The 56919-nt window shown below is 70.0% G+C and carries 49 protein-coding genes, 1 tRNA gene and 2 pseudogenes (2 of these 52 running past the window's edge); 15 read left to right on the top strand and 37 right to left on the bottom strand.

Annotated features, from left to right (window positions below):
• A protein-coding gene (locus FB557_RS07215) for an ABC transporter permease (RefSeq protein WP_144856921.1) crosses the window boundary here: on the top strand, positions 1 to 344 show its final stretch. Its footprint begins 883 nt before the window's first position; the window shows 344 of its 1227 coding nt (coding positions 884–1227); its start codon lies beyond the left edge, outside the window; the stop codon is at positions 342 to 344.
• An 87-nt stretch (positions 345 to 431) separates the two neighbouring features.
• Here FB557_RS07215 and FB557_RS07210 read toward each other — a convergent pair whose 3' ends face one another.
• The 14 genes and pseudogenes from FB557_RS07210 to FB557_RS07145 form a co-directional block, all read right to left on the bottom strand.
• Positions 432 to 2639 (bottom strand): heavy metal translocating P-type ATPase, encoded by a 2208-nt coding sequence (locus FB557_RS07210; protein ID WP_144856920.1) that lies wholly within the window; start codon positions 2637 to 2639, stop codon positions 432 to 434.
• The gene (locus tag FB557_RS07205) at positions 2639 to 2857 is read right to left on the bottom strand and encodes a heavy-metal-associated domain-containing protein (RefSeq protein ID WP_144856919.1); all 219 of its coding nucleotides are present in this window, start codon (positions 2855 to 2857) and stop codon (positions 2639 to 2641) included. The genes FB557_RS07210 and FB557_RS07205 overlap by 1 nt, the downstream gene beginning before the upstream one ends.
• 26 nt (positions 2858 to 2883) lie before the next feature.
• Entirely contained in the window at positions 2884 to 3165 is a 282-nt protein-coding gene (locus FB557_RS07200; RefSeq protein ID WP_144856918.1) for a metal-sensitive transcriptional regulator, read from the bottom strand.
• Between the two features lie 201 nt (positions 3166 to 3366).
• Positions 3367 to 4614: a threonine ammonia-lyase IlvA gene (ilvA, locus tag FB557_RS07195; protein ID WP_144856917.1), complete on the bottom strand. Its 1248-nt coding sequence runs from the start codon at positions 4612 to 4614 to the stop codon at positions 3367 to 3369.
• Positions 4615 to 4646: 32 nt separating this feature from the next.
• Complete coding sequence (locus tag FB557_RS07190) at positions 4647 to 5024, bottom strand: DUF779 domain-containing protein (RefSeq protein ID WP_144856916.1); 378 nt, start codon at positions 5022 to 5024, stop codon at positions 4647 to 4649.
• Between the two features lie 74 nt (positions 5025 to 5098).
• Positions 5099 to 5952 (bottom strand): annotated as a pseudogene (locus FB557_RS07185) (aldehyde dehydrogenase family protein).
• A gap of 199 nt (positions 5953 to 6151) precedes the next feature.
• Positions 6152 to 6580, bottom strand: coding sequence for a type II toxin-antitoxin system VapC family toxin (locus tag FB557_RS07180; protein WP_144856915.1), 429 nt, complete (start codon positions 6578 to 6580; stop codon positions 6152 to 6154).
• A complete protein-coding gene (locus tag FB557_RS07175) occupies positions 6577 to 6819 on the bottom strand; it encodes a FitA-like ribbon-helix-helix domain-containing protein (protein ID WP_246074529.1) in 243 nt (80 codons plus the stop codon). The genes FB557_RS07180 and FB557_RS07175 overlap by 4 nt, the downstream gene beginning before the upstream one ends.
• Before the next feature lie 84 nt (positions 6820 to 6903).
• A complete protein-coding gene (pgm, locus tag FB557_RS07170) occupies positions 6904 to 8565 on the bottom strand; it encodes a phosphoglucomutase (alpha-D-glucose-1,6-bisphosphate-dependent) (protein ID WP_144856914.1) in 1662 nt (553 codons plus the stop codon).
• A gap of 46 nt (positions 8566 to 8611) precedes the next feature.
• Positions 8612 to 8986 carry a DUF779 domain-containing protein gene (locus FB557_RS07165; protein ID WP_144856913.1) on the bottom strand — a complete coding sequence of 125 codons (375 nt, stop codon included), beginning with the start codon at positions 8984 to 8986 and terminating at the stop codon, positions 8612 to 8614.
• A 23-nt stretch (positions 8987 to 9009) separates the two neighbouring features.
• Positions 9010 to 10533 (bottom strand): aldehyde dehydrogenase, encoded by a 1524-nt coding sequence (adh, locus tag FB557_RS07160; RefSeq protein WP_144856912.1) that lies wholly within the window; start codon positions 10531 to 10533, stop codon positions 9010 to 9012.
• Between the two features lie 100 nt (positions 10534 to 10633).
• The gene (locus FB557_RS07155) at positions 10634 to 11881 is read right to left on the bottom strand and encodes a sigma-54-dependent transcriptional regulator family protein (RefSeq protein WP_144856911.1); all 1248 of its coding nucleotides are present in this window, start codon (positions 11879 to 11881) and stop codon (positions 10634 to 10636) included.
• A 253-nt stretch (positions 11882 to 12134) separates the two neighbouring features.
• A pseudogene (locus tag FB557_RS07150) lies at positions 12135 to 12329 on the bottom strand (phosphoglucomutase, alpha-D-glucose phosphate-specific); the annotation flags it as partial.
• A 9-nt stretch (positions 12330 to 12338) separates the two neighbouring features.
• Positions 12339 to 12755 carry an MmcQ/YjbR family DNA-binding protein gene (locus FB557_RS07145; protein ID WP_144856910.1) on the bottom strand — a complete coding sequence of 139 codons (417 nt, stop codon included), beginning with the start codon at positions 12753 to 12755 and terminating at the stop codon, positions 12339 to 12341.
• Positions 12756 to 12801: 46 nt separating this feature from the next.
• Between FB557_RS07145 and FB557_RS07140 the strand changes: the two genes are divergently transcribed.
• Positions 12802 to 13335, top strand: coding sequence for a YbaK/EbsC family protein (locus tag FB557_RS07140; protein ID WP_144856909.1), 534 nt, complete (start codon positions 12802 to 12804; stop codon positions 13333 to 13335).
• Positions 13336 to 13347: 12 nt separating this feature from the next.
• Here FB557_RS07140 and FB557_RS07135 read toward each other — a convergent pair whose 3' ends face one another.
• Positions 13348 to 15564 (bottom strand): DUF4185 domain-containing protein, encoded by a 2217-nt coding sequence (locus FB557_RS07135; protein ID WP_144856908.1) that lies wholly within the window; start codon positions 15562 to 15564, stop codon positions 13348 to 13350.
• A 90-nt stretch (positions 15565 to 15654) separates the two neighbouring features.
• Between FB557_RS07135 and FB557_RS07130 the strand changes: the two genes are divergently transcribed.
• Positions 15655 to 16512 (top strand): transglutaminase-like domain-containing protein, encoded by an 858-nt coding sequence (locus FB557_RS07130; RefSeq protein WP_246074528.1) that lies wholly within the window; start codon positions 15655 to 15657, stop codon positions 16510 to 16512.
• A gap of 26 nt (positions 16513 to 16538) precedes the next feature.
• Here FB557_RS07130 and purB read toward each other — a convergent pair whose 3' ends face one another.
• A complete protein-coding gene (gene purB, locus FB557_RS07125; protein ID WP_144856907.1) occupies positions 16539 to 17999 on the bottom strand; it encodes an adenylosuccinate lyase in 1461 nt (486 codons plus the stop codon).
• A gap of 292 nt (positions 18000 to 18291) precedes the next feature.
• On the opposite strand from purB, the gene FB557_RS07120 reads away from it, so the two are divergent.
• Positions 18292 to 19338, top strand: a complete 1047-nt coding sequence (locus FB557_RS07120) for a DUF2382 domain-containing protein (RefSeq protein ID WP_144856906.1) — start codon at positions 18292 to 18294, stop codon at positions 19336 to 19338.
• A 95-nt stretch (positions 19339 to 19433) separates the two neighbouring features.
• Here the strand turns inward: FB557_RS07120 and FB557_RS07115 are convergent, their stop codons facing one another.
• The 16 genes from FB557_RS07115 to FB557_RS07040 form a co-directional block, all read right to left on the bottom strand.
• Positions 19434 to 19940 (bottom strand): low molecular weight protein-tyrosine-phosphatase, encoded by a 507-nt coding sequence (locus tag FB557_RS07115; RefSeq protein WP_144856905.1) that lies wholly within the window; start codon positions 19938 to 19940, stop codon positions 19434 to 19436.
• Complete coding sequence (locus FB557_RS07110; RefSeq protein WP_170236225.1) at positions 19937 to 20974, bottom strand: 2-dehydropantoate 2-reductase; 1038 nt, start codon at positions 20972 to 20974, stop codon at positions 19937 to 19939. The genes FB557_RS07115 and FB557_RS07110 overlap by 4 nt, the downstream gene beginning before the upstream one ends.
• 2 nt (positions 20975 to 20976) lie before the next feature.
• Positions 20977 to 21246, bottom strand: coding sequence for a biotin synthase auxiliary protein BsaP (gene bsaP, locus FB557_RS07105; RefSeq protein ID WP_144856903.1), 270 nt, complete (start codon positions 21244 to 21246; stop codon positions 20977 to 20979).
• 79 nt (positions 21247 to 21325) lie between these two features.
• Positions 21326 to 22054, bottom strand: a complete 729-nt coding sequence (locus FB557_RS07100) for an AIM24 family protein (protein WP_144856902.1) — start codon at positions 22052 to 22054, stop codon at positions 21326 to 21328.
• Between the two features lie 35 nt (positions 22055 to 22089).
• Positions 22090 to 24426 carry an MMPL family transporter gene (locus tag FB557_RS07095; protein ID WP_144856901.1) on the bottom strand — a complete coding sequence of 779 codons (2337 nt, stop codon included), beginning with the start codon at positions 24424 to 24426 and terminating at the stop codon, positions 22090 to 22092.
• Positions 24427 to 24502: 76 nt separating this feature from the next.
• On the bottom strand, positions 24503 to 25087 hold the full coding sequence (locus tag FB557_RS07090) for a TetR/AcrR family transcriptional regulator (RefSeq protein ID WP_144856900.1): 585 nt from the start codon (positions 25085 to 25087) through the stop codon (positions 24503 to 24505).
• 67 nt (positions 25088 to 25154) lie between these two features.
• A complete protein-coding gene (locus FB557_RS07085) occupies positions 25155 to 26003 on the bottom strand; it encodes a M56 family metallopeptidase (RefSeq protein ID WP_144856899.1) in 849 nt (282 codons plus the stop codon).
• Entirely contained in the window at positions 26000 to 26416 is a 417-nt protein-coding gene (locus tag FB557_RS07080; RefSeq protein ID WP_144856898.1) for a BlaI/MecI/CopY family transcriptional regulator, read from the bottom strand. The genes FB557_RS07085 and FB557_RS07080 overlap by 4 nt, the downstream gene beginning before the upstream one ends.
• Positions 26417 to 26418: 2 nt before the next feature.
• The gene (cydC, locus tag FB557_RS07075) at positions 26419 to 28131 is read right to left on the bottom strand and encodes a thiol reductant ABC exporter subunit CydC (RefSeq protein ID WP_246074526.1); all 1713 of its coding nucleotides are present in this window, start codon (positions 28129 to 28131) and stop codon (positions 26419 to 26421) included.
• On the bottom strand, positions 28128 to 29762 hold the full coding sequence (gene cydD / locus FB557_RS07070; RefSeq protein ID WP_144856897.1) for a thiol reductant ABC exporter subunit CydD: 1635 nt from the start codon (positions 29760 to 29762) through the stop codon (positions 28128 to 28130). Before cydD ends, cydC begins: the two co-directional genes overlap by 4 nt.
• A 23-nt stretch (positions 29763 to 29785) precedes the next feature.
• Positions 29786 to 30850, bottom strand: a complete 1065-nt coding sequence (gene cydB, locus FB557_RS07065) for a cytochrome d ubiquinol oxidase subunit II (protein ID WP_144856896.1) — start codon at positions 30848 to 30850, stop codon at positions 29786 to 29788.
• A 23-nt stretch (positions 30851 to 30873) separates the two neighbouring features.
• On the bottom strand, positions 30874 to 32337 hold the full coding sequence (locus FB557_RS07060) for a cytochrome ubiquinol oxidase subunit I (RefSeq protein ID WP_144856895.1): 1464 nt from the start codon (positions 32335 to 32337) through the stop codon (positions 30874 to 30876).
• A 303-nt stretch (positions 32338 to 32640) separates the two neighbouring features.
• Entirely contained in the window at positions 32641 to 33915 is a 1275-nt protein-coding gene (locus FB557_RS07055; protein WP_144856894.1) for an MFS transporter, read from the bottom strand.
• Between the two features lie 71 nt (positions 33916 to 33986).
• Positions 33987 to 34799, bottom strand: a complete 813-nt coding sequence (locus FB557_RS07050) for an amino acid ABC transporter ATP-binding protein (RefSeq protein ID WP_144857125.1) — start codon at positions 34797 to 34799, stop codon at positions 33987 to 33989.
• Positions 34800 to 34819: 20 nt separating this feature from the next.
• Entirely contained in the window at positions 34820 to 35839 is a 1020-nt protein-coding gene (locus tag FB557_RS07045) for an amino acid ABC transporter permease (protein WP_144856893.1), read from the bottom strand.
• A complete protein-coding gene (locus FB557_RS07040; protein ID WP_144856892.1) occupies positions 35839 to 36738 on the bottom strand; it encodes an ABC transporter substrate-binding protein in 900 nt (299 codons plus the stop codon). The genes FB557_RS07045 and FB557_RS07040 overlap by 1 nt, the downstream gene beginning before the upstream one ends.
• Positions 36739 to 36929: 191 nt before the next feature.
• On the opposite strand from FB557_RS07040, the gene FB557_RS07035 reads away from it, so the two are divergent.
• From FB557_RS07035 to FB557_RS07005, 7 genes are all read left to right on the top strand, one after another.
• Positions 36930 to 37319 carry a phage holin family protein gene (locus FB557_RS07035; protein WP_144856891.1) on the top strand — a complete coding sequence of 130 codons (390 nt, stop codon included), beginning with the start codon at positions 36930 to 36932 and terminating at the stop codon, positions 37317 to 37319.
• A complete protein-coding gene (hisC, locus tag FB557_RS07030) occupies positions 37319 to 38422 on the top strand; it encodes a histidinol-phosphate transaminase (protein ID WP_144856890.1) in 1104 nt (367 codons plus the stop codon). The genes FB557_RS07035 and hisC overlap by 1 nt, the downstream gene beginning before the upstream one ends.
• A 266-nt stretch (positions 38423 to 38688) precedes the next feature.
• Complete coding sequence (pdhA, locus tag FB557_RS07025; protein ID WP_211356506.1) at positions 38689 to 39924, top strand: pyruvate dehydrogenase (acetyl-transferring) E1 component subunit alpha; 1236 nt, start codon at positions 38689 to 38691, stop codon at positions 39922 to 39924.
• Positions 39924 to 40913 (top strand): alpha-ketoacid dehydrogenase subunit beta, encoded by a 990-nt coding sequence (locus tag FB557_RS07020; RefSeq protein WP_144856889.1) that lies wholly within the window; start codon positions 39924 to 39926, stop codon positions 40911 to 40913. The genes pdhA and FB557_RS07020 overlap by 1 nt, the downstream gene beginning before the upstream one ends.
• A 1-nt stretch (position 40914) precedes the next feature.
• Positions 40915 to 42342 carry a dihydrolipoamide acetyltransferase family protein gene (locus tag FB557_RS07015; RefSeq protein ID WP_144856888.1) on the top strand — a complete coding sequence of 476 codons (1428 nt, stop codon included), beginning with the start codon at positions 40915 to 40917 and terminating at the stop codon, positions 42340 to 42342.
• Between the two features lie 46 nt (positions 42343 to 42388).
• Positions 42389 to 44380: a bifunctional copper resistance protein CopD/cytochrome c oxidase assembly protein gene (locus FB557_RS07010; protein ID WP_144856887.1), complete on the top strand. Its 1992-nt coding sequence runs from the start codon at positions 42389 to 42391 to the stop codon at positions 44378 to 44380.
• Between the two features lie 83 nt (positions 44381 to 44463).
• Positions 44464 to 44718, top strand: a complete 255-nt coding sequence (locus FB557_RS07005) for a DUF6458 family protein (RefSeq protein ID WP_144856886.1) — start codon at positions 44464 to 44466, stop codon at positions 44716 to 44718.
• A 69-nt stretch (positions 44719 to 44787) separates the two neighbouring features.
• On the opposite strand, the gene FB557_RS07000 is transcribed toward FB557_RS07005, so the two are convergent.
• A complete protein-coding gene (locus tag FB557_RS07000; RefSeq protein ID WP_144856885.1) occupies positions 44788 to 46674 on the bottom strand; it encodes an acyl-CoA dehydrogenase in 1887 nt (628 codons plus the stop codon).
• 224 nt (positions 46675 to 46898) lie between these two features.
• Here FB557_RS07000 and FB557_RS06995 point away from each other — a divergent pair.
• Positions 46899 to 46969 (top strand) — tRNA-Gly (locus FB557_RS06995).
• Between the two features lie 118 nt (positions 46970 to 47087).
• Here the strand turns inward: FB557_RS06995 and FB557_RS06990 are convergent.
• The 3 genes from FB557_RS06990 to FB557_RS06980 form a co-directional block, all read right to left on the bottom strand.
• On the bottom strand, positions 47088 to 48926 hold the full coding sequence (locus FB557_RS06990; RefSeq protein ID WP_144856884.1) for a hypothetical protein: 1839 nt from the start codon (positions 48924 to 48926) through the stop codon (positions 47088 to 47090).
• Positions 48923 to 49942 (bottom strand): hypothetical protein, encoded by a 1020-nt coding sequence (locus FB557_RS06985; protein WP_144856883.1) that lies wholly within the window; start codon positions 49940 to 49942, stop codon positions 48923 to 48925. The genes FB557_RS06990 and FB557_RS06985 overlap by 4 nt, the downstream gene beginning before the upstream one ends.
• A 121-nt stretch (positions 49943 to 50063) precedes the next feature.
• On the bottom strand, positions 50064 to 50810 hold the full coding sequence (locus FB557_RS06980) for a hypothetical protein (RefSeq protein WP_144856882.1): 747 nt from the start codon (positions 50808 to 50810) through the stop codon (positions 50064 to 50066).
• Positions 50811 to 51110: 300 nt separating this feature from the next.
• Between FB557_RS06980 and FB557_RS06975 the strand changes: the two genes are divergently transcribed.
• Positions 51111 to 51800 carry a hypothetical protein gene (locus FB557_RS06975; RefSeq protein WP_144856881.1) on the top strand — a complete coding sequence of 230 codons (690 nt, stop codon included), beginning with the start codon at positions 51111 to 51113 and terminating at the stop codon, positions 51798 to 51800.
• A 93-nt stretch (positions 51801 to 51893) separates the two neighbouring features.
• Here FB557_RS06975 and FB557_RS06970 read toward each other — a convergent pair whose 3' ends face one another.
• Positions 51894 to 52202 (bottom strand): hypothetical protein, encoded by a 309-nt coding sequence (locus FB557_RS06970; RefSeq protein WP_144856880.1) that lies wholly within the window; start codon positions 52200 to 52202, stop codon positions 51894 to 51896.
• A 630-nt stretch (positions 52203 to 52832) separates the two neighbouring features.
• On the opposite strand from FB557_RS06970, the gene FB557_RS06965 reads away from it, so the two are divergent.
• Together FB557_RS06965 and FB557_RS06960 are read left to right on the top strand one after the other, a co-directional pair.
• Positions 52833 to 56135: a helicase-related protein gene (locus FB557_RS06965; RefSeq protein ID WP_144856879.1), complete on the top strand. Its 3303-nt coding sequence runs from the start codon at positions 52833 to 52835 to the stop codon at positions 56133 to 56135.
• A protein-coding gene (locus tag FB557_RS06960; RefSeq protein WP_144856878.1) for a class I SAM-dependent DNA methyltransferase crosses the window boundary here: on the top strand, positions 56132 to 56919 show its 5' end (the start). 1981 nt of this gene lie beyond the right edge of the window; 788 of the gene's 2769 nt are visible here — the first part of the coding sequence; its start codon is at positions 56132 to 56134; its stop codon lies off the right edge, out of view. The genes FB557_RS06965 and FB557_RS06960 overlap by 4 nt, the downstream gene beginning before the upstream one ends.

The following is a 56919-nucleotide window of genomic DNA, read 5'->3' as shown; positions in this document are numbered from 1 at the left end:
CGGCACTCTTCGCCGTCGCCGGTGCCCTGGCCTCGCGGACCGAGGACGTCCAGTCGACGGCGACCCCGGTGACGATGCTCGTGCTCATCATGTTCTTCGGGAGCTTCTTCGTCGGGGAGTCCGCGCGGGCGGTCATGGCGTGGATCCCACCCTTCTCCGCGATCGCGATGCCCGTCGAGGTCGTTGCCGGCGAGGCGACCTGGTGGGAGGCGGTGCTGGCCCTGGTCCCGCTGATCGCGCTCACCGCGGTCGTGCTCTGGGCCGCCGAGCGGATCTACCGGCGGGCCTTGCTGCAGACCGGCGGCAAGCTCGGCTACCGCCAGGCCTGGCGGGCCGAGGTCTGAGCTGAGCTAGCTCCGACCCGACCCGACCCGACCCGGCCCGCCCAGCCCGGCCCGCGGCCGGCGGCCCGGCAATCCCCCTTCGCCGGCTCACGCGCGGCGCAGCCGCAGGCTGTTGACGACGACGCACACCGAGCTGAAGGCCATCGCGGCGCCGGCGATCATCGGGTTGAGCAGGCCGGCCATCGCGACCGGGATCGCGAGGGTGTTGTAGCCGAAGGCCCACACGAGGTTCTGCTTGATGACCTCCAGGGTCCGGTCCGAGAGGTCCATCGCCGCCGGCACCGAGAGCAGGTCATCACGCTTGAGCACGATGTCCGCCGACTCCATCGCCACGTCGGTCCCGGCGCCCATCGCCATCCCGAGGTCGGACTGGGCCAGGGCGGCAGCGTCGTTGACCCCGTCGCCGACCATCGCGACGACCCTGCCCTGCTCCTGCAGCGCGGCGATCTGGGCGTGCTTGTCCTCGGGGCGGACGTCGGCGATGACGTGCTCGGGGTCGATGCCCACCTGCTCGGCGACGGCACGGGCGTTGGTGCCGGTGTCCCCGGTGAGCAGCCAGGTCTGCAGGCCGCGGGTACGCAGCTCGCGGATCGCCTGCATCGAGCTGGGCCGGACGTCGTCGGTCACGGTCAGCGCGCCGCGGGCCTTGCCCTCCCAGCCGACGAAGACGGTCGTCCCGGGCCGGTCCAGGGTGGCCAGCTCCCCGGGGATCTCCTCGAAGAGCTCGGCCTTCCCGACGGTCACCCGGGTCCCGCCGACCTCTGCCGACGCGCCCGCGCCCGCGGTCGAGGTGAAGTCGGTGATCGCCGGCACCTTGACCCCCTTCGTCTCGGCCCGCTCGACGATCGCTCGGGCGATCGGGTGCTCGCTGCCCGACTCGACCGCGGCCGCGGCCGCGAGGACGGCGTAGGGATGCAACCCCGGCTCGGCGGCGATGTCGGTGAGCCGCGTCTGCCCGGTGGTGATGGTGCCGGTCTTGTCCAGCACGACGGTGTCGACGCGGCGAGTGTCCTCGAGTACCTGCGGCCCCTTGATGAGCACGCCCTTCTGCGCGCCCCGGGAGGTGCCGACGAGCAGGGCGGTGGGGGTCGCGAGACCGAGGGCACAGGGGCAGGCGATGACGAGCACGGTGATCGCGATGCCGAGGGCGGTCGCCGCGCTGCCGGAGCCGATCCACCAGCCGACGAAGGTGAGTAGCGCGAGCCCGAGGACGACGGGGACGAAGACCGCCGAGACCCGGTCGGCGAGGCGCTGGACGTCGGCCTTGCCGGTCTGGGCCTGCTCGACGAGCCGGGTGATCGCCGCGAGCGTGGTGTCCGCGCCGACCGCCGTGGCCCGCACGACGAGCCGGCCGGAGGTGTTGATCGTCCCGGCCTCGACCTGGTCGCCGGACTGGACGTCGACCGGCACCGACTCACCGGTGACGGTCGAGGCGTCGACCGCGCTCGTCCCGTCGACCACCTCGCCGTCGGTCGCGATCTTCTCGCCCGGCCGGACCACGAAGTGGTCGCCGACGGCCAGGTCGTCGATCGGGATGACCTGCTCGGTCGTCGCGCGCGTGGTCGCCGAGATGCGTTGCACGGTCACGCTCTTGGCGCCCAGGTCCATCAGGGAGGTCAGCGCCGAGCGGCCCTGCTCCTGCGCCCGTGACTCCAGCCACCGGCCGAGCAGGAGGAAGGCGGTCACGACCGCGGCGGTCTCGAAGTAGTAGTGCCCCTCCGCTCGTGACCCGTGCCCGGCGCCGGTGAGGAGCGCCACCAGCGACCACAGGTAGGCCGCGCCGACGCCGAGGCTGACGAGGGTGTCCATCGTCGAGCCGAGGTGCTTGGCGTTGGTGTAGGCCGCCTTGTGGAACGGCCAGGCGCACCAGAGCGCGACGGGCGTGGTGAGCAGCAGCTGCAGCCAAGGGTTCGCGGCGAACTGCCAGGGCCCCATCGCGAGGATCATGACGACGAGCGCGAGGGGAGCGGCGACGAGCAGACGTCGGCGCAGGTCGTCCTGGCGGACGTGGGTGTGCTCCGGCGGAGCGAGGCGGGACTCGGGGGTGATGACGCTCGCCTCGTACCCCGCGGACGCCACGGCCGCGAGCAGCTCGTCCTCGGTGATCGTCGGGGGGTGACTGACCCGGGCCTTCTCCGTGGCGAGGTTGACCGTGGCGCTCACCCCGTCGAGCTTTGCGAGCTTCTTCTCCACCCGGGCAACGCACGAGGCGCAGGTCATCCCCGTGATCGCGAGGTCGACCTCCTGGAGGTCGGTCGCGACCTCGGGTGCGGTCTCGGTCGTGGGGGTGGCCATCAGAAGGTCACCGTGTAGCCCGCCTCGTCGACGGCCGCGGTGATGGCGTCCTGGCTGACGGGGCGCTCGGTCGTGATCGTCACGGGGGAGTCACCGCCGGCGACGAGGTCGACCGCGACGTCGGTGACGCCGTCGATCTCGATGAGCTCCTCGGTGACGTGCTTGACGCAGTTGCCGCAGGTCATGCCTGTGACGGTGAAGGTGGTCTGCTCGCTCATGTGTGGATCCTCTCCGGGGGTGGTCGTCAGGAACGGACGAGTCGGGCGATGGCGTCGCTGGCCTCGCGGACCTTGTCGGCGGCGGCCTCGTCGGACTCGCGGGCCGCGTCGAGCACGCAGTGGCCGACGTGGTCCTCGAGCAGGCCGAGGCTGACCGCCTGGAGCGCCTTGGTCACCGCGCTCACCTGGGTGAGCACGTCGATGCAGTAGGTGTCCTCCTCGACCATCCTCGCGATGCCGCGGACCTGGCCCTCGATGCGGGCCAGACGCTTGAGGTAGGCCTCCTTGTCGCCGCTGTAGCCACTCATGCGGCCATGGTATCTCATACCCCTACCCCCTATGCGTAGGGGACAGGGGTATCGGAGGGGTTGGCGGCGCTGTCGGCTGACTCCGACTCTGCCCCAGATGCTGGGGCAACGGCTGAGTGGCCGTCGCCCCTCGGGGGTCCTGCCTGGCCGTACGCAGAGAGGATGGGCCGCGGGAGGTCGGGTCGAGCGGTGTCGGGTCGCTCAGCCGATGAAGCGGAAGAGTGGGCTCGTCGGGTCGATCCGCTCGATGACCATCGGCGCGGTCTCCATCCGCGCCAGCAGCGGGAGCAGGTCGTCCGGGGAGCCCAGCTCGAGTCCGACCAGAGCCGGCCCGGTCTCCCGGTTGGAGCGCTTGACGTACTCGAAGTAGGCGATGTCGTCCTCCGGCCCGAGCACCTCGTCGAGGAAGCTGCGCAGCGCACCGGGCTCCTGGGGGAACTCCACGAGGAAGTAGTGCTTGCGTCCCTCGTGGATCAGCGCCCGCTCGACGACGTCGGCATAGCGGGAGACGTCGTTGTTCCCGCCGGAGAGCACCGCGACGACCGTGCTGCCCGGCGTCAGACCGAGCGAAGGGAGAGCGGCCGACGCCAGCGCCCCCGCGGGCTCGGCGATGATCCCCTCGGTCTGGTAGAGGGCGAGCATCTCCACGCACACCGCGCCCTCGTCGGCCGTCGTCAGCTCGCACCCGGCGGCCGCCACAGCCGCGTAGGTCAGCTCGCCGACCCGGCGCACCGCTGCACCGTCGACGAACCGGTCCATCTGCTCCAAGGCGACGGGTCCTCCCTTCGCCAGGGCGGCGGTCATCGACGCGGCCCCGGCCGGCTCGACCCCGACGACCCGGGTCTGCGGGTGCCGCTGGGAGAACCACGTGGCCAGCCCGCCGAGCAGCCCGCCGCCGCCGACCGGGACGACGACGACGTCCGGCGCGGCGCCGAGGTCGGCGACGATCTCGGGGCCGATCGTGCCCTGTCCGGCCATCGTCTGCGCCGCGTCGAAGGCCGGGATGACGCTCGCCCCGGTGCGCGCCGCGTCGTCGAGAGCCGCCGCGGCCGCGTCGTCGTAGACATCGCCGCCGACGATCACCTCGACGGAGTCGCCGCCGAGTGCGGACACCCGGTCACGCTTCTGGCGGGGAGTGGTCCGGGGCAGGTAGATCCGAGCCCGGACGCCGAGCTCGCGCGCGGCCAGAGCCACCCCCTGAGCGTGGTTGCCGGCAGAGGCGCAGACCACCCCCTTCGCCCGGGTGGCGTCATCGAGGGAAGCGATCAGGGTGTAGGCACCGCGCAGCTTGTACGAGCGCACCGGCTGCAGGTCCTCGCGCTTGAGGTGCACCTCGGCTCCGGTGGCCGCGGACAGTCGGGGCGAGAGGCGAAGGAGGGTGTGCCGGGCCACCCCGTCGAGCAGGCTCGCGGCGCGCTCGACGTCGTCGGCGGTGATCGGTGCAGTCACGCTGCCACGGTATGCCGCTCGCCGGGGTCGGCCTACAGCAGTCCGTGGTGGGCCAGCTCCTCCTCGGTCATCACCCGACTACGGATGAGGAAGCGCACCCCTTCGGGCGCCTCGACGGAGAAGCCCGAGCCGCGGCCCGGGACGACGTCTACGGTCAGATGGGTGTGCTTCCAGTACTCGTACTGGCTCTTGCTCATCCAGAACTCGACCGGCGTCGCGCGGCCGGCGGGTAGCGTCGCGAGCAGCACGTCGGCGTCGCCGGTCAGGAAGTCCCCGGCCGGGTAGCACATCGGCGCCGACCCGTCACAGCAGCCGCCGGACTGGTGGAACATCAATGGCCCGTGGGTGTCCTCGAGCCGCTCGATGAGCTCAACGGCGCTGTCGGTGAGCTGGACCTTGTCGGTGGTCATCGCCCTTCCTTCCTCCTCGGTGCCCGGGCGAAGGGGGGGAGGCTCGCCCCCTTCGCCCGGCCCGAAGGTGCCGATCAGAAGAAGCCGAGCTTGTCCTTGCTGTAGCTGACGAGCAGGTTCTTCGTCTGCTGGTAGTGGTCGAGCATCATCTTGTGGTTCTCCCGGCCGATGCCGGACTGCTTGTACCCGCCGAAGGCGGCGTGCGCGGGGTACTGGTGGTAGCAGTTGGTCCAGACCCGGCCGGCCTTGATGCCGCGGCCCATCTCGTAGGCGGTGTGCATGCTGCGCGACCACACGCCGGCGCCGAGGCCGTAGAGGGTGTCGTTGGAGACCTCCAGCGCCTCCGCCTGGTCGGCGAAGCTCGTGAGCGAGACGACCGGGCCGAAGATCTCCTCCTGGAAGATCCGCATCGAGTTCTTGCCCTCGAAGACCGTCGGCTGGATGTAGAAGCCGCCGGCGAGGTCGCCGTCGAGCTCGAGCTTGTCGCCGCCGGTGAGGGCCTTCGCGCCCTCCTGCTTGCCGATGTCGAGGTAGCTGAGGATCTTCTCGAACTGGTCGTTGCTCGCCTGGGCGCCCATCATCGTGTCGGGGTCGAACTGCCTTGCCGTTGTCCCAGGTCTCGATGACGGCGAGGTCCTCGAGGTTGTCCTCCATGACCTGGGCGATCTTCAGCAGCACCCCGGACCGCTCGGCCGGCGAGGACTTGGCCCAGGCCTCGGCCGCGGCGTGCGCGGCGTCGAGGGCGGCCTCGATGTCCTCCGCCGTACCGCGGGCGATGCTCGTGAAGTTGGCCCCGGTGACCGGCGTGGGGTTCTCGAAGTACTGGCCCCCCCTTCGGCGCCACCCACTCACCCCCGATGTAGTGGTCGTAGCGCTCCTTGACCTCGATCGAGCTCTCCGGGCTCCCGGGCTGTGGGTAGGCAGACATGGGTCCCTCCGGCGTCATCGGCCGGCGGCCCCGTTGCCCCGGCCCGTCCACCGAGCCTAGCCCCGCCGGGTCCCCCTTCGCCCCGTCCTCCGCGACCGAAGTGCTGCCAGCAGCAGTTCGGCACGCCAGCAGCACGTCGAGCTGCTGCTGGCTCACCCAGAGGCAGCCAGCAGCATTTCGGTCCGGGGGCGAAGGGAGGTCAGCCCCGCGCGAAGCCGAAGGGGTTGACCATGTCCAGGGAGGGCAGGTGGTCGAAGTCCTTGGTGTTCCGGGTGGCGAGAGTGAGCCCGCGAGCCAGGCAGGTGCCGGCTATCTGGGCGTCGGCGAGCGTCATCGGGTGGCCGCTCGACGCGGACCCGACGAGCACCTCGGCCGTGCTCACCGCGGCCTCTCGGTCGTAGTCGACGACGACGTGCGAGTGGGCAGCCATCACCGTGGACCACGCCTCCTCCAGGCCGGCTCGGCGGGCGCTGGCAGGCAACCGCCTGATGCCGTACTTGATCTCCTGGACCGTGATCACCGAGAGGGCGAGCTCGCCGACGCCCTTCGCCTCGGCCCAGGCCGACACGACGGCGTCCGGGGTGGGGCGCATGAACTCGCTGACGACGTTGGTGTCCACGAGGATCACGGCAGGTCGACCTCACGGGGCAGGTCGCGGCGAGCAGGGAGATCAAGCTCGGTGGGCACGTCGGCGGTCCGGGCCTGCAGCTCGAGCAGGACGTTACGCGTCGGGGCATCCACCGCCGCGGCGAGGATTCCTCTGACCTCGGCCTCGACCGAGCGTCCGTGGCGCGCCGCGAGCGCCCGCAGCCGGTCGTGGGTGGCCTCGTCAACGTTGCGGATGGTCAGGTTCGCGATGGTGACCACCTCCTGCTAGCAATGCTAGCAAGGTCTCGACCTGTCGCTCGGGCCGCCGACCGCCTTCGCGCTCTGAGACCCACCACCCGCCGCTTACCCGGCCAGCACCTCGTCGACGAGGGCCTTCGCGTCGGCCTGGACCTGAGCGAGGTGCTCGGGGCCGCGGAAGGACTCGGCGTAGATCTTGTAGACGTCCTCGGTCCCCGACGGGCGCGCGGCGAACCAGGCCGACTCCGTCGTCACCTTGAGCCCGCCGATGGCGGCGCCGTTGCCCGGAGCCTCGGTGAGCTTCGCGGTGATCGGCTCGCCCGCGATCTCGGTCGCCTCGACGGCCGAAGGGGTGAGCGCCGCGAGCTTGGCCTTCTGCTCCCGGTCGGCGGGGGCGTCGATCCGGGCGTAGGCGGGGTCGCCGTGCTGCTCGACGAGATCGGCGTAGTGCTGCGACGGGGACCGCCCGGTCCGTGCCTGGATCTCCGAGGCGAGCAGGGCGAGGATGATCCCGTCCTTGTCGGTGGTCCACACCGTGCCGTCCATCCGCAGGAAGCTCGCCCCGGCCGACTCCTCGCCGCCGAAGCCGACGGACCCGTCGAGCAGCCCCGGCACGAACCACTTGAAGCCGACCGGCACCTCCCACAGCTCCTTGCCGATGTCGGCGGCTACGCGGTCGATCATCGAGCTCGACACGAGGGTCTTGCCGATCCGCCCGCTGCTCCATCCCGGTCGCGCCCCGCCGTAGAGGTAGTGGATGGCCACGGCGAGGTAGTGGTTGGGGTTCATCAGCCCGGCGTCGGGGGTGACGATGCCGTGCCGGTCGGCGTCGGCGTCGTTACCGGTGGCGATGTCGTACTCATCCTTGCGGCCGATCAGCGAGGCCATCGCGGATGGCGAGCTGCAGTCCATCCGGATCTTGCCGTCCCAGTCGAGGGTCATGAATCGCCACGTGGGGTCGACCTCGGGGTTGACGACGGTGAGGTCGAGGCGGTGCCGCTCGGCGATCGCGCCCCAGTACTCGACGGCCGCGCCGCCGAGCGGGTCGGCACCGATGCGCACCCCGGCCTCGCGGATCGCGTCGAGGTCGACCACCGACGGCAGGTCATCGACATAGCTGCCGAGGAAGTCGTAGCGCTGGCACTGAGCCACCGCACGGGCGAAGGGGGTGCGGGCCACCCCCTTGAGGTCGGCCCGGAGGTAGTCGTTCGCGGCGGCGGCGATGGCCTTCGTCGCGTCGGAGTCGGCCGGTCCGCCGTGCGGCGGGTTGTACTTGAAGCCACCGTCGCTCGGGGGGTTGTGGGAGGGGGTGACGACGATCCCGTCGGCGAGGCCGGAGGCGCCGGTCGCCCCCTTCGTACCCAGGTCCTTGCCCCGGTTGGCGGTGAGGATGGCGTGGCTGACGGCCGGTGTCGGGGTGTACCCGTCACGCTCGTCAATCAGCACGGTGACGCCGCCCGCCACGAGCACCTCGATCGCGCTGATCCAGGCCGGCTCGGAGAGGCCGTGGGTGTCGCGCCCGAGGAAGAGGGGCCCGTCGACCCCCTTCGCCCGGCGGTGGTCGACGATCGCCTGGGTCGTCGCGAGGATGTGCGCCTCGTTGAAGGACGTCTTGAGCGAGCTGCCGCGGTGCCCGGAGGTGCCGAAGGCGACCTGCTGGTCGACGTCCTCGGGGTCCGGCTGCTGCGTGTAGTAGGCCGTCACCAGGTGGGCGACGTCGACGAGGTCCTCTGGGCGTGCGGGCTGTCCGGCGCGGTTCTCGCTCATGCTCCGACGCTACTCGTCGGAGGGCGGTGCGGGCGGGGGTGTTCGCTCAGAGGAGACCGTGCTCCTGCAGCTCGTCGGAGGACATCAGCCGCGACCGGATGAGGAAGCGGACCCCCTCCGGCGCCTCGACCGAGAAGCCCGACCCGCGGCCGGGGACGACGTCGACGGTGAGGTGGGTGTGCTTCCAGTACTCGTACTGGCTGGCGCTCATCCAGAACTCCACCGGGGTCGCCGACCCGGCCGGCAGAGTGGCGAGGAGGACGTCGGAGTCGCCGGTCATGAACTCCCCGACGGGGTAGCACATCGGCGCCGACCCGTCGCAGCAGCCACCGGACTGGTGGAACATCAGCGGCCCGTGCCGCTGCTCCAGCCGCTCCAGCAGCTCGACCGCGCTCTCGGTGAGCTCGACCTTTTCGCTCATGACGTCCTCCTCGCTCAGACCTGTCAGAAGAAGCCGAGCTTGTCCTTGCTGTAGCTGACGAGCAGGTTCTTCGTCTGCTGGTAGTGGTCGAGCATCATCTTGTGGTTCTCCCGGCCGATGCCGGACTGCTTGTACCCGCCGAAGGCCGCGTGCGCCGGGTACTGGTGGTAGCAGTTCGTCCACACCCGGCCGGCCTTGATCCCGCGACCCATCTCGAAGGTCGTGTGCGCGCTGCGCGACCACACCCCGGCGCCGAGGCCGTAGAGGGTGTCGTTGGCGATCTCCAGCGCCTCCGCCTGGTCGGCGAAGCTCGTGAGCGAGACGACCGGGCCGAAGATCTCCTCCTGGAAGATCCGCATCGAGTTCTTGCCCTCGAAGACCGTCGGCTGGATGTAGAAGCCGCCCGCGAGGTCGCCCTCGAGCTCGAGCTTGTCACCGCCGGTGAGGGCCTTCGCGCCCTCCTGCTTGCCGATGTCGAGGTAGCTGAGGATCTTCTCGAACTGGTCGTTGCTCGCCTGGGCGCCCATCATCGTGTCGGGGTCGAGGGGGTTGCCCTGCTTGACCGCCTTGACCCGCTCGATCGCGTCACCGACGAAGCCGTCGTACATCGACCGCTGGACCAGGGCCCGCGAGGGGCAGGTGCACACCTCGCCCTGGTTGAGGGCGAACATGGCGAAGCCTTCGAGCGCCTTGTCGTAGAAGGCGTCCTTCTCGTCCGCGACGTCGCCGAAGAAGACGTTCGGCGACTTGCCCCCGAGCTCGAGCGTTACCGGGATGATGTTCTGGCTCGCGTACTGCATGATGAGCCGGCCCGTTGTCGTCTCACCGGTGAAGGCGATCTTCGCGATCCGGGGGTTCGACGCGAGCGGCTTGCCCGCCTCGACGCCGAATCCGTTGACGATGTTGAGCACGCCGGCCGGCAGGACGTCGCCGATGAGCTCGGCGAGTTTGAGGATCGACCACGGGGTCTGCTCGGCGGGCTTGAGCACGACGGCATTGCCGGCGGCCAGCGCGGGCGCGAGCTTCCACACCGCCATGAGGATGGGGAAGTTCCAGGGGATGATCTGCCCGACGACGCCGAGCGGCTCGTGGAAGTGGTAGGCGATCGTCGTCTCGTCGATCTCGGAGATGCCGCCCTCCTGCGCCCGGATCGCGCCGGCGAAGTAGCGGAAGTGGTCGATCGCGAGCGGTATGTCGGCGGCGAGGGTCTCGCGGACCGCCTTGCCGTTGTCCCACGTCTCGATGACGGCGAGGTCCTCGAGGTTGGCCTCCATGATGTCGGCGATCTTCAGCAGGGCGTTCGCGCGCTCGGTGGTGGAGGTCTTGCCCCAGGCCTCGGCGGCGGCGTGCGCGGCGTCGAGGGCGGCCTCGATGTCGTCGGCCGTGCCGCGGGCAACGCTCGTGAAGACCTGGCCGGTGACGGGGGTCGGGTTCTCGAAGTACTCGCCGCCCTTGGGGGCGACCCACTTCCCGCCGATGTAGTGGTCGTAGCGCTCCTTGACCTCGATGCCGCTCTCCGAGGATCCGGGCTGGGGGTAGACGGTCATGCGTGCCTCCGGCGTCCGTGGTCGACGCGCCGTTGCGTCGACCGTTGGCGGGACGTTAGGGCCACCCAGGTTGGTCGAAGGTAGGTCGGCGCGGAGCTGGTCAGCCCCGGGCCCTGCGGAGCGCGAGCAGCTCGGGGCGAAGGGGGTGGGCGACGCCGTCCCGGTCGACCCGGGCGAGAGCGGCGTCGAGGACGTCGGTGTCGTAGGGGGCGGCCTCGGCGTAGCGGACGGCAGCGACCGGGTCGGGATCGGCGAGCAGGGCCTCGCGGACCGCGACGGCGAGGTAGTCGGCAGTGTCGGCGAGCTCGGGGGAGTCCGTCCCCGGCACGAGGTCGCCGCCGTAGGCCTCGACGGCTGCCCGGACGTCGCCGCGGCGCACGGCATCACGCACGGCAAGGAAGTCGGACGTCACCGGCAGGTCGAGCCGGTACGGGCGTGAGGCGAGTCGTCCGCCGAGCGCCGACCGCAGGTGGGAGACCTCGGCCTTGAGCGTGCCCGACGAGACCTGACGGTCGCCGTAGAGGCGGGCGTGGAGCTGCTCGAGGGAGAGCCCCTCAGGGTGGAGGACGAGCAGCGCGAGGATCTCCGACTGACGTCGGGTGAGCAGTAGCCGGGCCCCATCGAGCCAGCCCTCGACCCGGCCGAGGAGGCGCAGGTGCAGCCCGCGCACCGGCGCATGGTCGAGCGTCGACGGTGACGGCCCGACGGCCCCGAGCCGACTCTCCACGAGCCGGGCCAGAGCCTGCGCCGTCGTCGCGCCGAGGGGGTGGGCCCGGTCCCAGGTCGTCGACAGGTCGAGCACCCCGAGCTGGGCGCCGGTCCTCGGGTCGTGCAGCGGCGCGGCCCAGCACACCCACGAGTGGACGATCGAGGCGTAGTGCTCGGCGGAGAAGACGGTTGTCGTCGCGTCCGTGCGCAGGGCGAGGTTGAGGGCGTTGGTGCCGATGCTCGCCTCGTCCCACCGGCCCCCGGCGACGAAGTTCACCGACTCGGCCTTGCGCCGCATGATCCGGCCCCCGTAGGTCCACAGGATCCGGGTCTGCGGGTCGGTGACGGCGACGACCAGGTCGCCGTCGTCGGCGACGCTGCGCAGGTCCTCGGCGAGGTCGTGCACGGCCTGATGGAGGGGCGAGGAGGCGAAGTACGCGGAGGTCTCGTCCTCGTCGGCCATCGGGGCGCTCGTCACCGCCGGCGTCGTGGCGGCGTCGCTGCGCTGCCACGACTCGAGGATCTCGGGGCGCACCTCTGGCTCCGCCGGCTCGCGACCCACCCAGCTCTCCCAGGCGCGCTCGGCCGCGCGTCGTCGGCCGTGCAGGCCCTCGGAGGACCCGCCGGACGGTCGGGACATGAGCGGTCCCCCTTCGCGTCGGTGCGTGTGATCACGTTACCGACGGGGGAGGCCGCCCCGCCAGACAACGGTGACTCGCGGGTACGACGACCATTGCTGTCCGATCGTGGTGATGGTGGCTCGATATCTCGGGAGGTCCTGGACCCCTGTGAGGGGCAACGGTCGTCGTACCCGCGCGTAAGGTCGTGCGCCATGAGCAGCGCAGCCGGCACCCTGACCTGGACCCCTGCCGCCGAGGCGACCGGCCTCCTCACCGGGTCGTCGCGAGGATGTGCGCCTCGTTGAAGGACGTCTTCAGCGAGCTGCCGCGATGCCCCGAGGTGCCGAAGGCGACCTGCTGGTCGACGTCGTCTGCGTTGGGCTGTTGCGTGTAGTAGGCCGTCACCAGGTGGGCGATGTCGACGAGGTCCTCGGGGCGTGCCTGCTGTCCGGCGCGGTTCTCGCTCATGCTCAGACGCTACTCGGCTCGTTCGCCGAGATGGGCTCGGGCCACGGTCCGCGGCGCCCGGCTCGCCCACGCCTCGACGATGATCCCGGCGAGCTCCTGGCGGGTCAGCCGGCCTAGGTCGCGCTCGCGAAGCAGCACCGCTCGGGGAGCGCGGTCGAAGTGCGGTGTCGTGAAGAACGGCGAGTCGTCGCCCACGAGGGCCAGCTTGTCCTCTGGGTCCGGCACGGAGATGACCATGACGTCGTCCATGAGTGTTCCGTCCGGTTCCACGGCATCCCGCTGCTCGCCGCGCCAGACGATGAAGCCCTTGCCCCGGACCAGGTAGGTCGGCCGGTCTCCCCACGAGGTGCCGAGCTCGACCTCGGGCAGGGCGCGGGCGATCGAGTGCACGTCCTCGAGGGTCGCCGGTCGGTGGTCCTGAGTCATGGACTCACGGTAGAGAGCAGCCCTGGCACGTGCATAGGGTCGGTCCATGAGCACCCCGGCCGACGGCAACCTCAGCTGGACCCCCGCCGGGGAGCGCCCCGACCTGCTCGCCGAGCCGGTCGCCGCCGGCCTCGCGATTGTCCCCTCGGCCCGGGTGGCCGAGATCGACCCGGACCTCGCGGACACGGCGGCCTTCTGCGAGGCCTACGACTCACCCCCTTCGCACTCGGCGAACTGCGTCGTCGTGGCCGGCAAGCGGGCGGGGGAGGTGCGCCACGCGGCGGTCCTCGTCCTGGCCACCGACCGCGCGGACATCAACGGCGTGGTGCGTCGCCACCTCGACGTCCGCAAGATCTCCTTCGCCCCGATGGAGCAGGCGGTCGAGCTGACCGGGATGGAGTACGGCGGCATCACCCCGGTCGGCCTGCCCGAGGACTGGCCCGTGCTCGTCGACGCGCGGGTGCTCGCCGCTGGTGATGTCGTCATCGGCTCCGGGGTGCGTACCAGCAAGCTCGTCGTCGCCGCGGCCGACCTCGCGGCGCTGCCCGGGGCCGTCGTGCTCGACCTCACGCTGGGCTGAGAGCGGTCTGGGTCAGTCGGGCAGCTCCACCCGGACGAAGTGGGGTCGGTACCGCCTCGGGTCGGCCGTCACCCGCTGCAGGTCGGTCTCGTTGGTGCTGTAGGAGGCCACGACCGTGCCCTCTTGCGGGAAGAGCTCGGGGTGCGCGAGCGGCATGTACCGCAGCTGGCTCGACGGCCCGTCGTCGATGCGCCGCACCGCCGCGCCACCGGACCACGGCCCGGTCGGGGAGTCGGCGGTCCACACGGTGATGTCCGAGCCGAGGAACTCGTTGCGCTTGCTCAGGGCGTACCACCGGCCGTCCCGTTCGAAGACGCTCAGCGTCTGCGACACCCCGTCCCTCGCCGCGATCAGCTCCCGGGCCGCGGACTCCTGCGCCGACCAACCTGACCCGTCCCAGTAGCGCCAGCGGCCCGGCTCCAGGAGGTCGTCGGGACGGACCCGGGCGACGCGAAGGGAGTACCCGAAGGCCTGGTCCGTGCCCGGGTTGGCCGTGCCGAAGACGTAGAGCCACCGGTCATCGCCCGACCCGGCGAGGGTGATCGCCGCACCCCACGTCGGGTGCTCGCGTCCGGTCCGGTCCGGGCCGATGTCCCGCTGCTCGATCAGCTGGGGCGTCTGCCCGACCGGGACGACGAAGACGGCGACGGAGAGCCCGAGGTTCTCGAAGTCGAACGCCTCGGTCCCGGTCGTGCGCACCCGCTGGGTGGTGACGTAGAGCAGGTCGTAGCCGGCACGCGGCACGACCACCGTCGACATCGGCCAGTAGCCGACGTGCCGCCCGCCGTCGCCAGAGCGGTCGGGGATGAGCGCACCGCCGCCGTCCGGCACGACGGCCTGGATGCACTCGTCGTCGGTGAGCAGCATCGAGTTGCGCACGAATCCGGTGCCCCGCCGGCCGTCCTGCAGGGTGTCGCCGAAGAGCCAGGCCCGCCGGCCGTCCTGCAGCTGGGCACTCGCCCCGACATCACCGCCGCGGAACTGGTCGGTCCCTCGGAGCGAGGCGATCCGGTTGAGGTCGTCGACGTCGCGCACCGCGCCGGTCGAGACGCACTCGGTGGTCGCCGCGAGCAGCGGTCGGGCGCTCGCGCCGGCGACCTCGCGGTCGGGCACGAGCACGGCGACGGCGACGAGCGCGGCGGTGAGCGGGGCGACGAGAGCCACCACCCGCAGTCGCCAGGACGCGGCACCCGCGTGACTCCGACTCACGGCGTCCGCCGGGATGGACCGCCGGGCGCGCGCCGCGCGTGAGACCCACACGAGCAGCATCGCGCTGGCCAGCCACACGAGGACACGTGCCAGGGCACCGAGGTTCAGCTCGGCGCGTACGGCCGCAGTCTTCGCCGCGTCCAGCCCGGCGCCCGGGATGCCGGCGCCACCGAGGGTGCGCCACGGCTCGTCCACGAGGTAACGGTCGAGCCCGGTGAGGACCGGCACCGCCGTCGCGAAGAAGGTCGCGACCGCCAGGCCCAGACCGGCCCATCCGAAGAGCGCCTCCAGCGCTACCGTCGTGGCCGCGGCTGTGGCAGCGAGCAGGCCGCCGAGAAGGGTGGCCGCGGGCGTCCCGCCGAGCGTGATCGCGCCGACCGCCCCGCCGAGCACCACGGCCGCCGACCCCACGGCCAAGGTGCGCAGCACCCCCCTTCGTCGATCGCGCGCGACCGGGCCGAAGAGCAGGCTGGCCACGACGGCCAGCCCGAACCCAGTGACGCAGGTCAGCACCACCGCTAGCCGAGCCGACGGTCCGACGTCCCCGGTCGAGGTCTGGGTCGGGGCGGTCTGCACGGCGAGCTCGCGGCCGAGGGAGCGCGCGATCTCGCGGACCTGGTCGGTCACTGCCGAGGACAGTGCCGGCGAGCTGTCGGGGGCGAGGTAGAGGGTGTCCCGCGGCTGATCGGGGTCAACGAGGATCGCCAGCCGTGCGTCACCGTCCTCGACAGCCGCGCGTGCCTGGTCCGCCGTGTCGACCGACCGGAGGTCGAAGGGGTGCCCCGGCAGGCCGTCGTACTGCCGGGCGATGGCCTCGGCGACCACTGGGTCGCCGGCGGCGACCACGGCGGGGACGTCGCGCGGGTGCAGCCGGTCGGCGTCGGTGACCGCGAGGTAGGCCCACGAGAGCTGGACAAGGACCGCGAGGGCGAGGAGGAGGGTGACGACCGGGGGTGCGAGGTCGCGTAGGGCTGGCGCCGACGGGCGAGGGGTGCGGGGTCGCCGCGACGGCGGGGTCATGCGTGCCTCCTCACCGTCGCTCCCAGGTCAGGCTAGTCCGCCCTGAACACGGTTTTGACCAGTGCCGATGGCTAGGGGATCGTTCTGTGCATGACACAGACCTCGCCGGACTCATCGAGCGACGCGACCGCGATGACCGCGAAGGTCGGGACCACCTTCGCCTACGGCACGACCAACGTCGACGCGGCCCTGCTCTCCTTCGCCGTCTCCGACGCGCACGTCATCGTCGACGAGCGGGTGCTCGTCCACGCGGCGGGCAAGGAGATCACTCCCACCGAGCTGCGCGGTGACCACGGCACCCGGCTGCACCTCGTCGAAGGGGTGGGTAGCGGCTGGCTCGAGGTCACCTACGAGGCGACCGTGGAGATCACCCGCCCGACCGACATCCCGAGCGGGCTGGGCGTCGAGTACGACCAGTGGGTCTACATGCGGCCGAGCCGTTACGCCGAGTCCGACCGGCTCGCGCCGCTGGCTGCCCGGAACTTCGGCGGCCTGACGGGGATGGACCTCATCAACGGCGTCGGCGAGTACGTCCACAAGCACTTCGCGTACATCTCCGGCAGCTCGCGCGGCACCGACGGGGCCGTCGACACGGTGCTCGCCGGGCAGGGGGTGTGCCGCGACTACGCGCATGTCGTCATCGCGATGCTCCGGGGCATGGGCACCCCGGCCCGCCTGGTCTCGGTCTACGCGCCGGGGCTGGAGCCGATGGACTTCCACGCGGTGGCCGAGGCGTGGGTCGACGGGGCGTGGCACATCGTCGACGCCACCCAGCTCGCGCCACGGGAGTCGCTGGTGCGCATCGCGACGGGGCGTGACGCGGCCGACACGGCCTTCCTCACGACCCACAACGGTCTCACCACCTTCAACCGGCAGCGGGTCCACGCCGCGCTCGTCGAGGGCGACCTGCCCGCCGACGACTACTCACAGGGTGTGCGCCTGGCCTGACGGCCCCCCTTCGGCAAGGGATTGGGTCAGGCCGGCCCTACGCCGGTGGGGTCCTCGGTGCGCTCTACCCCACCGCTGCGCGCTAGATGGTCGACGAGCGTGGGAGCCAGTCCGACGTAGGTGGCCGGCGTGAGGGTGGCGAGCCGCTCCTGCACCTCTGGCGGCAGGCCGAGACCGCGGACGAAGTCGACCAGCTCGCTCTGGCCGATCCGTCGGCCGCGGGTGAGCTCCTTGAGGCGCTCGTAGGGAGCCTCCATGCGGGGGACGCCGCGGGCGCCGAGCGCGCGCATCGCAGACTGGACCGGCTCGCCGAGGACCTCCCAGTTGGCGTCGAGGTCGGCGGCCATCGCCTCCGGCGCGGCGTCGAGCCCGGCCAGCCCGCGGCGGACGTTGTCCAGGGCGAGCAGCGAGTGGCCCAGCGCCGTGCCGATGTTGCGCTGCATGGAGGAGTCGGTGAGGTCGCGCTGCAGGCGGGACTGGACGAGGGTGGTGGCGAGGACGTCGAGCAGGGCGTTGCTCACCTCGAGGTTGGCCTCGGCGTTCTCGAACCGGATCGGGTTGACCTTGTGCGGCATGGTGCTGCTGCCCACGCTGCCCTGACCGCGGACCTGGGCGAAGTAGCCCAGCGAGATGTAGGACCAGATGTCGGTGCAGAGGTTGTGCAGCACCCGGTTGAACCGCGCGATGTCGGCGTAGAGCTCGGCCTGCCAGTCGTGGCTCTCGATCTGCGTCGTCAGGGGGTTCCAGGTCAGGCCGAGATGCTCGACGAAGGTCCGGCTGACCTGCTGCCAGTCCGCGTCCGGTACGGCCGCGAGGTGCGCCCCGTAGGTGCCCGTGGCGCCGTTGAGCTTGCCAAGGTACTCGGCCCCGGCGACCCGGCGCAGCTGCCGGCCCAGCCGGTGGGCCAGGACCGCAAGCTCCTTGCCCATGGTCGTCGGGGTGGCCGGCTGACCGTGGGTGTGCGCCAGCAACGGCACCTCGCGGAGGTCGTCGGCCATGTCGGCGAGCTGGCCGACGAGGTCGCGCGCCGCGGACAGCCACACCTGGTCGACGGCTCCCTTGACCATCAGCGCGTAGGAGAGGTTGTTGATGTCCTCGCTCGTGCAGCAGAAGTGGATCAGCTCGGCCAGCCCGCGGTCCTCCTCCGCCGGGGCGATCTGCTGGAGCCGTGCCTTGAGGAAGTACTCGACCGCCTTGACGTCGTGCTGGGTGACCTTCTCGGTCGCGGCTATCTCTTCGATCTCGTCCGGGCCGAAGGTCTCGACGACCTCCCGAAGCGCGGTCTGCTCCTGCGCGCTCAGGCGGCGGACCCCGGGCACGACCTCGTGCTCGGTGAGGTGGATCAGCCACTCGACCTCGACATGGGTGCGCATCCGATTCAGCGCAGGCTCGGAGAGATGGTCCACGAGCGGGGCGATGACCGGACGGTATCGGCCGTCCAGGGCGCCCAGGGCGATGGGTGGGGTCGCGTCGGCGAGGGACTGCATGCGTGCCATCTTGGCAGGCCCGGCCGAGCGGACACCGACTGGACCGTTGTGGCACGGGCCTGGTCAGGTCGAGCACCGAGTGACCAGAGGGACGGACGTGGCGATATGCCCTCTGACCTGCGGTTTCTTTACCGTACGCTTACCTTGTTATCTCACCGTTACCCCTGCCCATGGGCCTACGTTGCGAGGTAGGGCTGACAGACCAGTCCGGTCGGACATGCCGTCGGCACCGCGCCGAGGCACCGGCTCCACCGACCGCCGTGCGCGGTGGGATGACGAAGGAGCATGCAGCATGACGTTGAACATCGAGCAGGTTCAGGGCGGGACCGTCTACGACTCCGACGGTGACAAGGTCGGGTCGGTCGGTCAGATCTACCTCGACGACACGACCGGTGAGCCCAACTGGGTCACCGTCAACACCGGCCTCTTCGGGACCAAGGAGACCTTCGTCCCGCTCGACGGTGCGCGCGTCGAGGACGACGAGATCCACGTCCCCCACGACAAGGGCACCATCAAGGACGCGCCCCAGGTCGATGCGGACGGCCACATCGACGAGGAGCAGGAGGCCGAGCTCTACCGCTACTACGGCGTCGAGGACCGGCGTGGCTTCGCCGGCGACCGCGACGGCGGTCGTGCAGGTGCGGCCGGTGGCGCTGCCGGGGCGGCTGGCGCGGCTGCCGGAACCCGTGACGGCGGCGCCGACCGGGGTGCCGATGGCGGCGCGGACGGTGGCGCGGAGTTCGCTGCCGACGGTCACGCCGACCGGGGCGCCGATGGCGGCGCGGACGGTGGCGCGGAGTTCGCTGCCGACGGTCACGCGGACCGGGGCGCCGATGGCGGCGCCGACGGTGGCGCGGGCGACCTCGACGGCGACTCCTCGGTGGTGCGCCACGAGGAGGAGCTGCGGGTCGGCACGGAGAAGGTCGAGACCGGCCGGGTCCGCCTACGCAAGCACGTCGTGACCGACACCGAGACGGTCCAGGTGCCCGTGGAGCGCGAGGAGGTCGAGATCGTCCGCGAGCCGATCGCCGACGGCGAGACCGGCGGTGACCTCGGAGACGGTGATGTCGAGGTGACCCTCACCGAGGAGCGCCCGGTGGTCGAGAAGGAGGTCGTGGCCAAGGAGCGCGTCGGCCTCGACAAGGAGACCGTCACCGAGAACCGCGACGTCCAGGCCGAGGTCGGTCGCGAGGAGGTCGAGATCGAGCGCGACGGCGACCGCGGTGACGTCGACCGCTCCGGCTGGAGCGACGCCGACTACGAGCGTGAGGGCTACACCCGAGGCGACGACGGTGGCTGGCTCGACCGCGACGGCAAGCGGGTCGACGACCGGCGCTGATCAGTCAGGACACGCGAAGGGAGTGGACCATCAGGTCCACTCCCTTCGTCGTTCACCGACGCCCCGGTCGTCCTCCGATGCCGTGGTCGGCGCGGTCAGTGGCTCAGCTGGTCCCGCACGTGCTCGACGACGCCGTCCGCGGCGCCGACCACCTCGGCGTAGGTGGTCTCGAAGCTGTCGTCGTCGCCGTACCAGGGGTCGTCCATCCCCTGCTCCGCCTCGGGAACCCCAGCCGGGTCGAAGGAGCGCAGCATCGCCACCTTGTCCCGGTCCTTCGGGGTCGGTGCGAGGCGACGCAGGGTGCTGTAGTGGCCGTGATCGGCGGCGAGCACGAGGTCACGCTCGGCGAACCAGGACCTCTCGAAGACCCGCGCGCGATGGGCATCGAGGTCCGGCCCGTCGACCCCGTGCCCGCGCAGCGCCGCCAGGGTGCGCGGATCGGCGGGGTTGCCGACCTCCCAGGCGGTGGTGCCCGCGGAGTCGATCTCCACCTGGTCGGCCAGGCCCGCGTCCTCGAACCGGCGGCGCAGGATCAGCTCGGCCATCGGGGAGCGGCAGATGTTGCCCGTGCAGACGACGCAGATGCGGTAGGGAGTGCTCACAACCCCACCTCAGCACGAAGCTCCGGCCCGGTCCAGCGGCGCTGCTCAGCGCCGGCGGCGGCGCGGATCTCGCAGTCCACGACGAGCTGCACCACCCGCTCGCAGACCGGTGTCGGGACGTCGTAGTGCTCGCCGAAGGCGACCACGACCCCCTGGAGCTCGTCGATCTCGGTCCGCCCACCGCGATCGAGGTCGTCCGCCATGGAGCTGCGGGCCCCGGCAGAGACCGTGAGCGTTGTCCGGGCCAGCGCCGAGAAGACCGGGGTAGGGGTGCGCAGGACGTGCGGCATCAGCTCGGCCGGGATCGCGCCCAGTCGGGCGGGAGAGACCCCGGCGGCGCGGCTGACGCGCAGCGCCTCCTGCTGGCAGGCGGCGAGCACGAGCCGGAGGTCGCGGTCCTTCAGCTGGCGGCGCAGCGGCAGCCCCGACAGCGCATTGACGGCGTTGTTGAGGTTGAGCAGCAGCTTGGCCATGAGTACGGCGCGCATGTCGGGGTGGAGCTCGACGTTCAACCCGCTGCGGCGGGCCAGCCGGGCGAAGGGGTCGGACCTCGGGTGGTCCTTGATCGTCACCCCGCCGCTCGTCGTCGCGGCATAGACGCCCGGCTCCTCCTCGACGACGTTGTGGTGGACGACGCCGGGGAGCACGAGCGGGCGGGAGGCCCTGCTCGGGAAGGCGTCCTGCAGCCCCTCCTCGATGACCTGGGCGTTGCGGATGCCGTTCTGCAAGGAGACGACGAGGGTGTCGGTGACGACGTGCGGACCGAGCTGGGCCGCGGTGGCCGGGTTGTCGGTCGCCTTGGTCGTGACGAGGACGACGTCCGCGCCCGCCGCAGCAGTCATCTCGGTGTCGGCGACGAGCCGGTCGGGCCCGGCGTGCGCCCGGGTGCCGTCCAGGCGGATCGCGGTCAGGCCGCGGGACCGGGCGGCTTCGACCACGGGCGCGCGGGCGACGAGGGAGACCTCGGCGACCGAGGCGAGATGGGCGGCGAGGTAGCAGCCGATCTTGCCCGCGCCGACGATCGCGACGCGCACGCTCAGCGCTCGAGCGTCCCGGTGGTCTGCCCGTGCTTCTTGCACACGGCGCTCCACCGGTCCCCGTCGACGGTGACGTCCAGCTCACGGCGGCACGAGGTGCAGTACGTGGGGGCCTCGCCGCCACGCTCGCGCTGGCACTGGCCGTGGGAGACCTTCTGCTGCGAGCGCCCGCAGTGCTCGCAGTAGGTCGCCGTCATGACGGCAGGGATCGCCCCGAGGGTGTCCGGGTCCGGGTAGGACGTGTCGGCTGCGTAAGGAAGCTCGCTCATCCTGGCCTTTCCGTGAGAGTGGTCTGGGCGTCAGGGTACGACGCTGGGCCGGTGCTCGCGTGCAGCGCCGGGTGTGGCCTCAACCACCGAGCAGGTCGCCGAGGCCGCCGCTGGACCGGCCGGAGGAGGACCCGTGGCCCCCGTCGGTGACCGACTCGGCCGGCTGGACCAGCACCCTGCCCTGACCGCCGAAGGCCATCTGCAGCATCTCACCGGTCCCACCGCGGACCATGGACTTCAGGCCGCCGCTGTCGACCCGGATGTCCATGGTCACCCCGGCGGTCCACATGACCACCGCCTGCGCGTCACCGTAGGTGGGCGCTCCCGCGACATCGAGGGCGACCGGATCCCCCTTCGTCGTGATCGCGACGTACCCGGAGCCCCGTAGCGAGACGTTGTAGAGGCCCCCGGTCATCGCGGCCCCACGCGCCTGCAGGCGGTGGATGTCCCACTGGATCGAGTCCGAGAAGGCGAGGACGTTCTGTCCGTTGACCGAGATCATGTCGTTCTCCAGGTACATGATCTGCACCTCGGCCGCGTCGTCGGCGACGAAGAGGTCACCGCTGCCGGTGCAGCGCATCATCTTCACGCCCTCGCCGGTCGCGGCGGACTTGAGCAGCTTGCCCAGCCCACCGGAGCCGGTGTTCTCGAAGCGGATGTCGCCCTGGTAGGCGACCATCGAGCCGGCCTTGGCCCACACGGGCCCGTAGCCCATGAGGATCTTGAGGAGCTTCTTGTTCTGCAGGGAGAACTGGTCGGTGCTGCTCTCCTCCTCGAACTGCGTGAAGAGATTTCCGTGGATCGCCATGGCAGCAGCCTATGGCGAGCGAAGGGAGTTTGTGCTCACTTCGCGTGCCGCGGGACGTGGCGTCCCTTGGTCTCGCCTTCGGCGGGGCTCTCCTTCTCGCTGCCCTCGCGGGCCAGCGACTCGCCCTCGACGTCGACGTCGGGCAGGACCCGGTCCAGCCAGCGCGGCAGCCACCACGCCCGGTCGCCCATGAGGTACATCACCGCGGGGATGAAGACCTGGCGGACGAGGAAGGCGTCGAAGAAGACCGCGACCGCGAGCGCGAAGCCGATGGACTTCACCAGCGTGTCGTCCTGGAGCATGAACGCCGCGAAGACCGAGATCATGATCGCCGCCGCCGCGGTGACCACACGGGACCCGAAGCGGAACCCGTCGACCACGGCGTCGGTGGCTGTGTCGCCGTGGACGTAGGCCTCACGCATCCGGGTGACGAGGAAGACCTGGTAGTCCATCGCCAGCCCGAAGACGATCCCGACGATGAGCATCGGGAGGAAGCTCATGAGCGGTGCGGGCTCGACAAGGCCGAAGAGCCCCTCCTGGAAGACGAGGACGGTCGCGCCGAGCGTGGCCAGGACCGACCCGAGGAACCCGATGGTCGCCGTGAGCGGCACGAGGATCGAGCGGAAGACCATCATGAGCAGCAGGAAGGCGAGCCCGACGACGATCGCGAGGTAGGGCACGAGCGCCCCGAGCAGACGGTCCGAGACGTCGGTCTGGATGGCGGTCAGGCCGGTCACGCCGACGGTGGTCCCGGTGCGCTGCTCGATGTCTGCCTGCCCGTCCCGCAGGGTCGTGAGCAGCTCCTCGGTGGCCTCGTCCGCCGCCCCCGTGGTCGGGGTGACGAGCAGCTGGGCGCCGGTGCCCTCCTCGTTGACCTGGGCGACCTGGGCGTTGGCGACGCCGTCCTGCTCGGCTGCCCACTGGGTGACGACGCCAAAGGCCTGCGCCGCGGTCTGCGGGTTCTCGTCCGCGATCTCGCGGGCGTCGACGACGACGAGGAAGGGGGCCTGCCGCCCTTCGCCGAATCCCTCGGTCACGAGGTCGGCCGCCTTGCGCATCGTCGTGTCCGGCTCGGCCGTGCTGTCCGTCGGCAGCGCGAGGTGGATGTCCTTGGCCGGGACCGCGAGGGCGCCCAGGCCGAGCACCACGGCGAGGGCGACGAGCAGCGGCGCGCGCTGGAGCCACCGGGCCCAGCGGACGCCGTTGTTGACGACCTCACCCTCGGTGATCATGTGGTCCTTGCGGACCCGGCCGGCGAAGGCCTTGCCCCCCAGCATCCCCATGAAGGCGGGGAGGAGGGTGAGGGCGACGAGGACCGCGACGAGCACCGTGCCGGCGGCGGCCAGACCCATCGAGGTGAGGAAGGAGATCCGCACCACCGCGAAGGCGGAGAGCGCGATGATCACCGTGAGCCCGGCGAAGACGACCGCCGAGCCGGCGCGGCCGACGGCGAGCCCGATCGCCTCCTCGCGGTCGGCGTGGCGCAGCTCCGCGCGGTAGCGCGAGAGGATGAAGAGCGAGTAGTCGATGCCGACGGCCAGGCCGAGCATCGTCGCGAGGATCGGCGTGGTGGTGCCGATGTCGGTGAAGATCGTTGCGATCGAGACGCCCATGATGCCGATGCCGACCCCGACGAGGGCGGTGAGGATCGGCATCCCTGCCGCGACGAGCGAGCCGAAGGTCAGCACGAGCACGAGCAGGGCGAAGGCGATGCCGATGAGCTCGCTCGTGCCGCCGGTCTCGGGGATGCCCTGCATCGCGCTGCCGTTGGCCTCTGCCTGCAGGCCCGCGTCGCGGGCCGTCTCCAGCGCCGCCTTGAACTCCTCGCGGGTGGACTCCTCGACGTCGACGACGCTGTCCACGTCGAAGGTGAAGGTCATCGTGCCGATCCGGCCGTCCTCGCTGAGCGGGGAGATCGCCTTGAGGTTCTGCTGGACGGCCTCCGGCGGGGTGCCGTTCTCCTGTGCCGCCTCCTGCAGCTGCTTCTCCAGCCCGGCCGCGGCCTGGGTCGGGGGCACGAGCTGGGTCTGCGCAGTCTGCTCGTCCAGCTGAGGGAGCTGGCGCAGCTCGCCGATGAGGGCCTGAACGGCCTCCTGGTTCTCCGGGTCGCTGAGCTTCTCGCCCTCCGGTGCGGCGACGACGACGGTGGCGCTGGCCTCCTCGAGCGCGTCGCCCGAGCCGGGGAAGAGCTCGTTCTGCAGGTCCTGCGCCTGCTCCGACGGGATGCCGGGGATGGTGAACTTGTCGACCATCGGCTTGCTCTGGGTGGCCGCGATGGCGCCGAGGCCGACGATCAACGCGAGCCAGACGGCGAAGACGACCGGCCAGCGCCGGTAGGCGGTCTTGCCGAGGCGGTAGAGGGCGTGAGCCATGGGGTGCTCCTGGGATCAGGGGTGGGCGGGTGTCGCGGGGGACTCCGTCGTCGCCCGGGGATGAGTGCGAAGGGGGTCAGCTCGGCGCTGCGACGACCTCGTCGAGGAGGGGGAGCAGCGCCCGGAGGCGGTCGGTCAGGCGGGTGTCGGCGTCCTCGCCGAGGGTCTCGACGCTGGCGTGCCGGACGAGGATGAGGGTGAGGTCGAGGGCCAGCCGGATGGCCTCCGGGGTCGCGTGCGGGCGGCCCAGGCTCTGGTCCACGGTCTCCTCGAGGACCTCTTCGAGGCCGGCGATGCCCGCCTGGGCGAGGGCGGGCTCGCAGAGGAGGATCTGCTGGCAGCGGCGCAGGTCGGCCGGTGCCGGCTCGCTCGTGGCGATCGCGGTGATGGCCAGGTGTACCGCGTCGTGGAGGAGGCGCCCGGTCGGGCCGCCGCTACGGAACTCGGCAAGCGCCGCGTCGTCGATCGTCGGGCGTGGGCCGAGGACGGCATGCTCCTTGGACTCGACGTGGTTGAAGAGGGTGCGCCGGGAGACCCCGACCCGCTCGGCGAGCTCCTCGAGGGTCCAGCCCTGGTAGCCACGCTCGAGGGTGAGCTCCTGCGCGGCTCGGAAGATCGCGGTCGAACGATCGACCCGCCTCCGGGCTGCACTCTCGGTCATGGAGTGCAGAATTGCACGATGGTCGCCCGCGTGCAAAATTGCGAGCTCGCGGCGGACCCTCGAGGGATCAGCCGGTGAGGAGGACGGTCAGCAGGGGCAGGGCGACGACGAGGACGGTCGCGGCGTAGACGCAGGGGACCTGCCAGCGGGGAGCAGGCGGCGCGGCGAGGAGGTTCATCCGGGCGGTGACGTGGGCGATGTCGGCCGCTCCCATCATCGCCTGAGGGGTGTGCGCGCCCGAGAGGCGGACCAGGGCGCGAGCAAGGGGCACGTCGCCCGCGTGCCCTCGAGCGGCGCGGTCGGCGAGGACCTCGATGAGCAGGCGCACCTCACGCAGCGCCCGACGCGAGCGCAGCCACGGGGGTGCGCTGCGGTGGCTCACCGTGAAGTACTCCAGCAGCAGGTCGTGACGCTCGCCGAGGTGGGCGCGCTCGTGCGCCAGCACGGCCGCGAGCTCGTCCTCGGCGAGCTGCTCGAGGACCCCCGTCGAGAGGACCACGCGGCGACGACGGCCCGGGACGCAGTACGCGGTGGGTGTGGGATGGCTGAGCACGGTGAGCCGCCCGGACTGCTCGTCACCGACGAGGTCCAGCAGCTCCTCGTGCGTGCGTCTGGCCCGGCGGAGGTGGCTCCCGATGAGGTGCCCGTTGACGAGCACCATCGCCAGGGACAGCCCGCTGACCGCGAGGGCCACGTACGCGGCAGCGACGTCGACCCCGGCCCGGTCGAGGGGCCAGATCGACACGGCGGCCACCGGGCCCGCGGCGATGACGCACACCGTCCCGACGAACGCCGTGGCCTGCCAGAGCATCAGGGTGGGCCGCGGGGAGCGGCGCAGCGCGGGGAGCCCGCTGAGCACGCGGGGTGCGCCCCCGATGAGCAGCAGCCCGAGGAAGGTGAGGGCCAGCGCGGTCACGAGCTGGGCGTGGCGCCGTGCTCTCCCGCGGCGCGCACCTCGACGGCGTCCAGCGCGGCCCGCAGGCTGGCCAGCTCATCCTCGGTGGCGTCCTCGATGAAGTGCAGGATCGCCGAGGTGCGCTGCTCCTGATCGAGCTCGCCCAGCGGGTCCCGCATCGCCTCCGCGGTGAGCTGCTGGCGGGTCGTCGTGGTGCGGTAGCGCCAGGCGCGGCCGTCGCGGGTGCGCTCCAGGGTGCCCTTCTCCGCCAGGCGGGACAGGACGGTCATCACGGTGGTGTAGGCGAGCGGGCGCTTGGTCTGGAGGCGGTCGAGGACCTCGCGGACGGTCAGTCCCTTCGCGGCTGGGTCGTCCCATATGACATCCATGACGGATCGCTCCAGGGAGCCGAGGGACGAGCGGGAGTTCGGCATGGCTAGGCCACCTTCTCTCGGGTGAGGTCGACGACGCGGTCGACCTGCTCAGCACCCACCCCGTGGTGGGTGACGATGACGACGGTGCGCCCGGATGCGGCGGTGAGCAGGTCGTGGATGACCGCCTGGGCGGTGGGGTGGTCGAGATGGGCTCCCGGCTCGTCCAAGAGCAGGACGGGGCGCTGGGAGAGCAGGGCGCGGGCGACGGCGAGGCGGGCCCGCTCGCCGCCTGAGATCCCGTGACCACCGGTCCCGATCCGGGTGTCCAGCCCGTCGGGGAGGGCCTGCAGCCAGTCGGCGAGACCGGCCCGGCGAAGGGAGGTGAGCAGGACCTCGTCGGAGGGTCCGGTCGACGCGGGCTCGGCGTCGGGGTCGGGGGAGGTGGACCCGGCGTCGGACGGGGGTGGCCCGGCGGCGAGGAGCAGGTTGTTGCGCAGCGTGGAGGCGAAGACGTGCGGCTCGTCGTCGACGACGGCGAAGAGCGAGCGGACGGCGTGCGCCGGGAGCTCACGGGCATCGCGTCCGTCGACGAGGTAGGAGCCAGAGGTCAGCTCGAGGTGGCGGGCGAGGACGCTGAGCAGCGTGGTCTTGCCGCTGCCGTTGGGTCCGACGAGCGCGACGTGCTCGCCCGGCTCGAGCACGAGATCGACGGGTCCGACGGCAGGACGCCCCTCGCTCCACCGCGCCACCGCCTGCTCGAGCTGCAGCGCAGGGGTGCGCCCGCTGCGCACCAGGGCGTGCGCCGCATCCTCGTCGACGTCGTGGTCGACCACCGCAGGCTCCTGGGCCAGGAGGGTGTCGAGACGGTCCTGCCCGGCGGTGGCGCGAGCAAGCGCCCGGGTCGCGTCGGTGAGCACCCCGAGGATCTCCCCGGTGGCGACCGGGGCGAGCACGAGCAGCGCCTGGACCGGGCTCGAGACCCCGGAGCCGACCGCGAGATAGGCGGAGGCGACGGTGGCTCCGACGGTGGTCAGCAGCACCCCGCCGCTGACCAGGGCCCGACCCTGGGACTGCTCGAGCAGCCGCCCCCGCAGCTCGTCGTGCGCATCGTCCAGCCAGCGCAGCGCCGCGTCCTGACCACCGACTGCCTGGAGCTCGCCCGCGTGCCGCGCGGTGAGGTGTCCGACCCGCACCACCTCGGAGCGCGCGGCGAGCACCCGCGCCTGACTCCGGGACTCCAGCCGGTAGCAGAGGGCGACGAGCGCGGCGCAGACGAGCAGCATCGCGGCGAGGACCGCCCCGACCGCGGGGACGAGGCTCGCGGTGAGGGTCGTGGCCACCGCTCCGGCGGCGAGCGCGCCGAGGACCGGGACGGTGAAACGCACCGGTGCCTCGGTGACGTCGGTCAGGTCGTCGACCACTCCGGTGAGCAGGTCGGCTCGGCCCCGTCGGCCGAGCCGGGCCGGGGTGAGTGGCACCAGGTCGGCGTAGGTCTGCGCCCGGCGCCGCGCGAGCACGTCGAGCGCGGCGTCGTGGCTGCGGACCCGCTCGAAGTAGCGGAAAACCGGCCGCCCGAGGCCGAAGGTGCGCACCCCGACGATGGCGGTGAGCAGGAGGAGGATCTGGGGGCGCTGGTCGGCCCGGACGATGAGCCAGCCGGAGGTGGTGGTGAGCGCCACCCCGGAGGCGGCGGCCGCGCCGGCGAGCAGGCCAGCGACGATGATCCTTGGGCTGATGCCGAGGACGCGCCGGTCGGTCGAGGATGTCGTGCTCACGCGGGCTCCCCGCTGGCTGCGGCCGTGCTCACGGAGGTCGCCGACCGGCCGGTCCGGTCCGCGCCGAGGTGCACATGGTGGTCGGCGAGGGTGACGAGCTCGCTGCGGTGGGTCACGGCGATCACTGTCCTCGTCTCGCACAGGGTGCGCAGCGCCTCGTGGACGGCGGCGGCCCCGTCGTCGTCGAGGTGGGCGGTGGGCTCGTCGAGGAGGACCACGGAGGCTCCGGAGAGCACCGCCCGGGCGAGCACGAGGCGGGCGCGCTGCCCGGCGGAGAAGCCGAAGCCGTCGTCGCCGACCGCGGTGTACAGGCCCTGCGGCAGGCTCGCGACGAAGCCTTCCAGCTGGACGACCCGCAGGGCCTCCCAGACCGAGGCGTCGTCGGCGTCGTTGCCCAGGGTGAGGTTGTCTCGCAGCGTCGTCGCGCCGAAGAACGGGCGCTGGGTCACGAGATGGCACGCCGGCGCATCGACCGTCCCCGCAGACGGCGTGCGCAGACCGGCGAGCAGCTCGAGCAGAGTCGTCTTGCCGACACCCGAGGGGCCGGTGATCGCGGTCAAGCCGCTCCCGAGGCGCAGCGAGACCCCGTCGAGGACGGCCCGCTGACCTGCGGGGTAGGTGTAGCCGAGGTCGGTCGCGACGACCCGGCCGGGCTCACCCCCCTTCGCCCGGCGTTGTCCCATCGGGTCACCGGGCTCGGAGGAGATCTCGTCGAGGATCGACTGGACGGCCTGCGCGCCGTCGGCGGCGGAGTGGAACTCGGCCCCGACCCGCCGGATCGGCCAGTAGGCCTCCGGCGCGAGGAGGATCGCGATCATGCCGACCCACAGGTCCATCTGGCCGTGGGTGAGGCGCAGGCCGACGAGGACGGCGACGATGGCGACCGAGATCGTCGCGAGCAGCTCGAGAGCCGCCGAGGACATGAAGGCCAGGCGCAGGGTCCGCACGGTGGCCCGGCGGTGCCGCTGGCTCACCCGCTCGATGGTCGCGACCTGGCGCTCGCCGCGGCCGTAGGAGACGAGCGTGGGCAGCCCGGCCATGACGTCGAGGAAGTGCCCGGAGAGGTCGCTCAGGGCCCGCCAGCGCCGATCGGTGTCGGCCTGCGTGGTCATGCCGATGAGCGCCGCGAAGAGGGGGAGCAGCGGCAGGGTGAGGACGACGACGAGGGCGCTCGGCCAGTCCAGGACGAGGAGGCAGAGGATAGCCAGCGGCGGCACGACCGCCGCGGCGACGAGGGTCGGCAGGTACTTCGCCACGTACGGCTCGACGCTGGCGGCGCCCTGGGCGGAGAGGGTGAGCGCCTCGTCCGGGTCGGGGCGCTGCTCGGCGGGTCGGCTCAGCCAGGTGCGGAGCAGCTCGGCCCGCAGGTCCGTGCTGACCCGGGCACCGGCCCAGGCCGCCACCCGCTCGGTGGTCCAGGACAGGACGGCGCGAAGGGCGAAGGCGCCGGCCGTCGCGACGGCCGGCCAGGTGAGGTCGGAGCCGCGCACCGCGGAGACCACGAGGGTGGTCAGCGCGAAGGCCGAGGCGATCGTCGCCAGACCGCCGAGGGCCCCCAACGCCCCCAGGACCGCCACCGGGCGCCGCGTCTGCGGCACCTGGCGGAGGAGTCTGAGGTCGAAGGGGGCCATCGGTGCAGGTGGTCCGGGCCGGGTCAGGCGTTGACCTCGACCGGGGTGGCGATGTGCTCGGTGGAGATCCGCTTGCGGAAGACCCAGTAGCTCCACACCGTGTAGATGAGCATGATCGGCGTGAAGACCAGCGCCGCGCCGGTCATGATCTTCAGCGTGAGCGGCGAGCTGGCGGCAGCCTCGAGGGTCAGCGCCGGGTCCTCGCCCCGACCGTTGATCGCGTTGGGGAAGAGCATGAGGAAGTACGTGGCGACCGCGAAGAGGATCGTCAGCGACGTCCCGACGAACGCCTTGCCCTCGGCGTCCTTGAGGTTGAAGAAGATCGCGGCCAGCAGCGCCCCGGCGGCCAGGACCGTGGTGATCCAGGACCAGATGCTGCCGTGCATGATGCCCAGCCACAGCAGGAGCAGCACGGCGAGCACGGCGGCGGCGACGCCCGCCTTGGTGGCCAGGGCTCGGGCCTCATGCCGGATGGCGCCCTCGGTCTTCAGCGCGACGAAGTGCGCGCCGTGCACGAGGCACAGCACGGTGATCGTGATGCCGCCGAGCAGGCTCACCGGGTTGAGCAGGCTGAAGAGGTTGCCCGTGAACTCGGTGTAGGCGGTCTGCCCGGACATGTGCTCCTCCATCGGCATGCCGTAGACCAGGTTGGTCAGGCCGGTGCCGACGAGCAGGGGCGCGGCGATCGAGCCGAAGATGATGGCGGCGTCCCACCTTGTGCGCCACGACTCGGAGTCCCGCTTGTACCGGTACTCGAAGCCCATGTTCCGCACGATGAGGGCGACGAGGATGAGCAGCAGGGCGAGGTACATGCCGGAGAACATCGTGGCGTACCAGTGCGGGAAGGCGGCGAAGGTGGCGCCACCGGCGGTGAGCAGCCACACCTCGTTGCCGTCCCAGTGCGGGCCGATCGTCGTGAGCAGCACGCGGCGCTTCTTCTCCTGCTCCTGCGCCTCGGGTGCCGGCCCTCGCTTGGTGCCGCCGAGGACCGGGACGAGCATGCCCACCCCGAAGTCGAAGCCTTCGAGGACGAGGTAGCCGGTCCACAGGACGGCGAGGAGGATGAACCAGAAGGTGACGAGATCCATGATGAGTACCTGGTCCTTGCCTGTCAGTAGGAGAAGGCGAGCTTGTCGTCGTCCTCGAGGAGCTGGGGCTCCTCGAACGGCTCCGCGCCCTTCTTGATGTAGTCGAGGAAGAGCTTGACCTCGACGACCGCGAGCACCCCGTAGAGCAGGGTGTAGACGATCATCGAGATCCACACGTCGGTGGCGCCGACCGACGGCGACACTCCCTGAGCGGTGGTCATCTCACCGAAGACCACCCACGGCTGGCGGCCGATCTCGGTGAAGATCCAGCCGAAGCTGTGGCCGAGGACGACGGAGATTGGGGCCAGGACCAGCAGCGGCTTCCACCACCCCTGGAGCGGCATCTCGGCCTTCTTGCGGGTGAACCACAGCACGAGCAGGGCGATGCCCGCGGTGAGGAAGCCGGCGCCCATCATGAGCCGGAAGTTCCAGTACGACATCGCGATCGGCGGGATGTAGGTGTCGGACTGGGTGAGCTCGTTGTCGGCGAACTTCGCCCGGTACTCGTTCTCGATCTCGACCATGCCTTGGACCTGGCCGTCCCAGGCGCCGGTGCCCAGGTAGGAGAGCAGGCAGGGGATCTCGATGATGTGCTGGGGGTTCTCACCACCGAGGCCAGCGACGGTGAGCACCGAGAAGGGTGCGCACTCACCGTCTGGCGGGGTGTCGTAGAGCGCCTCGGCCGCGGCCATCTTCATGGGCTGCACCTCGGTCATGATCTTGCCCTGGATGTCGCCGGTGATGACGACGGCGAGGGCGCTGATCAGGGTGACGACCGCGCCGAGACGGGCCGAGCGCCGCCACATCGGCACCTCGTCGGGGCCGCCGACGCCGTCGTAGGTCGCGGCCTGCCCTCGGTGGGCCTGGCGCATCTTGTGGAAGGCGATGGCCATGACGAAGGCCCCGCCGACCATGTAGCTGGCGGTGATGACGTGCGGGAAGGTCACCAGCTGGACCTTGTTGGTCAGCACGGCGATGAAGTCGGCCATCTCGGCGCGGCCGGTCTCGGGGTTGAACCGGTAGCCGACGGGGTTCTGCATGAAGGAGTTGGCCGCGAGGATGAAGTAGGCCGAGAGCACGGTGCCGATGTGCACCAGCCAGATGCTGGCGACGTGCAGCTTCTCCGGGAGCTTGCCCCAGCCGAAGATCCACAGACCGAGGAAGGTCGACTCCAGGAAGAAGGCGAGGAGCGCCTCGAAGGCCAGCGGCGCGCCGAAGATGTCACCGACGAACCGGCTGTAGGAGCTCCAGTTCATCCCGAACTGGAACTCCTGGACGATCCCGGTGACCAGGCCGAGGGCGAAGTTGATCGTGAAGAGCTTGCCGAAGAACTTCGCCAGGCGCATGTCCTCGGGGTTGCGCTTGATCAGCCACCGGGTGTGGAACCACGCCACCAGCGCGGACATGCCGATGGTGATCGGCACGAAGAAGAAGTGGTACACGGTGGTGATGGCGAACTGCCACCGTGCAAGGTCCAGGACGTCCATCGGCACTCCTGCGAGACGGGCCAGCGATTACGACGACACACTACGAGCCTCGGTAGTACTAACCAACGTAGGCCCCCCTAACGAGACCCCCCTCACGCCCGGCCGCCGCTGGGCGGCGCGGCCCACCCTTCGCCCCTGCCCAAGCCGTCCCCCTTCGCAGATCCCCGGGGAACCTCAGACCAACGGCCACCTCTTCCCAAAATGCTGCTGGCAGCACGTCGATGAACTGGCAGCATGTCGAGCTGCGGCTGGCTCATCAGGATGCTGTTGGCAGCATCTTGGGCGAAGGGGGAGGAACGGGCCTCATCCCCGTGCGCCGGCGAGCGGGACCCGGTAGCGGACGAAGGGGGTGCCCGGCCGGGCCAGCGCGAGGGTCAGCACGACGACGAGGAGCCCGCCGAGGGCCGTGGTCGGACCGGCCCCGAGGGTGGGGGAGGCCGCCCCGTGCAGGACGTCCGCCACACGCGGACCCCCCGCGACGACCACGAGGAAGACACCCTGGATCCGCCCGCGCATCGCGTCGGTCGCCGCGCTCTGCATCATCGCGGTGCGGAAGGCCGCGCTGGCGATGTCGGCTGCGCCTCCGAGGACGAAGAACGCTGCCGCGACCCACAGCAGCGCACCGGCCGACCCCCCGGCCGCGGTGACCGCCACGCCCATCCCGACCATCGCCAGTCCCCAGGCGACGATCGCGCCGGCCACGGCGACCCCGTGCCGCTCGACCCGCGACACCCAGCCGGAGAAGACACCGCCGAGGAAGGCGCCCACGGGCATGGCGGCGTACAGGACAGCGAAGGCCAGCCCCCCTTCGTCCGGCCCGCCGAAGTCCACGTGCGCCATCTCCGGCACGAGGGCCCGCGGCATGCCGAAGACCATCGCGACGAGGTCGAGCATGAAGGACATGAGCAGCACCGGATGCCCGCGCAGGTAGACCAGGCCGTCCCACACCGAGCGCAGACCGGGGGACGAAGGGGGAGAGCCCGCCGCCCGCTCCACCGGGATCGCCGGCAGGGTGATGACCGCCCAGAGGGTGGCGAAGAGGGTCACCGTGTCGAGCAGGTACAGCCAGGAGTAGCCGAGCACCGGGATGAGCGCGCCGCCGAGGAGCGGACCCGCGATCGCGCCCGCCATGAAGACGGTCATGCTCAGCGAGCTGGCCGCCGCGAGATGCTCGGCCGGGACGAGGCGGGGGATGATCGCGCCGCGCGTCGGCTGGCCGACGGCGAAGAAGGCCTGCTGGATCGAGTAGACCGCGAGCAGGAGCCACACGTTGCCGTTCCCGGCGAAGGCCAGGGCGGCGAGCGCAGCCGAGCTGAGGATCAGGCCGAGGGTGGCGACGCCGAGCAGGGTGCGCCGGTCCATGTGGTCGGCCAGCGAGCCGCCCCACAGGCCGAAGACGAGCAGCGGGACCAGGCCGAAGAGACCGGTCAGCCCCACGTAGGCCGACGACCCTGTGATGCCGTAGATCTGCGCGGGGACGGCGACGACGGTCAGCTGCGCCCCGACGACGGTGATCGCCTGGGCGGTGAAGAGGCGCCGGAACTCGGGGATCCGTAGCGGCCGGGTGTCTGCCAGCATCCCCCTCACCCGTCGCACCGGGTGAGGCTACGCCCTGCCCCGCTCCCGAGGACGCGAAGGGGGAGTGCGGGTCAGACGAGGTCGGCGGCCGCCTTGGCCACCTGCTCGTGCTCGCTGCGCAGGCGGGAGAGGAAGGCCTGGGTGCGCTTGTGCGACGGGCTGTTGATCACCTCGGCCGGGTCTCCCTGCTCGACGACGACCCCACCGTCCATGAAGACGACCCGGTCGGCGACGTCGCGGGCGAAGGCCATCTCGTGGGTGACGACGATCATCGTCGTGCCCTGCGCGGCGAGGTCGCGCATCACCTGCAGCACCTCGCCGACGAGCTCGGGGTCCAGCGCCGACGTCGGCTCGTCGAAGAGCATGAGCTTGGGCTGCATCGCCAGCGCCCGGGCGATCGCCACCCGCTGCTGCTGGCCACCGGAGAGCTGGCCGGGGTAGGCCGAGCTCTTGTCGCCCAGGCCCACCGTCTCGAGCAGGCCCATCGCCTCCTCGCGCATCTGACCCTTGGGCCGCCGCTGCACCTTGACCGGGCCCTCCATGACGTTCTCCAACGCCGTCATGTGGGGGAAGAGGTTGAACCGCTGGAAGACCATGCCGATCTCACGCCGCTGAGCCGCGATCTCCTTGTTTTTCAGGCGGTAGAGACGGCGACCCCCCTTCGTGTTCTTCTCCCGGTACCCCGCGAGCTCGCCGTCGATCCAGATCCGACCCCCCTGGATCGTCTCGAGCTGGTTGATGCACCGCAGGAAGGTCGTCTTGCCCGAGCCGGACGGCCCGAGCAGGCAGACGACCTCACCGGCGTGGACGTCGACGTCGATGCCCTTGAGCACCTCGACCGACCCGAAGGACTTGTGCACGTTGACGGCATGGACGAGCGGCATGCCGCCGCTGGCAGATGAGCTCACTTCGCCCCTCCTTCGCTCAGACCGATCAACCGCGAGCGCAGCGTCGCGCTCTTGCTCTGCGCCCGGGTCGCCCCGTACCCCCGGCTGAAGTGCCGCTCGAGGTAGAACTGGCCGATCATCAGCACCGTGGTGAGCACGAGGTACCACATCGTCGCCGCGGTGAGCGCCGGCATGATCTTCAACGTCCGGTTGCCGATCGCCTGGGTCTGGAAGAACAGCTCCGTCGCCAGCGGCAGGTATGCGAGCAGCGAGGTGTCCTTGAGCATCGCGATCGTCTCGTTGCCGGTCGGCGGGATGATCACCCGCATCGCCTGCGGCAGGATCACCCGGCGCATTCCCAGCCCCGGGCCCATCCCGATCGCGGCCGCCGCCTCGCGCTGACCGTCGTCGACCGACATGATGCCGGCGCGCGCGATCTCGGCCATGTAGGCCGCCTCCGACAGGCCCATCGCGATGATGCCCCAGATGAGCGTCGAGCTGATCTGGTTGACGTTGAGGCTGAAGAGGGTCAGGTCGCTGGAGAGCCCGAGCCACTCGGCGAGCTGCTGGCTGAACGGCAGCGGCCCGATGTCGAAGGTCGGGTAGAGGTACCCGATTCCGGTGCCGAAGAGGATGACGAGCACCAGTCGCGGCACCCCGCGGAAGAACCACGTGTAGAGGAAGCCGACGACCCGCAGCACCGGGTTGTCGGACAGGCGCATGATCCCGATGACCACGCCGAGGGTGATGCCGATGGCCATCGACCCGAGCGTGGCGATGATCGTGCCCTTGAGCAGACCCTCGAGGACGGGCGTGTAGTTCATCACCCGGAAGGCGTAGGGGAAGTCCCACCGCTCGTTGGTGACGAAGCTCGAGATGATCATCGCGGCGAGCATCGCGATGATCGCGACGGCCACGTACCGCCCGGGGTGGCGGACCGGGACCGCGTCGATCGGTCCGGGACGGTCCGTGGGGGAGGCGCCGCCTCCCCCTTCGCGCGAAGGGGGAGAGCCGGCCTCCTCGGTGCTGGCGGGCATCAGGGGTTGACGGCGAAGTCGTCGACGCCGCCGGACTCCTGGCCCCAGTTCTTCAGGACGGTGTCGTAGGTCCCGTCCTCCTTGATCGCCTTGAGCGCCTCGGCGATCGCGTCGGCGAACTCGGTCTGGTCCTTCGGCACGACGAAGCCGTAGGGCGCCGAGTCGTAGGTCTCACCGAGCGCCTCGAGCTTGTCCTCGTTCTGCTTCACCGCGTACAGCGCGATCGGGGAGTCGGCGAGCATCGCGTCGGTCTTGCCCGAGACCAAGCTGGCGGTGACCTTGGACTGCTCCTGCTCGACGACGGAGTTGATCGGCTCCTTGCCGTCCTCCTCGCACTTCTTCGTCGCGTCCTTGATCTCGTCGAGCTGGACGGTGCCCTTCTGCACGCCGACGGTCTTGCCGCACGCGTCCTCGGGGTCGATCCCCTCGGGGTTGCCGGTGGTGGTGACCCACTGGGTGCCGGCGCTGAAGTAGCTGATCATGTTCACCTGCTCCTTGCGCTCGTCGTTGATCGTGAAGGAGCTGACCGAGACGTCGTACTTGCCCGAGTCCACGCCGAGGATGAGCGCGTCGAAGGGCCCGTTCTGCCACTGCGTCTTCAGGCCGAGCTTGTCGGCGACGGCGTCGAAGAGGTCGACGTCCATGCCCTCGACGGTCTTGCCGTCGTCGCCGAGGAACTCGTTGGGCGCGTACGACGCGTCCGACCCCACGGTCAGGGTGCCCTTGTCCTTGATCTCGGCGGGGACCATCTCGCTGAGGGACTCGTCGGCCTCGACCTCGACGGACTCGGTGGCCGAGGTCGCGCTCTCGCCTCCCTCCTCGAGGCTGTCGGAGCCGCAGGCGGCGAGGGGGAAGGTCAAGGCCAGGACGGCGGAGAGGGCAAGGGGTGAGCGGCGCATGGGCTGGTCCTTATGAGAGTGCTGTTCCCACCGGGCGCGGTCGCGCGCGGTGGGAACAGGGTGCACCGACTCAGGGCGAAGGGGGAGCAGATCGGGAGAATCCGAGACCGAGATGCAACCTCGGTGCCCCATGAGTCACCCGGAGTGGCCACAGGGGTGCCGATGATCACCCCGCCTGCCACACTGCACCCATGCTCAACTTTGCCATCAGGACCGCGATCAACGCGGTGGGACTCTGGCTCGCGGCCTTCCTCGTGGGCGGGATCCACCTGGCCACCGACGACTCGAAGTTCGCCTCGAAGTTCACCACGGTGATCCTCGTCGCGCTGCTCTTCGGGGTGGTCAACGCGATCGTCAAGCCGATCGCCAAGCTGCTGTCCTTCCCCTTCATCGTGCTGACGCTCGGGCTCTTCACGTTCATCGTCAACGCGTTCATGCTTCAGCTCACCGAGTGGATCGCCGATCCGCTGGGCCTGAGCTTCGCCATCGACGACTTCTTCTGGGATGCGGTCATCGGGGCGCTGATCATCACCATCGTCGCGATGGTGCTCAGCTTCGTCCTCCCGGACGACGACGAGTGATGGGCGAGCAGGCCCGCGACCAGCCCGACACCACCGCCGAGGTGCGGATCCGGGCCGCGCTCGACGCCGTCCCGGCCTACGTCGCCGGCAAGCCCCCGGCTCCCCGGGACGGGCTCACCGTCTACAAGGTCAGCTCCAACGAGAACCCTTACCCACCGCTGCCGTCGGTGCTCGAGGCGGTCCGCGACGCGGCCGGCGCGATCAACCGCTACCCCGACATGGGGGTGAGCGCGCTGACCGAGGCGCTCGCGAAGCGGCTCGCCGTCCCCGCCGCCCGGATCGCGACGGGCACCGGCAGCGTCGGGGTGCTCGGGCAGATCATTCAGGCGACCTGCGACGACGGTGACGAGGTGGTCTTCGCCTGGCGCAGCTTCGAGGCCTACCCGATCGTCGTGAGCCTGGCCGGCGCCGTGCCCGTCGCGGTGCCGCTCACCGAGGAGCACCGGCACGACCTGCCGGCGATGCGAGCGGCGATCACCGACCGGACGCGGGTGGTGCTCGTGTGCACGCCCAACAACCCCACCGGGCCGACCGTGACCCACGAGGAGCTGGTCGACTTCGTCGAGCAGGTGCCCCGGGACGTTCTCGTCGTCATCGACGAGGCCTACCTGGAGTTCGTCGAGGGCGAGGACGCGGTTCGGGCGCTGGAGATCCACCAGGCCTACCCGCACGTCGCGGTGCTGCGCACCTTCTCCAAGGCGTACGGCCTCGCCGGGCTGCGGGTCGGCTATGCGGTGGCCCACGAGCCGCTCGCCGAGGCGCTGCGCAAGACGGCCACCCCCTTCGGGGTGAACACGCTCGCCCAGGTCGCCGCCCTGGCCTCGCTCGACGCGCAGGACGAGCTCGACGCCCGGGTCGCCGACCTCGTCGCCGAGCGCGCCCGGGTGGTCGCCGCGCTGCGTGAGCAGGGCTGGGACGTGCCGCAGAGCGGGGCGAACTTCGTCTGGTTCCCGCTCCGCGAGCGGACCGCAGCCTTCGTGCAGGCCTGCGAGCAGGCGGGCCTGTCCGTCCGCCCCTACGGCAGCGACGGGGTGCGGGTGACCATCGGCGAGCCCGAGGCCAACGACCGGCTGATCGATGTGGCCGCCGCCTTCGGCCCCTGACCCTCGCACCTGCCAAGGCAAGTACCCGGACCTCTCGCACCTGCCAAGGCAAGTACCCGGTCTTCTCGCACCTGCCTTGGCAGGTGCGACGGAGGGGGATGGGTGGGTTGGAGGCGTCTGGCGACCACGCGGTAGCGTGAGCGCCGCACCATGTGCCGTGGCTCACAACCGCTGCGGCGCGTTCGTCCCTGACGCACCCGAGACGGTGCGGGCTCACGACCGGGCAGGTCACCCCCTTCGCCTCGGTCGACGAAGAGGAGATGCAGATGAGCGACAAGGATGTCGCGGAGGACCGGGCAGCCAACGCCGACATGCGCTCGGCCTTCGACACCTCGGCGGCCGGTCCGCGGCCCCCCTCCGAGATCACCGGGCACTACTCGTCGGACAACCCCGACATGGTCCAGTTCGTCGATGCCGACGGCAACCGGCTCGAGACCACCGAGGCCAACGCGCCGTACGCCCAGATCGTCGAGGACATGACCTCGCAGGACGCGCGCGAGATCTACCGCGACCTCGTCCTCGTGCGCCGGATCGACGCCGAGGGGCACGCGCTGCAACGCCAGGGCGAGCTCGGCCTGTGGCCCAGCCTGCTCGGCCAGGAGGCCGCCCAGGTCGGCGCCGGCCGGGCCCTGAAGCCTCAGGACTACGCCTTCCCCGGCTACCGCGAGCACGGCGTTGCCTGGTGCAAGGGGGTCCCCCCAGAGAACCTCCTCGGCATGTACCGCGGGGTCAACCACGGCGGGTGGAACTCCAACGAGAACAACTTCCACCTCTACACGATCGTCATCGGCAACCAGATGCTCCACGCGACCGGCTACGCGATGGGCGTCCAGACCGACGGCGACGTCGCCACCGGCGACCCGGAGCGGGACACCGCGGTGATGGCCTTCACCGGCGACGGCGGCACGGCCCAGGGTGACTACAACGAGGCGCTCGTCTTCGCCTCCGTCGCCGCGGCCCCGGTCGTCTTCTTCGTGCAGAACAACCAGTGGGCGATCTCGGAGCCGAACGAGAAGCAGTTCACCATCCCGCCCTACCAGCGCTCCCGCGGCTTCGGCATCCCCGGCGTCCTCGTCGACGGCAACGACCCGCTCGCGACCTACGCGGTCTCGGTCGCCGCGCTGGACCGCGCACGCAGCGGCCAGGGGCCGACCCTCATCGAGGCCTACACCTACCGCATGGGTGCTCACACCACCTCCGACGACCCGACGAAGTACCGCTCCGACGCCGAGGTCGAGATCTGGCGCGAGAAGGACCCGATCAAGCGGATGCGCGGGTTCATGGAGGAGCGCGGGCACGCCGAGCCCGACTTCTTCGACGAGATCGACGCCGAGGCCGACGAGATCGCCGCCCGGATCCGGCACGCCTGCCAGACGATGCCCGATCCGCCGCAGGAGGCGATGTTCGACCACATCTACGCCGAGCCGCACCCGGTGACCGAGCGGGAGCGGGCCGAGTTCGTCGAGTACCAGGAGAGCTTCGTGCAGGAGGGGGCGCACTGATGGCTGGCAGCAAGCTCACCCTGGCGAAGGGGTTGAACGCCGGCCTGCGGGCGGCGATGGAGAAGGACCCGAAGGTCGTCCTCATGGGTGAGGACGTCGGCAAGCTCGGTGGGGTCTTCCGGATCACCGAGGGCCTGCAGAAGGACTTCGGCGAGGACCGGGTGCTCGACACCCCGCTCGCGGAGTCCGGGATCGTCGGCTCGGCCGTCGGCCTCGCGCTGCGCGGGTACCGACCGGTGGTCGAGATCCAGTTCGACGGCTTCGTCTACCCGGCCTTCGACCAGATCGTCAGCCAGGTCGCGAAGATGCACGCCCGCTCCCTGGGTCACCTCACGGTGCCGATGGTCATCCGCATCCCCTGCGGCGGTGGCATCGGCGCGGTCGAGCACCACAGCGAGTCCAACGAGACCTACTTCGCCCACACCGCCGGGCTGCGGGTCGTCGCCTGCTCGAACGCCGCCGACGGCTACTGGATGATCCAGCAGGCCATCGAGTCCGACGACCCGGTGATCTTCTTCGAGCCCAAGCGCCGCTACCACGAGCGCGGCGCGATCGAGGTCGACCCCGACGCCGGGCCCGAGCGCGGCCTGCACGAGGCGCGGGTGGTCCGCGAAGGGGAGGACCTCACCTTGCTCTGCTACGGCCCGATGGCCAAGGTCTGCCTCGCCGCCGCCGACGCCGCGGCCGAGGAGGGACGCAGCCTCGAGGTGGTCGACCTGCGCAGCCTCAGCCCGCTGGACACCGAGACGATCCTGGCGTCGGTGAAGAAGACCGGCCACGCGGTCGTCGTGCACGAGGCGCAGACCTTCCTTGGGCTGGGCGCCGAGCTGGCCGCGCAGATCCAGCAGGAGTGCTTTTACCACCTCGAGGCGCCGGTGCTGCGGGTCGGCGGCTACAACATCCCCTATCCGCCGAGCCGCTTCGAGGAGAACTTCCTCCCCGACCTCGACCGAGTCCTCGACGCCGTCGACCGCAGCCTGGAGTACTGACATGGCGATGCAGAAGTTCAACCTCCCTGACCCCGGTGAGGGCCTGACCGAGGCCGACCTCGTGACCTGGCGGGTCGCCGTCGGCGACGAGGTGAAGGTCAACGACATGGTCGTCGAGGTCGAGACCGCCAAGTCACTGGTCGAGCTGCCGATCCCCTTCGCGGGCACGGTCGTGGAGCTGCTGGCCAGCGAGGGCGACACCGTCGAGGTGGGCTCGCCGATCATCGTCATCGACACCGGCGGTGACGCCCCGGCCGACCCGGACGGTGGTTCCGCCGAGTCCGGCGAGTCTGGACAGACCCCGAGCAGCGAAGGGGGCGACGAGTCCTCGGGGCCGAACCTCGTCGGCTACGGCGCGAAGGCGGGGTCGACGAAGCGTCGCGCCCGCCGCGGAGGGGCGAAGGGGGCGGCTCAGCCCGGTCCGGCGGGAGACTCCCCGGAGGCGGGCGCCGAGCCGCAGGCGGCGCCTCCCACCCCTTCGCCCGATCCCGAGCGGGCCCCGGAGCAGGCGACCGGCGAGCGGGCCCGCGCGCTGGCCAAGCCTCCGGTGCGCAAGCTGGCCAAGGACCTCGGCGTGGACCTCGCCTCGATCACGCCCACCGGCGACGGTGGCGTCGTCACCCGCGAGGACGTGCAGGCCGCGGCGTCCGCATCGCCGGCAGATGGTGGCTCGTCGCAGGACTCCCAGCGCACCGCCTCCCGGGCGGGCGACGCCCCTGAGCAGACCCGGGTGCCGATCAAGGGGGTGCGCAAGCGCACCGCCGAGGCGATGGTGGCCTCGGCCTTCACCGCCCCGCACGTCACGGAGTTCATCACCGTCGACGTCACGGCGACGATGGAGCTGGTCGAGCGGCTCAAGGGCGACAAGGCCTTCCGCGACACCAAGGTGACGCCGCTGCTCGTCGTGGCCAAGGCGCTCTGCCTGGCGATCCGGCGCAACCCGGAGGTCAACGCCTCCTGGGACGAGGACGCCCAGGAGATCGTCTACAGCCGCGACGTCAACCTCGGCATCGCGGCAGCGACCCCCCGCGGGCTCGTCGTGCCGAACATCAAGGCGGCCGACGCGATGTCGATGCGGGAGCTGGCCGACGCCATGGCCGAGCTCGTCGCCACCGCGCGCGAGGGCAAGACCACCCCGGCCGACTTCGCCGGGGGCACGGTGACGATCACCAACGTCGGGGTCTTCGGCGTCGACACCGGCACGCCGATCCTCAACCCCGGCGAGGCGGCGATCCTCGCCTTCGGGGCGGTGCGGCGCCAGCCCTGGGTGGTCCAGCGCGACGGCGTCGAGTCGATCGAGCCGCGCTGGGTGACCCAGCTCGCGCTCTCCTTCGACCACCGGCTCGTCGACGGCGAGCTCGGCAGCAAGGTGCTCGCCGACCTCGCCGCCCTCCTGCACGACCCGGGGCAGGCGCTCGTCTGGGCCTGAAGACCCCAGGTCCGAGCGGGGCCGGCGGCAGATCTAGTGTGCTGCCATGCCCTCACCCTCGCTCGCCCAGCGGCGCGGCGGCCCGCTCGCCGTCGGCGTGCTCGCGGCGGCCACGCTCGTCGCGGTCGTCGTCGGCGCGGTGCTCGGCAGCGCGACGCTCGCCTACGAGGCCGGCGACCCGGGCGCGGTCGTGCGCTGGGGCATCCCGGTGCTCACCGCGGTGCACGACGTCGCTGCGGCGCTGACCGTCGGCTTCCTCTTCGTCGCGGCCTTCGTCGTGCCCGAGACCACGCGGACCCGGCGCCGGGCCAGCGCGGCACGGGTCGCGATGATCTCGGGCGCCGTGTGGCTGGCATGCCTGCTCGCCCTCGTCGTGCTCACCTTCGCCGACCTCGCGGGGCTGCCGCTCACCAGCCCGGACCTCCTCGGGCAGATGCTGCCCGTCGTCTGGGATCTCGAGCTGCTGCGGATGAACCTCATCTCCGCGATCGTCGTCGCCGCGGTCCTCCTCGCGGCGGTGGGCAGCGACTCCAAGGCGGTGCTCGCGTGGGCCTTCTTCGGGGCCTGCTTCGCGCTCATCCCGCTCGCGCTGACCGGCCACTCCGCGGCCGCACTGGACCACATGTCCGGGGTCAACGCCCTCGGGGTGCACCTGCTCGCCGCGACGATCTGGGTCGGCGGTCTGGCCGCCCTGGCCTGGCTGCGCCGCGACCTCGGCGCGCACCTCGCCATCTCGGTGCGCCGCTACTCGGTGGCCGCCGCCTGGTGCTACGTCGGCATCATCGCCTCGGGCCTGCTCCTCGCGTGGATCAACCTCGTCGCCTGGGACAACCTCTTCACCCGCTACGGGGCGTTGCTCGCGATCAAGCTGGCCCTGGGGGTGGCCCTCGGCGTCTTCGGCTGGTGGCACCGTCGCAGGTTCGTCGACCGGCTCGAGGAGGGGGAGGCTGCCCCCTTCGCCCGTCTTGTCCTCGGTGAGCTGGCCGTCATGGGCGGCGCCTTCGGGATCGGCGCGGCGATCGGTCGCACCCCACCGCCCGCGGAGGTGCTCGTCGAGACTCCCGACTCCACGATCTACGCCCTCACCGGCTACCCCGACCCGGGCGCGCCGAGCGCGGCGAGCTGGCTGACCGACTGGCAGGTCGACTGGCTGTGGCTGGGGGTCGCCGCGGTTGCCGTCGTCCAGTACCTGCGCTGGGTGGTCCGACTACGGCGAAGGGGGGACGCCTGGTCCCTCCTGCGCACGGTCTCGTGGGTGGTGGGCTGGCTGCTCTTCGTCTACGCGACGAGCGGCGCGGCCGGCGTCTTCGGCAAGGTCTCATTCAGCTGGCACATGATCTCGCACATGGCGGTGGCGATGATCGTGCCGCTCTTCCTCGTGCCGGGTGCCCCGATCACCCTCGCGCTCCGCGCGCTGCCGGCGCGCAAGGACAAGACGCTCGGGCCCCGCGAGCTGCTCCTTGCCGCGGTGCACTCGCGCTACCTGCAGGTCGTGGCCAACCCCGCGGTGGCGGCGGCGATCTTCTTCTTCAGCATGGCGCTCTTCTACTACAGCCCGCTGCTCGAGCTGGGCATGAGCACCCACTCCGGGCACGTGCTGATGATGGTGCACTTCCTGCTCAGCGGGTACGTCTTCACCTGGGTGCTCATCGGGATCGACCCGGGGCCGAAGCGGTGGCCGCCGCTGGCGCTGCTCGTCGTCCTCTTCATCACGATCAGCTTCCACGCCTTCTTCGGGGTGATCCTCACCCGCAGCGAGGTGCTGCTCGCCCCGGAGTTCTACGGGGTGCTCGACGTGCCGTGGATCCCGGACCCGCTCGCCGACCAGCGCACCGGGGGCGAGATCGCGTGGGGGGTCGGTGAGGTCCCGACGCTCGTGCTCGCGGTCGCGGTGGCGTGGCAGTGGATGCGCAGCGACGAGCGCGAGACCCGGCGGCTGGACCGGCGCGCGGACCGCGACGGCGAGGCCGAGCTGGCGGCCTACAACGCCCGGCTGCAGCAGATGGGCGAGCGGGCCCGCGAGCAGTCCCGGCGCTGAGATCCCCGCCGTCGGGGCGTGAGCAGGGCATACTCGTGGGTAGTCGCCACGCTCTCGTGGACCCTGACGCACCGGAGGTGCACATGTACATCGGACTCGGCATCGCCCTGCTCGTCATCGGCGCCGTCCTCTCCTTCGCCATCGGCGCGGACGCCTTCGAGGGGATCAACCTGGAGATGATCGGTTACATCTTCATGGCTGGTGGCGTGCTCGCCATCCTGCTCTCCCTCGTGATGCGCGACCGCGGCCCGCGCGGCTATACCGAGCGTCGGGTCACCAACCGTGACCCCCGCACCGGTGACCAGTACGACGAGGTCCACGTCGACCGGGACCGCTGACCCGACCAGGCGACGAAGGGGTGGGAGCCGCATCGGCGGCTCCCACCCCTTCGCGCGTGGTGACGGAGGTCAGAAGGCGGCCTCCGGCACCTCCATGAGCGCGTTGTCCGTCGACTCGGCGATCGCCCGCTCCGAGGCGAGGCGGGGGAGGACCTGGGTGACGAAGAACCGGGCCGCGGCGATCTTGCCGGTGTAGAAGTCGCGGTCCTTCTCGCTGGCGCCGGCAGCGAGCGCGTCGTGCGCGACGGCCGCCTGGCGCATGAGCAGCCAGCCGACGACGAGGTCACCGGCCGCCAGGAGCAGGCGGGTGGTGTTCTGCCCGACCTTGTAGAGGTTGGTCACGTCGCCGCCCTCCTGCCGCGGGTCGGAGGCCATGAGCGGGGCGACCATCGCGCCGATGATGCCCTGGGTGTCCTCGAGGGCCTTGCCGAGCAGCTCGCGCTCGTGGCGCAGCTCCCCGCCCTGGGCGTCGACGTCCTTCGCCAGCTCCTGGATCTGCGCGGCAAGGGTGCCGAGCGCGGTGGCCTGGTCCCGGATGATCTTGCGGAAGAAGAAGTCCATGCCCTGGATCGCGGTCGTGCCCTCGTAGAGGGTGTCGATCTTCGCGTCGCGCACGTACTGCTCGATCGGGTACTCCTGGAGGAATCCGGAGCCGCCGAGGGTCTGCAGCGACTCGGTGCCGAGCAGGACCCAGGCCCGCTCGGACCCCAGGCCCTTGACGATCGGCAGGAGCAGGTCGTTGACCTTGCCGGCCATCGCCGCGAGGGAGTCCGCGGGGATCTCACCCGGGTGGTCGGTCTCGCCGGTCTGCCGCTCGGCGATGTCGACGGTGTCCTGCTGGGTGGCGGTGAAGAGCACGAGGGCGCGCAGGCCCTCGGCGTAGGCCTTCTGCAGCATGAGGCTGCGGCGCACGTCGGGGTGGTGGGTGATCGTCACCCGCGGGGCGGACTTGTCGGTCTGCTGAGTCAGGTCCGGGCCCTGCACGCGCTGCTTGGCGTACTCGAGTGCGTTGAGGTACCCGGTCGAGAGGGTGGCGATGGCCTTGGTGCCGACGAGCATCCGGGCGTGCTCGATGACGCGGAACATCTGGGCGATGCCGTCGTGCACGTCGCCGAGGAGGGTGCCGATGGCCGGCTCCTTCTCGCCAAAGGTGACCTCGCAGGTGGTCGAGACCTTCAGGCCCATCTTCTTCTCGACGTTGGTGACGTAGGCGCCGTTGCGCTCGCCGAGCTCACCGGTCTCGAGGTCGACGTGGTACTTCGGGACGATGAAGAGGGACAGGCCCTTCGTACCGGCGCCGGCGCCCTCCGGGCGGGCGAGGACGAAGTGGATGACGTTGTCGGTCATGTCCGACTCGGCGGAGGTGATGAAGCGCTTGACGCCGGTGACGTTCCACGTGCCGTCGCCGTTGTCGCTGGCCTTGGTGCGACCGGCGCCGACGTCGGAGCCGGCGTCGGGCTCGGTCAGCACCATGGTGCAGTGCCAGCCCTTCTCGATGATCCAGCGGGCGAGCTTGCGCTGCTCGGCGTTGCCGAGGATGTTGAGCAGGTTGCCGAAGGAGTAGGAGGCGGCGAACATCGCGATGGCCGGGTTGGCGCCGAGGACCATCTCGTTCATCGCCCACTTCAGCGAAGGGGGAGCGGTCGTGCCGCCGTACTCGGCAGGGGCGTCGACGGACCAGAAGCCGGAGTCGACGTAGGCCTGGTAGCCCTTGGCGAAGGACTCTGGCATGGTCACCGTGGAGGTCTCGGGGTCGAAGACCGGCGGGTTGCGGTCGGCGTCGGCGAAGGACTCGGCCAGCTCGTTCTCGGCGAGCCGGGCGACCTCCTTGAGCATCTCGCGGGCGGTGTCGGCGTCGACCTCATCGTACGGGGCCTGGCCGAGGACGTCCTGGCGGTCGAAGACCTCGAAGAGGTTGAACTCGATGTCGCGCAGGTTGCTCTTGTAGTGACCCATGTGGGGGTGTCTCTCCTTGCGAGCTGGACGGTCATGCGGCCGGTACGCGCTAGGTGAGCGCTTGCTTACCGCGGTCGTCTCGTATCGTCCGCCTCGATCGCGTTGTCCCGCAAGGTGATCGGTGGTGACCTCCGGCACATGCCAGTGCTCGCACCTCAGGGACCGTGGAGGCCAGAGCTCACCGGTGGGATACGATGTCCGTCGCGCCTCATCGTGGGGCGCTCGCCGATGTAGCTCAATGGTAGAGCGCCAGCTTCCCAAGCTGGACACGCGGGTTCGATTCCCGTCATCGGCTCACCGGGGTGTTGCCCGAATTCGGTAGAAGTGTTGCCCGAATTCCAGCACCCGTAAACGACGAGGGCCGCTCCCACTGTGTGGGTGCGGCCCTCGTTGTTGTTCATGGTGTTGATGGATCAGGCGGCTTTGTTGGCCGGCGAGTCGATCGCGCCGTGTCGGTGATCGACGTCCGCCTGCTGCTCGGCGGTGAGCATCATGAAGCCGAACTCGTGCTCGGTGTGCGCGGTGTGCAACGGGTGGTTCAAGAAGTCCTGCGTGGGCTGGTGGTTGGGCAGGTGTGCCTGTGCCCGGATGCACCAGTCCTCGAGTTCCTTGAGGTTGTAGTCGACGGCCTGGGCGGTCAGGGCGAGGGTGATCAGTGGTTCGCCGATGAAGCGGGTGAAGCCGCGCTTGATGGTGCGTGTCGACTGGTTTTTCAGGTTGCCGAAGACGCCTTCGACGTAGGTGCGGCGGTTCCAACTGACGTTCCAGACCCCGAGCCCGTAGTACTCCTCCTGCTGATACTTCATGACGGGGTGAGCAGGGATCTGGACCACAGAGGGCTTGCTTCCACAGAAGGCGGAACTGCTGGTGACCTTGTCACTGGGACGGACGACAGGCTTCCCCTTGCCGTGGGCGACCGTGATGCTGGCGTCGACCTTGGCGCAGCCGAGTTTGCCGGCCGCCGCGGGGCACAGCCACCGAGTCTTGCCATCACGGTTTTGCTGGGCAGTCTGTTTGCGTGCCATCGCGTAATGCTGTCGCTCCTCGATTTGGTGCTCGTAGCGTTCGATCTCATCGCGGGTGGCGCCAAGACCAGGCCGGTCGATGCGTCGGAGGGCCTGGGGGACCATCGGGCAGTGCGGGGTGCCGTCGATGACTACAGCGCCCTTGTAGTCCTTGGGCCCGTGGTCGCTGGCGCGCATGTCGAGGACCTGGCGAATGCCCAGTTGCGCCAGCGGCAGGGCCCACCGCTCGTACTTCTTGTAGCTGTAGTGACGGTCTCCGATGAGATCTTGGATGGTCGTGCCGCGACTCACGACGGTGCGGATCATGCCAAGAGTGACGTCGACAATGTCGGTGCTGGCGGGGGTGAGGGCGAACTGCTCGATCAGCAGCGGCTCGCGATAGGGGTCGGAAGCGTGGACCCCGCCTCGCTTGACCATGTCCGGCACACGGATGAGTGCGTGCAGGGCATACCCGAAGTAGCTGGATGCTCCGCCGGTCTTGTGGGTCTTGGAGCCCCAGGCCGCGAAGGCGCACATCTTGGCGTCCTGACGTGCATTTCGTTCCGTGGTGGAGATGCCGGTGGCCGGGCGGGCATCGGTATCGAGTTCGGCGGCCACCTCGTGCTCGTCCTCGTCGAGGATTACGACGTCCGGGGTGTGTGTGGGGTTGCGGTTGGACTTCGTCCAGCTCCAGACCCCTGTCTCGTCGACGGCGAAAGAGGACCCCTGTCGGGGCACGACGTGCGTGGCTGTCACGAGTGCGTCCCGGACCGCGGCAAGGTTCCTGCGCCGGAATGCCGCTTCGTCGGCATCGACGGCGGACTGCGGGTCGAGGTTCTTGTGGATGTTCTGGGCGATGGTGTTCAGCTGTTTGGCGGTCATCACGCGCGTCTCTCCGGCGCGGTTGCGGGTGAGGATGCCCAGCCGCCACTGCGTGTCACGCGGAAGGTTGCCCACAGCCAGATCGTGCATGGCCGTGATGGTCACGCTCTTGGTGTGGAACCGGCAGCAGAGCAGCAGCAGGAGCAGGAACAGTCGGACGGTAACTCCTTGCTTCTTGCAGCCGCGTTTGCTGGCACGCTCGAAGCGACCCAGCAGCTCGACCGCGTCGACCTCTGCGTTGGGGTCCTCGGGGTCGGCGATTCGAGCGTTGTCGAGGACCCACTCGAGCCGCTCCACGTGCGTGAGCAGTGCTTGGATGGTCTGGCCCTCCGATGGCGAAGGACGGCGGTTCGTCGACTTGGTCATCGTCCCTCCCCGCGCAGGGCACCCTTGGCCGGGGCGACGGTGACGAACTCGAGCAGATCGAAAAGGGCGCGGGTGGATGACAGGCCCGCGGCGTGGCAGAGCACGGAGAAGGGCGTGGCCCGGTTCAGGTGGCCCACGATCCATGTTGCGCGCAGGCGGTCCTGGGACAGTTCGGGGACGTCGCCGTAGAGGTGGGCGCGCTGAAAGAGGTTGCTGGTGACGTTGCGGCGGTTAGGGTTCTCGCCGAGCAGGAGGGCGTTGGCTGCGCGTCCCTGCACCCCGCGGGCGGCGACGTCCTCCCAGTCGCGGTGCACCCACAGGGTGCGAGCCTTGTCGCCGCGGATCTCAACACGGACGGCGCCGTCAGCCTCGAGGTGCACGTCGCTGGTCCTGATGGTTTTCAGCTCGGAGGAGTTGATGCCCGCCCCGACGCCGAGTCCGACGCACACGCACAGCTGACGCACGAGCTCGTCAGTGGGCTGGACCAGGATTGCCCGCCGGATGACGTTCATCTCGTCGGGCGTGTACGGCCCCTGCACGTCCTTGCGGCGCAGCACCGGCGCAGGCTCGGGCGCGGTCTCGGGGTGGAGGGAATCAGCGATCGGACGCAGCCGGCCGCGGTAGTCCGAGCGGGTCTTCTCGCTGACAGTCGACAACGCCGTGCTGCAGAAGTCCTCGATGTGCTCACGGGTGAAGATCTGCGCGACGTCGGTCAGGCCGCGAACCTGCTTGGCCCACATCAGGAGGGTGACGACCTGACTGGTGCGCAGCTCCATGCTGCGCATGCCCCGGCCGGGGCAGTGCGTCATCGCCTCGACGATCGCCGGCCGCATGCGGGCCAGCTCGGTTTCGGTGACCTTCTTGGACTTGTACGTCGTGCGCAGCCACTCCAGGTACTCCGCGGGCAGCGGTTCGGGTGCAGCGGTGAGTGCTTCCTCTCGGGCACGCAGCGAAGCAGCCCCGCTCTGGGTGCGGGGAGTGCGCTTGCGACGCGCGACGAGTTGGTTATTCGACATGTTGGCCTCCGGTTGGTTGGCGGTCCCCGGTGGTGGGGACAAACCGGAACGGTGCGCACCGGAAGCGGTACGGCAATCCCCGCCAGGAAAAATTTCTGGCGGGGATTGCGATGTCCGTGGGTCAGCCGCGCAGCTGCAGAGGCGTGCCTGGCGTAGCCGGGTGATGGGCAAGGAAGCGCTCGCAGTCATTGCGACTGAAACCGTGCCGAAGGGCGAGAGTGACGAAGTCCGCTTCGTCGTTCACCAAACCGGCAGCCCAGGTGACTCTCCACCGCTCGCGGCTCCACTTCAGTCCGGCGCGGGCGAAATCCTCACGCAGGCGGTCTGTCGCCACTCCCTTGAGCCGGTCCATCACCTCGGAGGTGGTCAGCGTGCGGTCGTCCAAGATGCGGAGGAGGACCTGCAGCTCCTCCGAGGGTGCGCAGATTGCGCGTAGGGCATGGACTCCGCTGGGCGAGTACGGCGCCGTGTACGGGGAGCGTCCGCGCATGATCGCCTTGCGCGTCGGCAGTCCTGCCAAGCCCCGGTGGACACGCAGAAGCTGGCTGCGACGGTTCTCGAGAGTGCCGACCGCGGTGCCGGCCCGCTCGAGCCGCTTGAGGTACTGAGTGATCAGGTCCTCGGTGACTTGGGCTGCGAAGTCGTTGGTGCCGTGGACAGGCGTGGACCACCGCAGGTACCCGCATACAACTCCCAGCAAGTAGGTCAGGTCTTGGGCGCTGGAGGGCTCAGCGGCACGGACGATGTCAGCGACCTCGTCGGCCCACTCATCCCAGACCTCGGGCTCGAGACCGTTGGGTCGGTAGGTGGCCATGCGGGCGGCGAAGTCGGCATCGGACAGGACATTGAGTGAAGTAGTAGTCGTCATGGACCTGTACCGTCCGGACACTTCCCGGTGCGTCAATCCCCTCGTCGGGGGAACGTGACTGGCAACCGGGACTGGGCAGACGGTCGCCCGTCACGACGGTTGTCGGGTCAGTCAGCGATGATCGGGTGCGTGACTGCGAGGGAGAGCGGACCGACGAGGTGGGCGCGGCGCGACGGTCCGAGGCCTTCGACGAGATGCTGGTGGTGTGGCGCGCCGGCAACCACGGCGGAGCACAAAATCAAGGCCCGCTCACTGCAACGAGTAGCCACCAACGACGACGGAAGTCGTGATCCACGCAACGTGTTCAAGAAGAGCACTCGCTACGAGGGAGAACTGCGTAGCTTGAAGAAGGGCTCGGAGGTCCGTTGGCCCGTGAACCTGTGTGCCTCCTGCAACAACGCGCGCAGTCAACCGTTCGACAGAGCCCATGACCGCTTCGAGGACTTCGTGGTCGCCAACGTGGACGAAATGATGCGATGGTGCCGGCTGCGATGGCAGGACCTCTTCGGCGCCCGTTGGGAGCAGGAGGCGGCCGACCTGGCGCGCTACTTCGGCAAGCAGCTGGGCTGCTTGCTCGATTCGTACGACCTGTCGGTCCCAGTGGATCTCATCGAGTTTCTGGATGGCGCGCCCGAGTGCCCCAGCGTGAAGTTCAGTCTGGCGCGCAACTGGCGGGCTGGATACCAACACACCGTGATGCGCGACGAGGGATCAGCGGATGGCCTTTCCTCCTTCGTCGGCATTCTCCCGTCCATGACCTACGAGACCGATGGACGATTCACGGGACTGGATTACGGCTACCACCTCGGGTACGTCTGGGTCGCCGCCGCCTGGCGCGAAGGGGCCGTGTTCCCGTTGTGGACCTACCAGCCCGAAATCGACTTGCCGCTGATCAATGGCTCCCTCCGAGACCGCCTCGCCTGGCGTCGCATGGTCTCCCTTCACCGCCGGATGATTGGAGAGGATGGTGGCGCCGAGGCCGGGTTGTGAATGGAACGAGCGCAGAGAAGGGGCGGGCCGTGCGGCCCGCCCCTTCTGGTGTGCTTGGTGAACGCACGACTGGTGTCGTGGGCTCGAGTCAGCTCAAGCAGCGTTCAGCGACGGCGACTGCCGCCGAACCTTGTCCAGCAAGCAGTAGATGCACCCCTCGCGGAAATCGCGTGGCTGGTGCCGGTGGGCGTTGTCGAACTCGGCCCACCGCTCGACGAAGTCGTCGTAGAGGTCGGGCCACATCGACCCGATCTTCAGTTCGGTCCGCCGCAGCGACTGGTGGACGGGTTGGAGACCCATCTGGTTGTGCGCCCTCATGTCGAGGTAGCGCAGGGCGAGGGTCTCGCGGCGGCGGAGCCACCGTCGAAGACTCCACTGCACCGGCTTGTGGTTCTTGCTCATTTGTTGCCCCATTTCGGGTTGGCGTCCCCTACCGGGTTGGAGGGGTGACGCGGAGCGCGGCCGCGCTCACGAGAGACCAGTAGCGGCGCTGGTGTCGCCCACAAGGGCTACGCCGAACTGATGGGTGGTGACGGGACCTCGGAGCGACTCACCCCGGGGTGATTGCGCAAGTGGACGTGCGCCGGACACATCTATCGGGTGCGGCTCGCGAAGCCGGTGCTTCTTGTCAACTCCACAGTGGTTTCTCACGTCACCCGTCGGGACGGATGGCGGCCATGGCCTGTGGTGGTGCCATGGCCGCCATCGCGTCCCGACGGTGGTGACAGTCGTACTACGAAGCGCGGCTGACGACTGCCGAACAGTGGGTCCGCCAGTAGGCTGCCGCCGAGTTGCATCGCTGCGTGGGGAAGGTGGACGAGCATGTCGGTCGCACAGACGCGTAAGCGACTTGACCGCGAAGAACAGCCGCCTGAGCGGCTAGCTCTCCAAGGCGAGATCGACTATCTGCCGTGGCTCGAGCGTCACATCGCTGTCGTGGCCCAGGGCGCTATCCCCGAAGCTCATCGCCCAAGACCCATTCCTTTCTCCGCCCTGCTTGACCCCTGCACCTGCAACTCAGAAGGACCTTGAGTGCCCCACATCTACGACAACCTGAACCACGCAACCATGCTTGGTCCGGCTCTGCGCACCTCGCTTGAGCACTTCGAGACGGTCGACGCGGCGACCGGATACCTGGACCTGAGGGGTTGGGACTCGTTCGCGGACGTGGTCGAGGCCAAGGCGTTCGTGGAAGGCGATCCTCCGGTGGCGCGGGTGCTGGTGGGGATGGTTGCCCCGGCGGATTCACAGCAGCTGCTGGACTCCCTCAAGGAGGAGGTGCAGCCGCCTGCCTACGGCGCGGACATCGTCGACATGGACAGGGCCCGAGAGCGGCGCGACCAGCTCGTCAAGCACCTGCGCAATCAGTTGATGCGCGGCTTGGCTACCGTCAAGGGTCAGCAGACCCTCCAGACGCTCAAGGGCCAGCTCCAGACGGGCCGGGTCCAGATGAAGGTGTTCACCCAGCGACCTCTTCACGGAAAGACGTACATCTTCCACGCACCGGATGATCCGTTCGCGAGCAAGTGGGGCTACGTCGGGTCCTCCAACCTGACCGGCGCCGGCCTGCACAACAACCTCGAGTTGAACATCGACGTTCAGGACTCCGACGCAACCGCGAAGCTGGCCACTTGGTTCGACGAGCAGTGGGAGGACCCCTTCTCGCTGCCCATCTCCGAAGAGATCATCGAGCTGATCGCCAACTCGTGGGCCGAGCAGGACCAGCCCACCCCCTTCGAGGTCTACCTGAAGGTTTGCCACGCCTTGAGCCAAGACGCCCGGGATGGCATGGGCTATGTCCTTCCGAAGTCGATGAGCACCCTGCTGCTCGACTACCAGGAGAACGCAGTGCGCACCCTCTCCCGACGCATCGTGCGCCGTGGGGGCACCATGCTCGGCGATGTCGTCGGCCTGGGCAAAACACTGACCGCCGTCGCAACCGCGCTGATGCTGCAGGCCGCCGAGGACTACTCCACCCTCGTGCTCTGCCCCAAGAACCTCGAGAAGATGTGGAACGAGCACCTCGAGAAGTACGACATCACCGGCCGCGTGGTGCCCTACTCCATGGCTGAGAAGGTGCTGCCGGAACTGAAGAGGTTCAACCTCGTCATCTGCGACGAGTCGCACAACCTGCGCAACAACAGCACCGTCGCCTACGAGGCCATCCACGACTACATCCGCGCCAACAACTCCAAGGTGCTGTTGTTGACCGCGACCCCGTACAACTTGGCCTTCACCGACGTGGCCAACCAGCTCGCCCTGTACATCGACGAGGACGACGACCTGGGCTTCACACCCAGCGCGGCCTTGGCCAAGGACCCGAACCTGCGGTCCAAGGTCGATGGCAAGATCGACACCTTGGCTGCCTTCCGCCTGTCGGAGGAGCCCGAGGACTGGCGACGGCTGATGAGTGATCACCTCATCCGCCGCACCCGCTCCTTCATCAAGCGCACCGCCCGCACCGAAACGGTGCGCGGCCCGGACGGCTCGCCCGTGGAACGGGAGTACCTGCAGTTCGCCAACGGCGCGAAGTTCCACTTCCCCACCCGCGTCGCCACCCCGATCAGCCACCCTTTCAGCAGGGACGACCCGGCCCGGCTGATGGAAGACGAGAGCACTCTCGACGCTGTTCGTGATCTTGCGCTGCCCCGATACCGGCTCGCGGACTACGAGGACCCCAAAGCACGTAAGACTGACGAGGACCGCACGATCCTCGAAGACATCCGTTCAGGGCGTGGCAATGTCAGCGGTTTTGTGCGCATGGGCCTGTTCAAGCGGCTCAGCTCCTCGGGGCACTCCTTCGTCCTGTCCCTGCAGCGCCAACGGGCCCGCAACGAGCTGTTCATCTACGCCATCGAGGCCGGCAAACCGATTCCTATCGGTTCATTGAGCAACCGGCAGGTGATGGTCAGCGACGAGGACGTCGAGGCCAACGCGGACACGGGTGGAAGCCTCGCCACCCGGTATGACGCCATGGTCGATTCCGCACCGGCCAAGACCCGCTGGATCAACTCCGGTGTCTTCAAGCCAACGCTGCTGGCCGAACTCGAGCAGGACAACGAGGCCATCAACGACATGCTCGACCGGTTCGGCAACTGGGACGCCAGTCGCGACTCCAAGATCAACGCGCTCATCGACCTGCTCGCTCACGACCACAAGGGCCAGAAGGTCCTGGTGTTCACTGAGTACAGCGACACCGCGTCCTACGTCGCCTCCGCCCTCACCGCGGCGGGCATCAACAACGTCGGGTTGGCCACCGGTGACAGCGAGAATCCGTCGGATATTGCCCGTCGCTTCTCCCCAGAGTCCAACCTTCTCCCCGGGCAAGACGCCACCGCCCCGGTTACGGTGAAGGACCCGATCGATGTGCTCGTGGCCACCGATGTTCTCTCCGAGGGGCAGAACCTGCAGGACAGTCACATCGTCGTCAACTACGACTTGCCGTGGGCGATCATCCGCATCATCCAGCGCGCCGGCCGCGTCGACCGCATCGGGCAGAAGTCCGACGTGGTTAACGTCTATTTGATCACCCACGAGAAGATCGAAGAGCAGATCAACCTGCGCAAGCGGATCAAGCACCGCCTGGGTGCAGCAGCCCAAGCCTTTGGCTCGGACGAGCGCTTCTTCGGCGGCGACGAGGAAGTCAGGATCCTCGACGACCTCTACAAGGGTCGCGTCGGCGATGACGAGGAAGCCGAGGCCGACGTCGACGCCGTCAGCGAGGCTTGGTTGGTGTGGTCCCAAGCGCGGGACAAGCATCCCGACATCACCAAGAAGGTCCTGAGCATGCAGGACATGGTCCACACCACCCGCGACCGGCGCCTCAACGAACCAGGCGGCTCGGTCAGTTGCTTCGTCTCGACCGAATCGGGGGTCGACGCATTCGCCACCGCCAGCATCACCCCCGACGGGCACGGCAGCACCAAGCTCCTCACCCCGCTCGAAGCGATGGCCCTCTTCCGCGCCGAACCGACCACCCCGACCGTGGCGATTCGCGACGACCACTTCGAGTGGGAAGCCGCACTCGTCCACGGACCCCTGCGCATCGAATCCTTGGCTGCCGGCAACCTCAAAGGCATCCGAAAGTGGACCTGGCAACGACTCGGTGGCACCGTCTTCGGCAATGCAGCCGGCCCCGGACTCGACGCCCTCCACGAGCGGCCACTCACTGCCCACGCGACGGTGCGCCTGACGCAGGCGCGACGCAACAAATACAGCCTCGACGACCTCGCAGCACTCATCGCCCAGCTGCACAGCGAAGACCGCCTCGTCATCGGCACCCGAGACTCCGACACCATCAAGATCGTCTGCTCACTGGGGGTACAGAACGCATGACCGACCCGCTCGTCGCCCGCACCGAGGCCCGTGACTACCAGCGCCTCTTCCTGCAAGACCTGCACTGGTCCGCACCCGATCACCCACCCGTGGTCTACGACCACGACGGAGACTCCGTCACCGCGAGCAACGTCTCGTCCTACAAGGGCCTACGGGTGTGGGCGATCAACGAGAAGCCCGAGTCGAAGCTCGAGGCCGAGATCGACCGGCTCCTGGCGCAGAACAGCACCGACCGGATCGTCATCTTCTACGACGACGAGACGCAGGTGTGGCGCTGGCCAGCACGCCGCGTCACGGGAAACAGTACCGCCACCCGCCTGAGCCGCCACCGGCACACCACCGGCAGCGCCGACCCCACCTTCGCAGCCAAGCTCGACGGCATCCGCCTCCCCCACGACCGCGGGCTCAACGTGAACGAGGTCGTGGCCAAGGTCCGCGAAGCCTTCGACATCGAAGCGCAGAACGAAACCAAGGCCGCGTCCAAGCTCATGGCCCGCATGTATACCGCCATGACAGACGCTTACACCGATGGCCGAACGTCCGCTGCGGAGCGGGATCATCAGATCTCGGTCACGCTCGCCAGATTGCTGTTCCTGATGTTCGGCGACGACACCGACATGTGGCGGCCCAACCTCTTCCGCGACTACATCTACAACCACACCAACCAAGACGGCTCAGACATCGGGCAGCGGATCACCGATCTCTTCGCCCACCTCGACACCAGCGACACCGACCGGGCTGCCACATCTGAGCCTCTCGCCGACTTCCCCTACGTCAACGGCGG

Origin of the sequence: Marihabitans asiaticum (genome assembly GCF_007828725.1) — a bacterium.
In the GTDB taxonomy this organism is placed as follows: domain Bacteria; phylum Actinomycetota; class Actinomycetes; order Actinomycetales; family Dermatophilaceae; genus Marihabitans; species Marihabitans asiaticum.
Note: the sequence above shows the minus strand (reverse complement) of the source record. Positions and strands in the feature narration are given on the sequence as shown.

What these genes read in the sequence shown, in the direction of transcription:
- FB557_RS07190 (WP_144856916.1), bottom strand. Translation starts at nt 5,024, where the DNA reads ATGACCACCGACAAGGTCCAGCTCACCGACAGCGCCGTTGAGCTCATC.
- FB557_RS07005 (WP_144856886.1), top strand. Translation starts at nt 44,464, where the DNA reads ATGTACATCGGACTCGGCATCGCCCTGCTCGTCATCGGCGCCGTCCTC.
- FB557_RS07200 (WP_144856918.1), bottom strand. Translation starts at nt 3,165, where the DNA reads ATGAGTGGCTACAGCGGCGACAAGGAGGCCTACCTCAAGCGTCTGGCC.
- FB557_RS07055 (WP_144856894.1), bottom strand. Translation starts at nt 33,915, where the DNA reads ATGCTGGCAGACACCCGGCCGCTACGGATCCCCGAGTTCCGGCGCCTC.
- FB557_RS06980 (WP_144856882.1), bottom strand. Translation starts at nt 50,810, where the DNA reads ATGACGACTACTACTTCACTCAATGTCCTGTCCGATGCCGACTTCGCC.
- FB557_RS07080 (WP_144856898.1), bottom strand. Translation starts at nt 26,416, where the DNA reads ATGCCGAACTCCCGCTCGTCCCTCGGCTCCCTGGAGCGATCCGTCATG.
- FB557_RS07135 (WP_144856908.1), bottom strand. Translation starts at nt 15,564, where the DNA reads ATGACCCCGCCGTCGCGGCGACCCCGCACCCCTCGCCCGTCGGCGCCA.
- FB557_RS07155 (WP_144856911.1), bottom strand. Translation starts at nt 11,881, where the DNA reads ATGTCCCGACCGTCCGGCGGGTCCTCCGAGGGCCTGCACGGCCGACGA.
- pdhA (WP_211356506.1), top strand. Translation starts at nt 38,689, where the DNA reads ATGAGCGACAAGGATGTCGCGGAGGACCGGGCAGCCAACGCCGACATG.
- hisC (WP_144856890.1), top strand. Translation starts at nt 37,319, where the DNA reads ATGGGCGAGCAGGCCCGCGACCAGCCCGACACCACCGCCGAGGTGCGG.
- FB557_RS07090 (WP_144856900.1), bottom strand. Translation starts at nt 25,087, where the DNA reads ATGACCGAGAGTGCAGCCCGGAGGCGGGTCGATCGTTCGACCGCGATC.
- FB557_RS07100 (WP_144856902.1), bottom strand. Translation starts at nt 22,054, where the DNA reads ATGGCGATCCACGGAAATCTCTTCACGCAGTTCGAGGAGGAGAGCAGC.
- FB557_RS07060 (WP_144856895.1), bottom strand. Translation starts at nt 32,337, where the DNA reads ATGGACGTCCTGGACCTTGCACGGTGGCAGTTCGCCATCACCACCGTG.
- FB557_RS07165 (WP_144856913.1), bottom strand. Translation starts at nt 8,986, where the DNA reads ATGAGCGAAAAGGTCGAGCTCACCGAGAGCGCGGTCGAGCTGCTGGAG.
- FB557_RS07010 (WP_144856887.1), top strand. Translation starts at nt 42,389, where the DNA reads ATGCCCTCACCCTCGCTCGCCCAGCGGCGCGGCGGCCCGCTCGCCGTC.
- FB557_RS07015 (WP_144856888.1), top strand. Translation starts at nt 40,915, where the DNA reads ATGGCGATGCAGAAGTTCAACCTCCCTGACCCCGGTGAGGGCCTGACC.
- cydB (WP_144856896.1), bottom strand. Translation starts at nt 30,850, where the DNA reads ATGGATCTCGTCACCTTCTGGTTCATCCTCCTCGCCGTCCTGTGGACC.
- FB557_RS07050 (WP_144857125.1), bottom strand. Translation starts at nt 34,799, where the DNA reads ATGCCGCTCGTCCATGCCGTCAACGTGCACAAGTCCTTCGGGTCGGTC.
- FB557_RS07210 (WP_144856920.1), bottom strand. Translation starts at nt 2,639, where the DNA reads ATGGCCACCCCCACGACCGAGACCGCACCCGAGGTCGCGACCGACCTC.
- bsaP (WP_144856903.1), bottom strand. Translation starts at nt 21,246, where the DNA reads ATGAGCGAGCTTCCTTACGCAGCCGACACGTCCTACCCGGACCCGGAC.
- FB557_RS07020 (WP_144856889.1), top strand. Translation starts at nt 39,924, where the DNA reads ATGGCTGGCAGCAAGCTCACCCTGGCGAAGGGGTTGAACGCCGGCCTG.
- FB557_RS06990 (WP_144856884.1), bottom strand. Translation starts at nt 48,926, where the DNA reads ATGACCAAGTCGACGAACCGCCGTCCTTCGCCATCGGAGGGCCAGACC.
- pgm (WP_144856914.1), bottom strand. Translation starts at nt 8,565, where the DNA reads ATGAGCGAGAACCGCGCCGGACAGCCCGCACGCCCAGAGGACCTCGTC.
- FB557_RS07040 (WP_144856892.1), bottom strand. Translation starts at nt 36,738, where the DNA reads ATGCGCCGCTCACCCCTTGCCCTCTCCGCCGTCCTGGCCTTGACCTTC.
- adh (WP_144856912.1), bottom strand. Translation starts at nt 10,533, where the DNA reads ATGACCGTCTACCCCCAGCCCGGATCCTCGGAGAGCGGCATCGAGGTC.
- FB557_RS07205 (WP_144856919.1), bottom strand. Translation starts at nt 2,857, where the DNA reads ATGAGCGAGCAGACCACCTTCACCGTCACAGGCATGACCTGCGGCAAC.
- cydD (WP_144856897.1), bottom strand. Translation starts at nt 29,762, where the DNA reads ATGGCCCCCTTCGACCTCAGACTCCTCCGCCAGGTGCCGCAGACGCGG.
- purB (WP_144856907.1), bottom strand. Translation starts at nt 17,999, where the DNA reads ATGCAGTCCCTCGCCGACGCGACCCCACCCATCGCCCTGGGCGCCCTG.
- FB557_RS07120 (WP_144856906.1), top strand. Translation starts at nt 18,292, where the DNA reads ATGACGTTGAACATCGAGCAGGTTCAGGGCGGGACCGTCTACGACTCC.
- FB557_RS06970 (WP_144856880.1), bottom strand. Translation starts at nt 52,202, where the DNA reads ATGAGCAAGAACCACAAGCCGGTGCAGTGGAGTCTTCGACGGTGGCTC.
- FB557_RS07095 (WP_144856901.1), bottom strand. Translation starts at nt 24,426, where the DNA reads ATGGCTCACGCCCTCTACCGCCTCGGCAAGACCGCCTACCGGCGCTGG.
- FB557_RS07145 (WP_144856910.1), bottom strand. Translation starts at nt 12,755, where the DNA reads ATGACTCAGGACCACCGACCGGCGACCCTCGAGGACGTGCACTCGATC.
- FB557_RS06985 (WP_144856883.1), bottom strand. Translation starts at nt 49,942, where the DNA reads ATGTCGAATAACCAACTCGTCGCGCGTCGCAAGCGCACTCCCCGCACC.
- FB557_RS07000 (WP_144856885.1), bottom strand. Translation starts at nt 46,674, where the DNA reads ATGGGTCACTACAAGAGCAACCTGCGCGACATCGAGTTCAACCTCTTC.
- FB557_RS07130 (WP_246074528.1), top strand. Translation starts at nt 15,655, where the DNA reads ATGACACAGACCTCGCCGGACTCATCGAGCGACGCGACCGCGATGACC.
- FB557_RS07140 (WP_144856909.1), top strand. Translation starts at nt 12,802, where the DNA reads ATGAGCACCCCGGCCGACGGCAACCTCAGCTGGACCCCCGCCGGGGAG.
- FB557_RS07035 (WP_144856891.1), top strand. Translation starts at nt 36,930, where the DNA reads ATGCTCAACTTTGCCATCAGGACCGCGATCAACGCGGTGGGACTCTGG.
- FB557_RS07045 (WP_144856893.1), bottom strand. Translation starts at nt 35,839, where the DNA reads ATGCCCGCCAGCACCGAGGAGGCCGGCTCTCCCCCTTCGCGCGAAGGG.